The sequence below is a fragment of the Rhodococcus sp. NPDC060084 genome (assembly GCF_042730335.1).
Taxonomy (GTDB): domain Bacteria; phylum Actinomycetota; class Actinomycetes; order Mycobacteriales; family Mycobacteriaceae; genus Rhodococcus.
Genome location: NZ_JBHWWX010000007.1, coordinates 115,344 through 160,376, shown reverse-complemented (window position 1 = coordinate 160,376; position 45,033 = coordinate 115,344). Strand labels below are relative to the sequence as shown.

44 protein-coding genes and 6 tRNA genes (1 of these 50 cut by a window edge) are annotated in these 45,033 nt (G+C 67.6%); 32 read left to right on the top strand and 18 right to left on the bottom strand.

Annotated features, from left to right (window positions below):
- Nucleotides 1-35: 35 nt before the first annotated feature.
- From ACFWBU_RS06710 to ACFWBU_RS06690, 5 genes are all read right to left on the bottom strand, one after another.
- Nucleotides 36-110, bottom strand: a tRNA-Val gene (locus ACFWBU_RS06710).
- 20 nt (nt 111-130) lie between these two features.
- A tRNA-Gly gene (locus tag ACFWBU_RS06705) sits at nt 131-206 on the bottom strand.
- Between the two features lie 46 nt (nt 207-252).
- Nucleotides 253-327 (bottom strand) — tRNA-Val (locus tag ACFWBU_RS06700).
- 1 nt (nt 328) lies between these two features.
- Nucleotides 329-399, bottom strand: a tRNA-Cys gene (locus tag ACFWBU_RS06695).
- Nucleotides 400-425: 26 nt separating this feature from the next.
- Nucleotides 426-498, bottom strand: a tRNA-Gly gene (locus ACFWBU_RS06690).
- Nucleotides 499-1,075: 577 nt separating this feature from the next.
- Here ACFWBU_RS06690 and ACFWBU_RS06685 point away from each other — a divergent pair.
- Nucleotides 1,076-1,147: transfer RNA gene (locus ACFWBU_RS06685), tRNA-Val, on the top strand.
- Between the two features lie 149 nt (nt 1,148-1,296).
- On the opposite strand, the gene ACFWBU_RS06680 is transcribed toward ACFWBU_RS06685, so the two are convergent.
- Nucleotides 1,297-2,292: an NADP-dependent oxidoreductase gene (locus ACFWBU_RS06680; RefSeq protein WP_378527839.1), complete on the bottom strand. Its 996-nt coding sequence runs from the start codon at nt 2,290-2,292 to the stop codon at nt 1,297-1,299.
- Between the two features lie 618 nt (nt 2,293-2,910).
- Here ACFWBU_RS06680 and ACFWBU_RS06675 point away from each other — a divergent pair.
- The 8 genes from ACFWBU_RS06675 (at nt 2,911) to pdxS (ending at nt 11,091) form a co-directional block, all read left to right on the top strand.
- The gene (locus ACFWBU_RS06675; protein WP_240952431.1) at nt 2,911-3,309 is read left to right on the top strand and encodes a DUF742 domain-containing protein; all 399 of its coding nucleotides are present in this window, start codon (nt 2,911-2,913) and stop codon (nt 3,307-3,309) included.
- A gap of 145 nt (nt 3,310-3,454) precedes the next feature.
- The gene (gene thrS, locus ACFWBU_RS06670) at nt 3,455-5,521 is read left to right on the top strand and encodes a threonine--tRNA ligase (protein ID WP_296549507.1); all 2,067 of its coding nucleotides are present in this window, start codon (nt 3,455-3,457) and stop codon (nt 5,519-5,521) included.
- A gap of 134 nt (nt 5,522-5,655) precedes the next feature.
- A complete protein-coding gene (locus tag ACFWBU_RS06665) occupies nt 5,656-6,144 on the top strand; it encodes an HIT domain-containing protein (RefSeq protein WP_169621965.1) in 489 nt (162 codons plus the stop codon).
- Nucleotides 6,145-6,265: 121 nt separating this feature from the next.
- The gene (pgsA, locus tag ACFWBU_RS06660) at nt 6,266-6,934 is read left to right on the top strand and encodes a phosphatidylinositol phosphate synthase (RefSeq protein ID WP_378527838.1); all 669 of its coding nucleotides are present in this window, start codon (nt 6,266-6,268) and stop codon (nt 6,932-6,934) included.
- Nucleotides 6,931-7,833: a phosphatidylinositol mannoside acyltransferase gene (locus ACFWBU_RS06655; RefSeq protein WP_378527837.1), complete on the top strand. Its 903-nt coding sequence runs from the start codon at nt 6,931-6,933 to the stop codon at nt 7,831-7,833. The genes pgsA and ACFWBU_RS06655 overlap by 4 nt, the downstream gene beginning before the upstream one ends.
- Nucleotides 7,834-8,961, top strand: coding sequence for a glycosyltransferase family 4 protein (locus ACFWBU_RS06650; RefSeq protein WP_378527836.1), 1,128 nt, complete (start codon nt 7,834-7,836; stop codon nt 8,959-8,961).
- Nucleotides 8,958-10,049, top strand: coding sequence for an NUDIX domain-containing protein (locus tag ACFWBU_RS06645; protein ID WP_378527835.1), 1,092 nt, complete (start codon nt 8,958-8,960; stop codon nt 10,047-10,049). Before ACFWBU_RS06650 ends, ACFWBU_RS06645 begins: the two co-directional genes overlap by 4 nt.
- Before the next feature lie 139 nt (nt 10,050-10,188).
- Nucleotides 10,189-11,091, top strand: a complete 903-nt coding sequence (gene pdxS / locus ACFWBU_RS06640) for a pyridoxal 5'-phosphate synthase lyase subunit PdxS (RefSeq protein ID WP_296549503.1) — start codon at nt 10,189-10,191, stop codon at nt 11,089-11,091.
- Nucleotides 11,092-11,160: 69 nt separating this feature from the next.
- On the opposite strand, the gene ACFWBU_RS06635 is transcribed toward pdxS, so the two are convergent.
- The 3 genes from ACFWBU_RS06635 to ACFWBU_RS06625 form a co-directional block, all read right to left on the bottom strand.
- The gene (locus ACFWBU_RS06635; protein ID WP_296549502.1) at nt 11,161-11,361 is read right to left on the bottom strand and encodes a hypothetical protein; all 201 of its coding nucleotides are present in this window, start codon (nt 11,359-11,361) and stop codon (nt 11,161-11,163) included.
- A 72-nt stretch (nt 11,362-11,433) separates the two neighbouring features.
- Nucleotides 11,434-12,720, bottom strand: coding sequence for a SpoIIE family protein phosphatase (locus tag ACFWBU_RS06630; RefSeq protein WP_378527834.1), 1,287 nt, complete (start codon nt 12,718-12,720; stop codon nt 11,434-11,436).
- Nucleotides 12,717-13,538, bottom strand: coding sequence for an alpha/beta fold hydrolase (locus ACFWBU_RS06625; RefSeq protein WP_378527833.1), 822 nt, complete (start codon nt 13,536-13,538; stop codon nt 12,717-12,719). Before ACFWBU_RS06625 ends, ACFWBU_RS06630 begins: the two co-directional genes overlap by 4 nt.
- A 143-nt stretch (nt 13,539-13,681) precedes the next feature.
- Between ACFWBU_RS06625 and ACFWBU_RS06620 the strand changes: the two genes are divergently transcribed.
- The 12 genes from ACFWBU_RS06620 (at nt 13,682) to ACFWBU_RS06565 (ending at nt 26,674) form a co-directional block, all read left to right on the top strand.
- On the top strand, nt 13,682-14,500 hold the full coding sequence (locus tag ACFWBU_RS06620; protein ID WP_169621741.1) for an acyl-CoA thioesterase II: 819 nt from the start codon (nt 13,682-13,684) through the stop codon (nt 14,498-14,500).
- A 30-nt stretch (nt 14,501-14,530) separates the two neighbouring features.
- On the top strand, nt 14,531-15,139 hold the full coding sequence (pdxT, locus tag ACFWBU_RS06615) for a pyridoxal 5'-phosphate synthase glutaminase subunit PdxT (RefSeq protein ID WP_169621742.1): 609 nt from the start codon (nt 14,531-14,533) through the stop codon (nt 15,137-15,139).
- A gap of 74 nt (nt 15,140-15,213) precedes the next feature.
- Nucleotides 15,214-15,966 carry a YebC/PmpR family DNA-binding transcriptional regulator gene (locus tag ACFWBU_RS06610; RefSeq protein ID WP_169621743.1) on the top strand — a complete coding sequence of 251 codons (753 nt, stop codon included), beginning with the start codon at nt 15,214-15,216 and terminating at the stop codon, nt 15,964-15,966.
- A 103-nt stretch (nt 15,967-16,069) separates the two neighbouring features.
- Nucleotides 16,070-16,648, top strand: coding sequence for a crossover junction endodeoxyribonuclease RuvC (gene ruvC / locus ACFWBU_RS06605; RefSeq protein ID WP_169621744.1), 579 nt, complete (start codon nt 16,070-16,072; stop codon nt 16,646-16,648).
- Nucleotides 16,645-17,244 carry a Holliday junction branch migration protein RuvA gene (ruvA, locus tag ACFWBU_RS06600; RefSeq protein ID WP_296549499.1) on the top strand — a complete coding sequence of 200 codons (600 nt, stop codon included), beginning with the start codon at nt 16,645-16,647 and terminating at the stop codon, nt 17,242-17,244. The genes ruvC and ruvA overlap by 4 nt, the downstream gene beginning before the upstream one ends.
- A gap of 11 nt (nt 17,245-17,255) precedes the next feature.
- Entirely contained in the window at nt 17,256-18,368 is a 1,113-nt protein-coding gene (gene ruvB / locus ACFWBU_RS06595; protein WP_296549512.1) for a Holliday junction branch migration DNA helicase RuvB, read from the top strand.
- Between the two features lie 142 nt (nt 18,369-18,510).
- Complete coding sequence (yajC, locus tag ACFWBU_RS06590; RefSeq protein ID WP_169621746.1) at nt 18,511-18,843, top strand: preprotein translocase subunit YajC; 333 nt, start codon at nt 18,511-18,513, stop codon at nt 18,841-18,843.
- Nucleotides 18,844-18,976: 133 nt separating this feature from the next.
- A complete protein-coding gene (secD, locus tag ACFWBU_RS06585; RefSeq protein ID WP_169621747.1) occupies nt 18,977-20,764 on the top strand; it encodes a protein translocase subunit SecD in 1,788 nt (595 codons plus the stop codon).
- Between the two features lie 2 nt (nt 20,765-20,766).
- Complete coding sequence (gene secF / locus ACFWBU_RS06580) at nt 20,767-21,957, top strand: protein translocase subunit SecF (protein ID WP_378527832.1); 1,191 nt, start codon at nt 20,767-20,769, stop codon at nt 21,955-21,957.
- Nucleotide 21,958: 1 nt separating this feature from the next.
- On the top strand, nt 21,959-23,713 hold the full coding sequence (locus ACFWBU_RS06575; protein ID WP_296549497.1) for an ABC transporter substrate-binding protein: 1,755 nt from the start codon (nt 21,959-21,961) through the stop codon (nt 23,711-23,713).
- Nucleotides 23,714-23,739: 26 nt separating this feature from the next.
- A complete protein-coding gene (locus ACFWBU_RS06570) occupies nt 23,740-24,267 on the top strand; it encodes an adenine phosphoribosyltransferase (protein ID WP_206038678.1) in 528 nt (175 codons plus the stop codon).
- A 100-nt stretch (nt 24,268-24,367) separates the two neighbouring features.
- Complete coding sequence (locus tag ACFWBU_RS06565; protein ID WP_169621751.1) at nt 24,368-26,674, top strand: bifunctional (p)ppGpp synthetase/guanosine-3',5'-bis(diphosphate) 3'-pyrophosphohydrolase; 2,307 nt, start codon at nt 24,368-24,370, stop codon at nt 26,672-26,674.
- Nucleotides 26,675-26,683: 9 nt separating this feature from the next.
- On the opposite strand, the gene ACFWBU_RS06560 is transcribed toward ACFWBU_RS06565, so the two are convergent.
- Nucleotides 26,684-27,481, bottom strand: coding sequence for a peptidylprolyl isomerase (locus tag ACFWBU_RS06560; protein WP_296549496.1), 798 nt, complete (start codon nt 27,479-27,481; stop codon nt 26,684-26,686).
- Between the two features lie 152 nt (nt 27,482-27,633).
- Here ACFWBU_RS06560 and ACFWBU_RS06555 point away from each other — a divergent pair, with 152 nt between their 5' ends.
- The gene (locus ACFWBU_RS06555; protein ID WP_296549495.1) at nt 27,634-28,194 is read left to right on the top strand and encodes a dihydrofolate reductase family protein; all 561 of its coding nucleotides are present in this window, start codon (nt 27,634-27,636) and stop codon (nt 28,192-28,194) included.
- Between the two features lie 76 nt (nt 28,195-28,270).
- Here the strand turns inward: ACFWBU_RS06555 and ACFWBU_RS06550 are convergent, their stop codons facing one another.
- Together ACFWBU_RS06550 and ACFWBU_RS06545 are read right to left on the bottom strand one after the other, a co-directional pair.
- Nucleotides 28,271-29,056: a peptidylprolyl isomerase gene (locus ACFWBU_RS06550; protein WP_169621753.1), complete on the bottom strand. Its 786-nt coding sequence runs from the start codon at nt 29,054-29,056 to the stop codon at nt 28,271-28,273.
- Nucleotides 29,056-29,940, bottom strand: coding sequence for a peptidylprolyl isomerase (locus ACFWBU_RS06545; protein ID WP_378527831.1), 885 nt, complete (start codon nt 29,938-29,940; stop codon nt 29,056-29,058). Before ACFWBU_RS06545 ends, ACFWBU_RS06550 begins: the two co-directional genes overlap by 1 nt.
- A 149-nt stretch (nt 29,941-30,089) precedes the next feature.
- Here ACFWBU_RS06545 and ACFWBU_RS06540 point away from each other — a divergent pair, with 149 nt between their 5' ends.
- The 3 genes from ACFWBU_RS06540 to ACFWBU_RS06530 are packed head-to-tail and all read left to right on the top strand — an operon-like array spanning nt 30,090 to nt 32,761.
- A complete protein-coding gene (locus tag ACFWBU_RS06540) occupies nt 30,090-30,773 on the top strand; it encodes an MBL fold metallo-hydrolase (protein WP_346765177.1) in 684 nt (227 codons plus the stop codon).
- A 52-nt stretch (nt 30,774-30,825) separates the two neighbouring features.
- Complete coding sequence (hisS, locus tag ACFWBU_RS06535; protein ID WP_296549494.1) at nt 30,826-32,100, top strand: histidine--tRNA ligase; 1,275 nt, start codon at nt 30,826-30,828, stop codon at nt 32,098-32,100.
- Nucleotides 32,087-32,761 carry a hypothetical protein gene (locus tag ACFWBU_RS06530; RefSeq protein ID WP_378527830.1) on the top strand — a complete coding sequence of 225 codons (675 nt, stop codon included), beginning with the start codon at nt 32,087-32,089 and terminating at the stop codon, nt 32,759-32,761. Before hisS ends, ACFWBU_RS06530 begins: the two co-directional genes overlap by 14 nt.
- 48 nt (nt 32,762-32,809) lie before the next feature.
- Here ACFWBU_RS06530 and ACFWBU_RS06525 read toward each other — a convergent pair whose 3' ends face one another.
- From ACFWBU_RS06525 to ACFWBU_RS06510, 4 genes are all read right to left on the bottom strand, one after another.
- Nucleotides 32,810-35,389: a glutamate--cysteine ligase gene (locus ACFWBU_RS06525; protein WP_378527829.1), complete on the bottom strand. Its 2,580-nt coding sequence runs from the start codon at nt 35,387-35,389 to the stop codon at nt 32,810-32,812.
- A gap of 82 nt (nt 35,390-35,471) precedes the next feature.
- Entirely contained in the window at nt 35,472-36,704 is a 1,233-nt protein-coding gene (locus ACFWBU_RS06520; RefSeq protein ID WP_378527828.1) for a hypothetical protein, read from the bottom strand.
- Nucleotides 36,701-37,036: a type VII secretion target gene (locus tag ACFWBU_RS06515; protein ID WP_169621757.1), complete on the bottom strand. Its 336-nt coding sequence runs from the start codon at nt 37,034-37,036 to the stop codon at nt 36,701-36,703. The genes ACFWBU_RS06520 and ACFWBU_RS06515 overlap by 4 nt, the downstream gene beginning before the upstream one ends.
- A gap of 122 nt (nt 37,037-37,158) precedes the next feature.
- The gene (locus ACFWBU_RS06510; protein WP_378527827.1) at nt 37,159-38,469 is read right to left on the bottom strand and encodes a lactate 2-monooxygenase; all 1,311 of its coding nucleotides are present in this window, start codon (nt 38,467-38,469) and stop codon (nt 37,159-37,161) included.
- A 201-nt stretch (nt 38,470-38,670) separates the two neighbouring features.
- Between ACFWBU_RS06510 and ACFWBU_RS06505 the strand changes: the two genes are divergently transcribed.
- The 4 genes from ACFWBU_RS06505 (at nt 38,671) to ACFWBU_RS06490 (ending at nt 41,569) form a co-directional block, all read left to right on the top strand.
- Complete coding sequence (locus ACFWBU_RS06505) at nt 38,671-39,093, top strand: hypothetical protein (RefSeq protein WP_378527826.1); 423 nt, start codon at nt 38,671-38,673, stop codon at nt 39,091-39,093.
- A 70-nt stretch (nt 39,094-39,163) separates the two neighbouring features.
- Entirely contained in the window at nt 39,164-40,195 is a 1,032-nt protein-coding gene (locus ACFWBU_RS06500; RefSeq protein ID WP_169652179.1) for an Rv2578c family radical SAM protein, read from the top strand.
- Nucleotides 40,196-40,416: 221 nt separating this feature from the next.
- Entirely contained in the window at nt 40,417-40,791 is a 375-nt protein-coding gene (locus tag ACFWBU_RS06495) for a VOC family protein (protein WP_169621760.1), read from the top strand.
- Between the two features lie 49 nt (nt 40,792-40,840).
- Nucleotides 40,841-41,569, top strand: coding sequence for a GNAT family N-acetyltransferase (locus ACFWBU_RS06490; RefSeq protein WP_169652177.1), 729 nt, complete (start codon nt 40,841-40,843; stop codon nt 41,567-41,569).
- Nucleotides 41,570-41,584: 15 nt separating this feature from the next.
- Here the strand turns inward: ACFWBU_RS06490 and ACFWBU_RS06485 are convergent, their stop codons facing one another.
- Nucleotides 41,585-42,025, bottom strand: coding sequence for a thioesterase family protein (locus ACFWBU_RS06485; RefSeq protein ID WP_169621762.1), 441 nt, complete (start codon nt 42,023-42,025; stop codon nt 41,585-41,587).
- A 67-nt stretch (nt 42,026-42,092) separates the two neighbouring features.
- A complete protein-coding gene (locus ACFWBU_RS06480; RefSeq protein WP_169621763.1) occupies nt 42,093-42,560 on the bottom strand; it encodes a MarR family winged helix-turn-helix transcriptional regulator in 468 nt (155 codons plus the stop codon).
- Between the two features lie 112 nt (nt 42,561-42,672).
- Here ACFWBU_RS06480 and ACFWBU_RS06475 point away from each other — a divergent pair, with 112 nt between their 5' ends.
- The 3 genes in view from ACFWBU_RS06475 to ACFWBU_RS06465 are tightly spaced (at most 55 nt apart) and all read left to right on the top strand, a layout consistent with a single transcriptional unit that may run on beyond the window.
- The gene (locus ACFWBU_RS06475) at nt 42,673-43,179 is read left to right on the top strand and encodes a VOC family protein (RefSeq protein ID WP_169652176.1); all 507 of its coding nucleotides are present in this window, start codon (nt 42,673-42,675) and stop codon (nt 43,177-43,179) included.
- 55 nt (nt 43,180-43,234) lie between these two features.
- Nucleotides 43,235-44,263: a pirin family protein gene (locus tag ACFWBU_RS06470; protein ID WP_378527825.1), complete on the top strand. Its 1,029-nt coding sequence runs from the start codon at nt 43,235-43,237 to the stop codon at nt 44,261-44,263.
- Nucleotides 44,260-45,033, top strand: the 5' portion of a protein-coding gene (locus ACFWBU_RS06465; protein WP_169652174.1) for a pirin-like bicupin family protein. 21 nt of this gene lie beyond the right edge of the window; the window shows 774 of its 795 coding nt (coding positions 1-774); the start codon lies at nt 44,260-44,262; the stop codon falls past the right edge of the window. The genes ACFWBU_RS06470 and ACFWBU_RS06465 overlap by 4 nt, the downstream gene beginning before the upstream one ends.

Genomic DNA, 45,033 nt, shown 5'->3' with positions numbered 1-45,033 from the left:
GCCCCCTTCCTGAGGAAGGGGGCCTTCGTCGTTCCTGGTGCGCGATACTGGGATTGAACCAGTGACCTCTTCCGTGTCAGGGAAGCGCTCTCCCGCTGAGCTAATCGCGCGGGATTGTGGGGTCCAGATTTGGAGCGGATGACGGGATTCGAACCCGCGACCCTCACCTTGGCAAGGTGATGCGCTACCAGCTGCGCTACATCCGCATGCACGTTGACTCTACATCGATTCGACCCACGTGCTGGTCGAACCTGGTGCGCGATACTGGGATTGAACCAGTGACCTCTTCCGTGTCAGGGAAGCGCTCTCCCGCTGAGCTAATCGCGCGAGGTGGAGACGGGAATCGAACCCGTGTGCACGGCTTTGCAGGCCGTTGCCTCACCACTCGGCCACTCCACCATTAAAAGGTCGAGTCCAACCTCTCGAGCGGATGACGGGATTCGAACCCGCGACCCTCACCTTGGCAAGGTGATGCGCTACCAGCTGCGCTACATCCGCATTCGCACCGTTCGGCGTTTTGCTCTCCGTGGTGCGGTTCAGAACACTAGCCGACCACCGTCGAAACACACAAATCAGCAGGTCGTGGCGCGAAATGCGGTTCGAGGGGCTGCAGGGTTCCCTGTGGTGTCTGTGCCGGCATGCCGAATCGGTCGTGGTGGTCGACGACCATCGTCCGGGCCGGTTGCGTGGTGGGGTGCAGGCTCTGTGAGGAACCCGGTGGGAAACAGCCGACGGGAGGAGGGGAAGGGAGTGTGGCGGGGCCGTCGCTGCCGGGCCCGCTCCGGCCTGCCGCGATCCGACCCTTACAGGCCTTTCCCCTACACGTCCCCTGCGCGGCATCGCGCGTCCTCTACCGGCAGCGCGGTCCAGGGCCCCGCGAGCCCCTTCGCGTCCATTCACGACATCGGACGCGAAGCCCCTCTTCTTGCAGCGCGGTGTTCGGTCTTTGCAGTGCGGTGTTTGTGCGTGCGGAGTAGCGTCCCGAGTGTGGTCGAACCGCGGTGACCTGCGGATTCGTGTTCGGAGCGAGAGAGTGTTAATGTTCCTTTCCGTTCGAGCCGCAGCGATGCGGCCCGGTCCCGTGGCTCAGTGGAAGAGCGTCCCGTTCACACCGGGAAGGTCGCTGGTTCGATCCCAGCCGGGACCACCCAATGTCGCATGGGCACCCCGTGCCAGCGACGATCCTCATTACTCCTCGCCGCATCCTCATAGGCCGGTATATCCGCGTGCAGGATCTTCTGATTCCCCCTCGCCAGCCGGTGCGGACGAGTTCCTTCGCATCGTCGGCTCGCCAGGTCAGGGCACCGTGATGACCGACTTCCCTCGAATGCTGCTCTTGCCGAGAGACGCGAGGGCTTCGGGCGTCTGGTCGAACGCGAAGGTGGCGCCGACGACGGGGCGGATGGAACCGGCGTCGACGAGATCGGCAATGAGACGCAGTTGCTCCCCGGACGCGTGCATGAACAAGAACTCGTAGGTCACGCCGAGCTTCCTGGCAAGGGAGCGGGTCGTGCGGCTGCGAGCGGCGATGACCAGGCGCACGATGGGGTTCGCGCCGATCTCTTTCGCGAAGGCCGGATCGGGGACTCCGTAGATTCCCACGGCCTTCCCGCCGGGCCTGAGCACCCGGAGGGACTCGATCAGGTGTTCGCCGCCGAGGGAGTCCAGGACGAAGTCGTACCCGGAGAGCTCTTTGCCGAAGTCCTGGGTGTGGTAGTCGATGACCACGTCCGCACCGAGTTCGCGAACGAAGTCCGCATTCCGACCGGATACCGTGGTCGCCACCTGCGCCCCGAGGTGCTTGGCGAGCTGGATCGCGATACTCCCGACGCCGCCGGCACCGGCGTGGACGAGGACTTTCTGCCCGCCCGTCACTCGTCCCTTCTCCACGAGCGCTTGCCACGCCGTCAATGCCACCAAGGGCAGCGACGCCGCCTCCACGGGACCGATCGATGCGGGAGCGACGGCGAGATCAGCCTGATCGATCGCGATGCGCTCGGCGAACGTGCCGATGCGGTAGTCGCGCGGGCGTGAGTAAACCTTGTCCCCGGCTTCGAACCCCCGCACGTGTGCGCCCACGCTGACCACCGTCCCGGCCACATCGTGGCCGAGCGTGAGCGGGGGCTTGTAGTGCAGGATCGGCTTGAACTCGCCGTCGCGGATCTTGTCGTCCAGCTGGTTCACGCCCGCCGCACTCACGCTGACCAGGACGTCCCGAGTGCCCACGGCGGGTTCGGGGACGTCCGCTTCGTGGAGGGGTTGCTTGTACCTGTCGAATACGAACGCTCGCATGGTCTGTCCTCCTTGCCGGACGCTGCCGGTGTGTGAGTCGTGCAGGACGCCGCGTGCGGGGTCGGTGACGGCAGGGCGCGAACGGGCGCACGCCGGAATCGGGCCTGGCCCTCCCGACACCGTAACCAGGCGACACGGGGGGTTGATGGGTTTCCCGCAGGTCCGGGAGGACGCAGTGACGCGGCGTTGCAGACGCCGGCGCGCATGGGGATCGCCCTCAGGGCTGTCTCCCGGGAATAGTGATGAACGGCACCCACCGGAGGGTGCCAATTTTTCGGTTGTGTCATGTAACAGTTGGGCACTGTGCGACCGATGGTGCTGGAGGGTGCCCGGGTCGGCAGCGTCCCACTTTCGTGGCCATCGGTGTCCGCGCGAGCGATTGATGGCAGGATTGACCTCGTCCCAGGAGGGGGTGCGCCCTAGATGAGTGTTGCGGACAGCGAGTGGCCGGTTGTCGGGGCAACCGGCGCCAGGTTCGGTTCGGCAAGATCCCGGCAGCGCCGAAACAGCGCGGGTGCAGAGCTTGCGCAGCGCGGCCGGCCGTCGGGCGAAGTGGATCAAGGCAGTGTTTCCGGGCAAACCCGGGTGGTGGGCGGTACCCCTGAAAGGCGGGCAGCGATGTCCGGCACCGACAGGGGATCCGAGATCGATGTGGGAAACGAGGACATGGACCAGCCAGAGACGTCGTCGTTCGTGCGGCCGTTCGTGCGAATCGGGGGGCGCACCCGTGCGGAGGTAGAGCTACCGCTCGAAGCACTCGTGTCCGCGGTGCCCTCCGCGCAGGGAATCGAACGGGGATTCGCGCTCGAGGAACACCGGACCGTGCTGGCCCTGTGCGTGCAGCCACGCTCGATCATGGAGGTCGCGGCGCTGGCGGGCATTCCCTTGGGGGTCGCCCGAGTTCTGGTGGGCGATCTCGCCGCCACAGGAGAACTCACGGTGCATCGCACGGTCGATCAGGTGGGCCCGGGTGTCGATCTGCTCGAACGCGTACTCGTCGGCCTGCACGGGATCTGACGTTCGCCGCTCGGGCGTCCGCGGCCGGTGACGCCCTGTGTTCGTCGGCAGAGTGAATGTCGATAGCATGTAGGGGTTGCCATCGCGCACGTCTACGCGCAGGCGACGCCCTTTTATCAGGCATCGAGCCGAGGAGTTCACCACAGTGACCACGCCCGCATCCGCGAAATCAGCCACGCTCGTCCGGGTGCCGGCTGGAACCAGTGCGGGCGCGGCCGTACGTGAGGCGGGACTGCCGCTCAAAGGACCGGACACGATCGTCGTCGTCCGGGACGCCGACGGTGCGCTACGAGACCTCGCGTGGGTGCCGGATCAGGATGTCGAGGTCGAGGCCGTCGGTGCCGACACCGAGGACGGACGCAGCGTCATCCGGCACTCCGCAGCTCACGTGCTTGCACAGGCGGTGCAGCAGGAGTTCCCCGAGGCGAAGCTCGGCATCGGCCCGCCGATCAAGGACGGCTTCTACTACGACTTCAAGGTCGACCGGCCCTTCACGCCCGAAGATCTCGCCAAGCTCGAGAAGCGCATGAAGAAGATCGTCAAGGACGCGCAGCGCTTCTCGCGCCGGGTCGTCGCGGATATCGCCGACGCGCGTGCGGAACTCGCGGACGAGCCGTTCAAGCTCGAGCTCATCGACGACAAGTCCGGTATCGACGATCCGGAGATCATGGAGGTCGGCGGTAACGAGCTGACCATCTACGACAATCTCAACCCGCGTACCGGTGAACTCGTCTGGAAGGACCTCTGCCGCGGTCCGCACCTGCCGACCACCAAATACATTCCGGCATTCAAGCTCACGCGCAGCTCTGCCGCGTACTGGCGCGGTGACCAGGACAACGCCGATCTGCAGCGCATCTACGGCACTGCGTGGGAGTCCACGGAAGCGCTCGACCGCCACCTCGAACTGCTCGCCGAGGCCGAACGTCGCGACCACCGCAAGCTCGGCGCCGAACTCGACCTGTTCTCGTTCCCGGACGAACTCGGCTCGGGTCTGCCCGTGTTCCACCCCAAGGGCGGCATCATCCGGCAGGAGATGGAGAACTATTCCCGCGAGCGGCACGTCGCCGCCGGGTACGACTTCGTCAACACGCCGCACATCACCAAGGGCCATCTCTACGAGATCTCCGGCCACCTCGACTGGTACCGCGACGGCATGTTCCCGGCCATGCACATCGACGAGGAACTCAACGACGACGGCACGGTCCGCAAGCCCGGCCAGGACTACTACCTCAAGCCGATGAACTGCCCGATGCACGACCTGATCTTCCGTTCCCGCGGCCGGTCGTACCGTGAGCTGCCGCTGCGGATGTTCGAGTTCGGCTCCGTGTACCGGTACGAGAAGTCGGGCGTCATCCACGGCCTGACCCGCGTGCGCGGAATGACGCAGGACGACGCGCACATCTTCTGCACGCCCGAGCAGATGCGCGACGAGCTCACCTCGGTGCTGAACTTCATCCTGGAACTGCTCCGGGACTACGGACTCGACGACTACTACCTCGAGTTGTCGACCAAGAACCCGAAGAAGTTCGTCGGCAGCGACGAACTGTGGGAGACCGCCACCGATACGCTGCGCGAGGTCGCCGAGGCCTCGGGTCTGCACCTCGTCCCCGATCCCGGCGGCGCCGCGTTCTACGGCCCGAAGATCTCGGTGCAGGTCACCGATGCGCTCGGTCGCAACTGGCAGATGTCCACGATTCAGCTCGACTTCAACCTGCCGGAGCGGTTCGAGCTGGAGTACACCGGATCGGACGGCGCCAAGCACCGTCCGGTGATGATCCACCGCGCGCTGTTCGGCTCGATCGAGCGGTTCTTCGGTGTGCTCACCGAGCACTACGCGGGGGCGTTCCCGGCGTGGCTCTCCCCGGTACAGGTCGTCGGTATCCCCGTCGCCGCCGACTTCGAAGACCACCTCTTCGACGTCGTCGCCGCCCTGAAGGCCGAGGGCATCCGCGCCGAGGTCGACATCTCGGACGACCGGATGCAGAAGAAGATCCGCACCCACACCACTCAGAAGGTGCCGTTCATGCTGCTCGCCGGTGAGCGCGACGTCGCGGCCGGCGCGGTGAGCTTCCGGTTCCGTGACGGCACGCAGATCAACGGGGTGCCTGTCGACGAGGCCGTGCGGATCGTCGTCGACTGGGTGCGCCGCCGCGAGAACGCATCGCCCACCGCCGAACTGGTACAGCCGGCCGGGGCGGGCGGGCAGCCGTGACCGGCGGCCCCGTCGACGAGTCGGGTGCGTACACCGACCCTGCCGCTGCACCGGCAGGTGACCCCCGCCGAACCCCGGAACCGGCCGACACGGCCGACGGGCTCGTCGACCGGGGCGTAGGCGACCGCGACCACCTGCAGCGACTGTGGTCTCCGCACCGCATGTCGTACATCACCGAGTCGCCCGGTGCGCGCAGCGAACCGTACGAGCCGTTCACCGACATCCCCAAGATGCCGGACGAAGAGGGCCTCGTCGTCGCCCGCGGTGAATTCGTGTATGCGGTGCTCAACCTCTATCCGTACAACCCCGGCCACCTCATGGTCGTGCCGTACCGGCGGGTTGCGAATCTCGAGGACCTCACCGCCGAGGAGAGCGCCGAACTCATGGCGTTCGCCCAGCGCGCCCTCCAGGTGATCAAGAAGGTGTCGCGGCCGCACGGCTTCAACGTCGGTCTCAACCTCGGCGCGGCCGCGGGAGGCTCACTGTCCGAGCACCTGCACCTGCACGTGGTGCCCCGCTGGGGCGGAGATGCCAACTTCATCACGGTCCTCGGAGGCTCCAAGGTGATGGTGCAACTGCTGCGCGACACCCGGGCACTTCTGGCGTCGGCCTGGGACGAGTGAGAAACTCACGACAAGTGCAGGTTCCTGCACCCGTCGGCGGTAGCGTCGACCGTGCGCTTCCCGGCCGTGGCAGGATCGTGTCCCGGGCACAACGGTCGAATCGGAAAACGGGGGTCGAACAATGCTGAGCTTCTTCGGGCGCGCGTCGGTGTCGAAGGCCACCGCGCCGCTCGGCAAGGCGTTGATCCGAACCGGACTGACGCCGGACGCCGTGACCGTCATCGGCACCGTCGCGACGATCGTTGCCGCCGTGACGCTGTTCCCCATCGGCGAGTTGTTCTGGGGAGCACTGGCGATCTGGATATTCGTCATGTTCGACATGCTCGACGGGGCGATGGCGCGAGCGCGCGGCGGCGGCACCCGGTTCGGCGCGGTCCTCGACGCGACCTGTGACCGGGTTGCCGACGGTGCGATCTTCGCCGGTCTGGCGTGGTGGGCGGTGTACCACGAGGACAGTCGCCCGCTCCTCGTCGCGACCCTGATCTGCCTGGTGTGCTCGCAGGTCATCTCCTACGCCAAGGCCAGGGCCGAGGCCAGCGGGCTCTCGGCGGACGGCGGCCTGATCGAGCGTCCCGACCGCCTGGTCATCGTCCTCGTCGGCGCCGGCTTCACCGGTCTCGGTCTCGACTGGGCAATCCACATCGCCATGTGGCTGCTTGCCGCCGGTTCGGTGATCACGGTGTTCCAGCGGGTTCTCGCCGTGCGGAACTCGCCCAGCGCGCGGGAGTTGCTCCCGATCGCCACGGGTACCCCCGCGGACACGAACGACGAGAACGAGGGCGACCGGTGAGGCCCGCCGATCGCGCCGCGGACCTCGGGTACGCGGCGGGATGGCGCGTGGTGCGTGCGCTTCCCGAAGGACTCGCCCGTCGTCTGTTCGACACCGGTGCGGACTACGCCGCGCGCCGGGGCGGGGGTCCGCAGCAGTTGCGTCGCAATCTGGCCCGGGTGCTGGGCACGGCGCCGGACCAGGTTCCCGACGAACTCGTTCGGGCATCGTTGCGGTCCTATGCCCGCTACTGGCGTGAAGCGTTCCGGTTGCCGTCCATGGATCTGGACGAGACGGCGGTGTCGATCGACGACGCCATCGAAGGGCGCGAACATCTCGACGCGGCACTCGCGGCGGGACGCGGTGCGATCCTGGCTCTGCCGCACAGCGGTAACTGGGATCTCGCCGGGGTGTGGTGTGTGCGGCACACGGGAGGCTTGGCGACGGTCGCCGAGCGGTTGCGTCCGGAAGCGCTGTACAAGCGATTCGTCGAATACCGCGAAGGGCTGGGATTCGAAATCTTTCCTCTCACCGGTGGGGAGATCCCGCCGTTCGTCGAACTCGCCGAAAGGTTGCGGGAGAACAAGGTGGTCTGCCTGCTCGGCGAGCGTGACCTCGCCCGAAAGGGCGTCCCGGTCACCTTCTTCGGCGAGCCCACACGTATGCCCGCCGGACCTGCGAAGCTTGCCCTCGAGACGGGGGCGGCGCTGCTTCCGGTCCATTGCTGGTTCACCGAGGACGGGTGGGGATTTCGCGTGCATCCCGAGATCGACGTGACCGGAGGTGTCGAGACGGCGACGCAGGCTCTCGCCGACCGGTTCGCCGCCGACATCGCCGCTCACCCGGCAGACTGGCACATGCTGCAGCCGTTGTGGCTCGACGACTTGTCCGAGGCTCGCCGCGCCCGAATGGAGGCGTAAGTGAAGATCGGAATGGTCTGCCCGTATTCGTTCGACGTGCCCGGCGGAGTCCAGGCGCACGTCGCGGACCTTGCCGAGGTGCTCATCGCGCGCGGCCACGACGTGAGCGTCCTCGCGCCGGCCTCGGAGGACACCGTGCTGCCGGACTTCGTGACCTCCGCCGGCCGCGCAGTGGGAATTCCGTACAACGGGTCGGTGGCACGGCTCAGCTTCGGGCCCGTCTCCTACGCGCGGGTGCGGCGGTGGATCAACGACAACGACTTCGACGTCCTGCACATCCACGAGCCCAACGCACCGAGCCTGTCGATGCTGGCGCTCAAGATCGCGGAAGGTCCCATCGTCGCCACGTTCCACACCTCCACCACCAAGTCGCTGGTGCTGAGCACGTTCCAAGGTGTCCTGCAGCCGTACCTGGAGAAGATCACCGGCCGCATCGCCGTGTCCGAACTCGCTCGCCGGTGGCAGGTCAACTCCCTCGGTGCGGACGCGGTGGAGATTCCCAACGGCGTCGACGTCCCGTTCTTCCAGCACACCCCGCCGCTGCCGGGTTACCCCCGAGCGGGTCGCACGGTGCTGTTCCTCGGAAGGTACGACGAACCCCGCAAGGGCATGGAAGTCCTGCTCGGAGCGTTGCCCACGATCGTCGCGCGCTATCCCGACATCGAAATCCTGGTCGTCGGTCGCGGTGACGAGGACAAACTCCGCAAGGATGCGGGACCACACGCCCGCCACCTGCGACTGCTCGGGCAGGTCGACGACGATATGAAGGCCGCCGCGATGCGTGGGGCGGACGTGTACTGCGCTCCGAACCTCGGTGGTGAGAGTTTCGGCATCGTCCTCGTGGAGGCGCTCGCTGCGGGCACCGCCGTGGTGGCGTCCGAACTCGATGCGTTCCGTCGTGTTCTGCGTGACGGCCGTGCCGGTGTCCTCGTTCCCGTGGGCGACTCGCAGGCGCTCGCCCAGGGGATCCTCGACGTGCTCGACGACGACACGCGCCGTGATGCGCTCGTGGAGGCGGGCACGGAGATCGTCGGCTGCTACGACTGGCCGGTCGTCGCCGAGCAGATCCTCCGGGTGTACGAGACGGTCACCGTCGGCGCCGGGCGCGTTCGCGAGGTGCGCTCGTGACACTCAGTGCACTGACAATCCTCGTTCTCGCGCTCGTCGCGGCAGTCGTTGTGGCCGTGGGGTTCTGGGCGTACTCCGTCGCGAACCGGCTCGACCGGCTCCATGTGCGCTCGGATCTGTCGTGGCTCGCGCTCGACGCCGCACTCGCACGACGCGCCGTGGTCGCGAGAAGCATCGCGGCGTCCATCTCCGCGTCGGAGGGCCGGAGCCTGGCACATCTCGCGGACGTCGCCGAACGCGCCGACCGAGGCCACCGCGAAGCCGCGGAGAACGAGTTGTCCGCGGCACTCGCCAAGGTCGACACCGATCGGCTGCGTTCGCCGCTGGTCGCCGAACTCGCCGACGCCGAAGCGCGCGTGCTCATCGCTCGCCGTTTCCACAACGACGCGGTGCGCGACACGCTGGCGCTGCGGACCCGGCGAACCGTGCAGTGGCTGCATCTCGGCGGCACCGCCCCCCTGCCGACCTACTTCGAAATCGCCGAGCGGGCGGGGACATCCGTCCCGGTGTCCGCTCAGGCTGTGGCAGTCCGTCCGGCACCGAGCTCACCCGCTGCCAGCTCACCCGCCCCGAGTTCGCCTGCGCCTGTACCCGACCGCGCGCGCACGTCGGCGCGCGTGGTGTTGCTCGACGACGAAGGGCGGGTGCTGCTCCTGCGCGGGCACGACCCCACGACCCCCGAGGCGCATTTCTGGTTCACGGTGGGTGGCGCCGTCGAACCGGGGGAGAGCCTGCTGGATGCGGCGATCCGGGAGATCGCCGAGGAAACGGGACTCCACGTCGATCCGGATCAGGTGTTCGGGCCCATGTGGCGGCGCGTGGCGGTCTTCCCGTTCAACGGTGAGGTACTGCATTCCGAGGAACTGTTCTTCGCCGTGCAGGTACCCGCGTTCGAACCCGGAGCGGACGGATTCACCGACCTCGAACGCCGGATGAGCCTCGAGCACCGCTGGTTCGATCCGGCCGGGGTCCGGGAGCTGGTCGGGGCGGGGGAGTCCGTCTATCCGCAGGATCTGCCGCAGTTGCTCGACGAGGCACGTGCGGTCGCGGCCCGGCATCGCGAACCCGAGGTCCGCGCAATTCGCTGACGCGGCAGGCAGACACGGTAAGGCCAGCCCACCGTGACTGGCTATGGGCGGTGCCGGTGCGCGTCCATAGACTCGCCGTATCGCGCAGGCCGATCCGTGCTGCGGCGTTTCCGTGTCGACCTCTTCCAGGAGTCCTGCTGTGAGCACCCCACAATCCACGTCCGTTACCGGCACCGCTCGCGTCAAGCGCGGCATGGCCGAGATGCTCAAGGGCGGGGTGATCATGGACGTGGTCACACCCGATCAGGCCAAGATCGCCGAGGACGCGGGCGCCGTCGCGGTCATGGCTCTCGAGCGGGTGCCGGCCGACATCCGCGCGCAGGGGGGTGTCTCCCGCATGAGCGACCCGGACATGATCGACGGCATCATCGAGGCCGTCTCCATCCCGGTGATGGCGAAGGCGCGGATCGGTCATTTCGTGGAGGCGCAGATCCTGCAGTCCCTCGGCGTCGACTACATCGACGAGTCCGAGGTGCTCACCCCGGCCGACTACGAGCACCACATCGACAAGTTCGCGTTCACCGTGCCGTTCGTGTGCGGCGCCACCAACCTCGGTGAGGCGCTGCGGCGGATCAACGAGGGCGCTGCCATGATCCGGTCGAAGGGCGAGGCCGGAACCGGTGACGTGTCCAACGCGACCACCCACATGCGGCGGATCCGGCAGGACATCCGGCGACTGGGTTCGCTTCCCGAAGACGAACTCTTCGTTGCCGCAAAAGAACTTCAGGCACCCTACGACCTCGTCGTGGAGGTTGCGAAGGCCGGTAAGCTGCCGGTCACCTTGTTCACCGCCGGTGGCATCGCGACCCCCGCCGATGCGGCCATGATGATGCAACTCGGAGCCGAAGGTGTCTTCGTCGGTTCCGGCATCTTCAAGTCCGGAAATCCGGCGCAGCGTGCGGCCGCGATCGTCAAGGCCACCACTTTCCACGACGACCCCGATGTCCTGGCGAAGGTGTCCCGGGGTCTCGGTGAGGCCATGGTGGGAATCAACGTCGACGAGATCCCGGAACCTCACCGCCTGGCAGAGCGCGGCTGGTGAGCGTCGTCGATCGCTGACGACACAGAGCGGCGCACCCGGTGTTTTCCGGGTGCGCGGCGTGCGGTCGGATTATCCGGAGTAATCGCGCAGGGTGAACACGAACCCTATGGCGATGACGACGACAGCGAGAATGTAGACGACGATCCGGAGCCACACCGGCCCGTAGAAACTCACCGCGATCGCGGCCGCAAGTGCCGCGATGATCATCAGCACGCCGTAGAGCGGCGTGCGCTGAGGGTCTTCCCGGCGATGGTGCCCCGTGTCGGCCATGGGTGCATTCTGCCCGCTCGGCGAGCGTGTTGGCAGCGGAACCGGTCGAACCGGCCCACATTGTCAGCCGGTCTACGGCAGCCATCGAGGTGCGTGGATCGCCGTGACCGCGACGTCGTCCTGGACGCCGGACCCGAGAGCCCCGAGCAGTTGCCGCACCGCGGCGACGGTGTCCGTGGCGGTCGCGGGCGTCGTTGCCCTGGCGAACTCGAGCAGCGACTCCTCGCCGTACCGGTCCTGAACGGTGTCCGCGATACGCGCCTCGGTCACCCCGTCGGTGTAGAGGAGCAGCGTGTCGCCGGGATCGAGCCGGACCTGCGCGGTGACGAAACGCGGATCGGCGAGCAGTCCGACCGGGTGCCCTCCCACCATGGGCAGATAGTCGGCCGTGCCGTCCGCTCGCATCAGTACGGCCGGTGGGTGGCCGCCGGTGGCAAGGGAGATCACGAAGCTCCCCGCGCGGGTGCCGGGGGTGATGGTGCCGAACACGATCGTGCAGAACGGCGCCCGGGGCTCACCGTCGCGGGATTCACGCGCCCGTTCCTCGAGGAACGCGGTGTTGAGTACGCCGAGTACCGCGACCGGGTCGGACTCGTGCACCGCCGCGGCGCGCAGCGTGTACCGGACCATCGACGTCGCCACCGCCGCGCGGGCACCCTTACCGCACACGTCACCGAGATACAGACCCCACGAATCGGTGCCGAGCGGGAACAGATCGTAGAAATCTCCACCGACCTCGTCCGGGGACGCGATGTGATAGTGAGCGGCGACGTCGAGTCCGGGTACTTGGGGCAGGGCCGGCGGCAGGAGGGTGGTCTGCAGGACCGCGGTGATGCGCTGAAGTCGTTCGCGTTCCTTCTCGGCCTCGCGCCGCGCACGGAGCAGTTCGATCTCGTAGGCGCGTCGTTCCCTCGCGTCGAACAGCGTGGTCCGGACGAGGACGGGCCGTCCCGCTGCGTCCCTCTCGAGGTTCGAGGTCACCAGAACCGGAAGCCGCGACCCGTTCGCCGCCGTCAATTCCAATGCGATTCCGCCGATTTCGCCGTGAAGCAGGAGAAGTGGCGCGAAATGGGTCTCGTGGTAGATGCGTCCACCCACGGACAGCAGATCGGAGAAGTATCGCCGGCCCACGAGGTCCTCGCGCGGATAGCCGAGCCACGCCAGGAGCGTCGTGTTGATCTTCACGATGCGTCCGTCGGGGAGGGTCGTCATGTAGCCGCAGGGAGCATTCTCGTACAGGCTTTCCGCGCTTTCCTGGAGGCTTTGCCCGAGGGCTGCGCTCCCCGGTTCGTCGTCCGGGTGCGCGCCCGGCAGGTCGCGTCGCGCGGGCAGATCCTCGGGATGGGGCGGGGTCGTCATCCGATCCGTGACACGAACTCGGCGATGGCGGCGGCCGTCTCGTCCGGGGCACTGAGCTGTGGGCAGTGGCCTGTCGCATCCAGCGTCACGAGTTCGCTGCCGGGGATGGCCGCATGGACGAAAGCGCCCACTTCCGGCGGTGCGATGGCGTCGCGCGAGCATTGCGCGACGAGCGTGGGCACCGAAACCGCCGCAAGATCGTCGCGGTTGTCCGACAGGAAGGTCACGCGCGCGAAGACACGGGCGATGGCGGGGTCGGTGCGGCAGAACAGATCGGTCAGTTCGTCGCCGAGTACCGGACGCTCCGGGTTCCCCATGATGACCGGCGCCATCGCACCCGACCAGCCCAGATAGTTCGCTTCCAGTGCCTCGAGAAGCTCGTCGATGTCCTCGGCGCTGAACCCGCCCCGGTATCCGGTGGCCGGGTCGTCGATGAAGCACGGCGACGGCACGAGGAGAACCAGGCCGCTGAACGCGTCGGGGTCCTGTGCCGCGGCGAGAACCCCCATCATCGCGCTCACCGAATGACCCACGAAGACAACGGGTCCCAGTCCGAGATCACGGCACACCTCGAGCGCGTCCTCGGCGTAGCTGTCGAGAGTCGAGTACCGCGACGCGCTCCATGCGGACAGGTCCGAGCGGCCGGCTCCGACATGGTCGAACCGCACCACGGTGAAGTCCTGTTCCAGGGTGGGAACCACGAGACGCCACAGACTCTGATCACAGCCGAAACCGTGTGCCAGCACGATCGCCGGGGCGCCTCGGCGTCCGGTTACGGTGACGTGGTTCCTGCTCGGTGTCCGCACGTGGTTCCCCATGTCCACCCTCCCTTGCGTGAGAGAGTGCCACAAATCGGGCCCTTGCGGAGACTACGTGCTCGTCGACCTGCGGAGGAGCAACTGCGTGTCCGTTCCGGCCTGCCGCTAGCCTTCAACGGGTACGGAGCAGAGAAGGGGCCCCTATGGCGAAGATCGAAGACATCCTGGCGCTGGAACGGATCGAGAACGACATCTTCCGAGGTATCGCGACCGAGACGTTGCTGCAGCGGACATTCGGCGGTCAGGTGGCCGGGCAGTCCCTCGTGTCCGCGGTGCGCACCGTCGATCCGGACTTCGGTGTGCACTCGCTGCACGGCTACTTCCTGCGTCCGGGGAATCCGGACAAAAGCATCGTGTACCAGGTCGAACGGATGCGGGACGGACGCTCGTTCGCCACCCGGCGGGTCACGGCCGTACAGGACGGCAAGGCGATCTTCACGATGTCGGCGTCGTTCCACATCGAGGACCACGGCATCGAGCATCAGGACGTGATGCCCGCGGTGCCGATGCCTGACGAGCTGACCGACGCCATGGACTCACCCGACCCCGAATACCGGTGGGTGAACCGGGAGTGGTCGGAATGGGAGTTCCGGTTCGTACCGCAGGATCGCATCGTGCGACGCGACGGCTCGGCCTCCCAGCAGCAGTTGTGGTTCCGGTCGCGCCTGCCGCTGCCGGACGACCCGGTTCTCCACGTGTGCACGCTCGCTTATATGAGCGACATGACGCTGCTCGGTTCGTCGATGGTCATCCACCGCGACGAGGACATCCAGGGCGCCTCGCTCGACCACGCCATGTGGTTCATGCGCCCGTTCCGCGCCGACGACTGGCTGCTCTACGATCAGACCTCTCCGGCCGCGGGATTCGGGCGCGCACTGACCCAGGGCAGAATCTTCGACAGCCGTGGACAATTCGTCGCTGCCGTCGTGCAGGAGGGCCTCAGCCGCACGCCGCGGCCGTAGGTGGCTTCCCCCGGGAGAAGGTACGAATACATGACCACGACGCCGACCATCGGGGTGCTCGCACTGCAAGGCGACGTGCGGGAGCATCGCGCAGCACTCGAGGCCGCCGGTGCCCGCACGATCGCTCTTCGCCGCGCCGGTGAACTCGACGCTGTCGACGGGATAGTGATCCCGGGTGGGGAGTCCACCACGATGAGCCGGTTGCTGCGCGTGTTCGATCTGCTCGACCCGGTGCGATCCCGGCTCGGGGAGGGGATGCCCGCATACGGTTCGTGTGCCGGGATGATCCTGCTCGCCTCCGAGGTTCTCGACACGCGACCGGACGCCGAGCACCTCGACGCGCTCGACATCACCGTGCGCCGCAATGCGTTCGGTCGGCAGGTCGATTCGTTCGAGGAGGACCTCGATGTGAGGGGCGTCGAGGGTGGTCCGGTCCGGGCGGTGTTCATCCGGGCCCCGTGGGTCGAGAGGACAGGACCGGACGTCGAAGTCCTCGCCACGGTGCCCACCGGACCTGCTGCGGGCCGCGTCGTCGCGGTGAGGCAGGGCGCGGTGTTCGCGACCTCGTTCCACCCCGAGGTGGGCGGTGATCTGCGAGTGCACCGGCTCTTCGTCGATGCGGTGCGCGTACACGCGTGATCCGGCAGGTAGAATCGGCTCTCCGAACAGTCGGTAGTGATCCGACGTACCTCGCCGGAAGGGGCTCCAAGCGAATGAGCGGCCACTCCAAATGGGCCACCACCAAGCACAAGAAGGCGGTCATCGACGCCAAGCGCGGGAAGATGTTCGCGAAACTCATCAAGAACATCGAGGTGGCAGCCCGGACGGGTGGTGGTGACCCCGCCGGAAACCCGACGCTGTTCGACGCCATCCAGAAGGCGAAGAAGAGCTCGGTCCCGAACGACAACATCGAGCGGGCCCGTAAGCGCGGCGGCGGCGAAGAAGCCGGTGGCGCCGACTGGCAGACCATCATGTACGAGGGCTACGGCCCCAACGGTGTCGCGGTGCTCATCGAGTGTCTGACCGACAACCGCAACCGCGCAGCGGGCGAGGTCCGCACCGCCATGACCCGCAACGGCGGGAACATGGCCGATCCCGGTTCGGTGGCCTACCTGTTCACCCGCAAGGGCGTCGTCGTGCTCGACAAGGGCGAGCGCTCGGAGGACGAGATCCTCGAGGTCGTGCTCGAAGCAGGCGCCGAGGAGATCAACGACCTGGGTGACCAGTTCGAGGTGGTCTCCGAAGCCGGCGATCTCATCGCGGTACGCACCGCGCTGGTGGACGCGGGTATCGACTACGACTCGGCCGATCCCGATTTCCGGGCGTCCGTTGAGGTCCCCGTCGATGCGGAAGGCGCGCGCAAGGTCTTCAAGCTCGTCGACGCGCTGGAAGACTGCGACGACGTGCAGAACGTGTACACCAACGTCGATGTCTCCGACGAGGTCCTCGCCGAACTCGAAGACTGACCCCCCGGCGTCCGCCGGCCGATCGCGTGTCGGACCGGCGGGCGGCGGACCCGTTCCGATAGGCTATCGAACAATTGTTCGTAGTGCGTAAGGGGTATGACGGGTGCGTGTGATGGGTGTCGACCCGGGGCTGACGCGATGCGGCTTCGGGATCGTGGACGCCGGCCGGGGGCGGGAGGTCACCGCCGTGGCCGTCGACGTCGTCCGGACGCCCACCGATCTCGACCTTGCGACACGACTGCTGCAGATCTCCGATGCGGCAGAGACCTGGCTCGACCGGTACCGGCCCGAGGTCGTCGCGGTCGAACGAGTTTTCTCGCAGAACAACGTCCGTACCGCGATGGGAACGGCGCAGGCCGGGGGAGTGGTCGCACTGTCCGCCGCGCGACGCGGCATACCCGTCATGTTCCACACTCCCAGCCAGGTGAAGTCGGCGGTGACCGGCAACGGTGGAGCAGACAAGAAGCAGGTGACCGCGATGGTCACCCGCATCCTCGGGCTGGCGCAGGCACCGAAACCCGCCGACGCCGCGGATGCTCTCGCCCTGGCGATCTGCCATTGCTGGCGGGCGCCGATGATGGCCCGCATGGCCGCGGCGGAAGCCGCTGCGGCAGAACAGAAACGACGTTACGAGGCACGGTTGCGGGAGCAGGCCGCAGCCCGGAAGGCAGGAACACGGTGATCTCCTCCGTCCGCGGCGAGGTCCTCGAGATCGCACTCGACCACGTCGTCATCGAATCGGCGGGGCTGGGCTACCGCGTCAACGCGACCCCGGCAACCCTGGCGACCATGCGACGCGGCGAGCACGCGCGGCTCATGACGGCGATGATCGTGCGCGAGGACTCGATGACCCTGTTCGGGTTCGCCGATCCCGATGCCCGCGATCTGTTCGGGCTCCTGTTGACCGTCTCCGGCGTCGGACCCCGGCTCGCGATGGCGACGCTCGCCGTCCTCGAACCGGACGCGTTGCGGGCGGCGCTGTCGGACGGCAACACCGCCGCCCTCACCCGGGTTCCGGGAATCGGCAAGCGTGGCGCCGAACGGATGATCGTGGAACTGCGCGACAAGGTCGCCGCGTTCGGCGGCAACGGCGCGCCTCCACTGTCGGCCGTGCCCGCATCGCCGGTGCGCGAGCAGGTCGTCGAGGCGCTCGTCGGTCTCGGTTTCCCGCTCAAACAGGCGGAGCAGTCCACCGACACGGTGCTGGCCGATGCCCCGGACGCCGACACGTCCACCGCGCTGCGGGCGGCGCTGTCGTTGCTGGGTAAGTCCCGGTGACCGGCGACGACCTGCCCGACGAGGGCGGTTCGTACGACGATCCGCACGACTCTCCGGTGACGGCCGCGTTCACCGCGACCGACGGTGACATCGAAACAAGCTTGCGTCCGAAGAGTCTCGACGACTTCATCGGGCAGCCCAGAGTGCGCGAGCAACTCCAGCTGGTGTTGCGCGGCGCGACCATGCGCGGCGGCACACCCGACCACATCCTTCTCTCCGGTCCTCCCGGGCTGGGCAAGACGTCCATGGCGATGATCATCGCCGCCGAGTTGGGAGCGTCGCTGCGCCTGACGTCCGGTCCGGCGCTCGAGCGTGCGGGCGACCTCGCGGCGATGCTGTCGAACCTCGTCGAGGGCGACGTCCTGTTCATCGACGAGATCCACCGGATCGCGCGCCCGGCCGAGGAGATGCTCTACCTCGCCATGGAGGATTTCCGGGTCGACGTGGTGGTGGGGAAGGGGCCGGGAGCTACTTCCATACCCCTGGAGGTCGCGCCGTTCACGCTCGTCGGTGCCACCACCCGCTCCGGTGCTCTCACCGGTCCGTTGCGCGACCGGTTCGGGTTCACCGCCCACATGGATTTCTACGAACCCGCGGAGTTGCAGCTCATCCTGCGGCGTTCGGCGACGATTCTGGGTATCGACCTGCACGACGACGCGAGCGCCGAGATCGCCGGACGCTCGCGCGGCACACCTCGCATCGCCAACCGGTTGCTGCGCCGGGTGCGCGACTACGCCGAAGTCCGGGCAGACGGTGTCGTGACACGCGACATCGCCCGCGCGGCGCTCGAGGTGTACGACGTCGATCCGATCGGCCTCGATCGCCTCGACCGCGCGGTGCTCGGCGCTCTGGTGCGCAGCTTCGGTGGTGGGCCGGTCGGCGTGTCGACATTGGCGGTGGCGGTCGGCGAGGAGCCGGGAACCGTCGAGGAGGTCTGCGAGCCGTTCCTCGTGCGTGCCGGAATGATCGCCCGCACGCCACGTGGTCGCGTCGCGACGCAGGCGGCCTGGCTGCAGCTCGGACTGACTCCGCCCCCGGAGGCAGCCACCGGTGGCATCGAGGTGCGCGCACGGGAACCGCAGCTCGATCGAACCGGTGAGGGTCCGGGACCACCCGGGGTCTAGCACCCCGTGCGCGTGGTCGTAGGGTCTGCGGCGAGGTAATGGCACACTGGTTTATTGCATCGGTCCGTGGAGGCCGATTCCGACGTCGAGCCGGCCCTGCTGCCGCCACGACACTGGCTACAACCGAGGACTGACTTCAACGATGGAACTGCTATTCCCGCTCCTGATTCTCGCCTTGCTCGTCCCGACCTTCCTGGGCGTACGGCGTCAGAAGAAGGAAATGGCCAAGGTAGCGGAGCTGCAGGACTCGCTGCGCATCGGCGACCGCGTCATGACGACGGCAGGCCTGCACGCCACGGTGGTCTCGCTCGCGGAGGACACGGTCGAACTCGAGATCGCACCGGGCGTCGTGACCACATGGTCGCGCCTGGTCGTTCGTGAGCGCGTCGAGCCCGCGCACGACTCCGCAGACGACGGCGGCATCGTGTCGCTGGGCAAGGACGACCCGTCCGAAGGGCGTCCCACCGAGCACTGACGCCGACGCTGCGGCGCACCGAGACATTGTGTCGGCGCCGATGCGGCTGCGTGGCCGCCCCACGCGCGTAATGCGCCTCTGAGGGCTGCTCATCTCCGATTCCACTCACTCGTATCGAGGAGACACACACACCGTGGCACCTTCCAATGGATCGGTGCATCCCGCGCGTTCGCTCGCCCTGTTCGGGGTGATCCTGGTAGCGCTGTATGCATTGGTCTTCTTCACCGGGGACAAGTCGCCGGCTCCCAAGCTCGGCATCGATCTGCAGGGCGGCACCCGGGTGACGCTCACCGCGCGCACCCCGGACGGCAGCAGCCCGAGCGCCGACAGCTTGAAGCAGGCTCAGCAGATCATCGAAACCCGCGTCAACGGGCTCGGTGTATCGGGCTCGGAGGTGGTCGTCGACGGCGACAACCTGGTGATCACGGTGCCCGGCGACGACAGCTCGCAGGCGAAGACGCTCGGACAGACGGCGCGGCTCTATATCCGTCCCGTGCTCGGAGGACCGATCGCAAGCTCCAACTCGGCGGCCGAGCAGCCTGTCGAGGAGGACGGCCCCGCCGACGGCGCCCCGGCCCCGGAATCGGAGACGGACGCTCCGGCAGAAGCTCCGCCGGCCGAAGAAGAGGGTCAGGCACCCGCCACGGACGGCGCGGAGCCGCAGGGCCGTCCGTTCCCGGCACAGAACCCGACGGACGCGCCGGTCGAACCGGGCGAGCCCGCGGACACACCTGCGCCTGCGACAGACGCTCCCGCGACGGACGCTCCCGCCGAAGCCCCGGCCGCCGACGCGGTTCCCGGAAGCCCGCAGGCAGAGGCCGCCGACCAGATCGCTGCGGCCCGGGCCCTCCGTCAGAGTTCCGACCCTGCCGTTCAGCAGGAGGCGGCTCTCTCGCTCGACTGTTCGGCTGCCGACCCGCTCGCGGGCAACGACGATCCGGCACTTCCGCTCGTGGCCTGCTCGACGGACGACACCTCCGTCTACCTGCTCGGCCCGAGCATCATCGACGGACAGCAGATCGCCGACGCGTCCTCGGGATTCAACTCTCAGCAGTCCCGCTACGAGGTCAGCTTGACCTTCGACACCGAGGGCAGCAACACGTGGGCGCAGTTCACCGCCGCCAACATCGGTAAGCAGGCCGCCTTCACCCTCGACTCGCAGGTGGTCAGCGCTCCGGTCATCCAGGGTGCGACGCCCGCGGGCAGTGCCACCTCGATCACCGGCAACTTCACCAACACTCAGGCGAGCGAACTCGCGAACACGCTCAAGTACGGTTCGTTGCCACTGTCCTTCGTCGCATCGGAAGCCGAGACCGTCTCGGCCACCCTCGGATTCGCTTCTCTCGAAGCGGGTCTGATCGCGGGTGCCGTCGGACTGGTCCTGGTGTTCCTGTTCTGCCTGGTCTACTACCGGATGCTCGGTATCCTCACCGCGTTGTCCCTCATCCTGTCCGGGCTGGCGGTCTACGCGGTGATGGTGCTCCTCGGCCGGTACATCGGATTCACGCTCGACCTCGCCGGAATCGCGGGCCTGATCATCGGTATCGGCATGACCGCAGACTCGTTCGTGGTCTTCTTCGAACGCATCAAGGACGAGATCCGCGAAGGCCGGAGCTTCCGCTCCGCAGTGCCGCGAGGCTGGGCCCGTGCCCGTCGTACCATCCTGTCCGGCAATGCGGTCAGCTTCATCGCCGCAGCGGTGCTGTACGTTCTCGCGGTCGGACAGGTGCGAGGGTTCGCCTTCACCCTGGGTCTGACCACGATCCTGGACGTCGTGGTGGTCTTCCTCGTGACCTGGCCGCTCGTGCACCTGGCCTCGCGGTCGAAGTTCTGGTCCAAGCCGAGCGTGAACGGTCTGGGCGCAATTCAGCAGGTGGCGCACGAGCGCCAGCTCGCTGCGGTAGCGGCGAAGGAGGCGTGACCATGACCGACACGACAACAGCGGAACGACCCACCACGCGTCGCGGAACACTTGCCGGGCTCTACACCGGTACCGGCGCCTTCGAGATCGTCGGGCAGCGCAAACGCTGGTACATCGTGACCGCGGTGATCGTGCTGCTCGCGTTGCTGAGCATGCTCGTGCGCGGCTTCACGTGGGGCATCGACTTCGAAGGCGGCACCCGCATCCAGATGCCGGTCGTCGCCGATGTGACCACCGAGAACGTCGAGACCGTTTTCAGCGACACGCTCGGTTTCGAGCCGGAGTCGGTCCAGACGGTCGGCGCCGGTTCGGGCGCCACCATCCAGATCCGTTCGGACACTCTCGACCAAGGACAGGTCGCCGCCGTGCAGTCGGCACTGTTCGAGGAGTTCCAGCCGGCCGGCGCCGACGGGCAGCCCTCGATCAACTCGATCAGCGTCGCGGACGTGAGCGAGACGTGGGGCAGCCAGATCACCGACAAGGCACTCATCGCCTTGGTGGTGTTCCTGGTGATCGTCAGCGTGTACATCGCGATCCGGTACGAACGGGACATGGCGGTCGCGGCGATCGCCGCCCTGTTCTTCGACATGATCGTCACCGCGGGTGTGTACGCGCTCGTCGGTTTCGAGGTGACGCCCGCGACCGTCATCGGCCTGCTGACCATCCTCGGTTTCTCCCTGTACGACACGGTGGTGGTGTTCGACAAGGTGGAGGAGAACACCCGGGGCATCCTGCATCTGCATCGGCGGACCTACGCAGAGCAGGCGAACCTCGCCGTGAACCAGACCCTCATGCGGTCGATCAACACGACCGTGATTTCGGTGCTGCCCGTGATCGCGCTGATGGTCGTGGCGGTGTGGTTGCTCGGGGTCGGCACGCTCAAGGATCTGGCACTCGTCCAGCTCGTGGGCATCATCGTCGGCGCGTTCTCGTCGGTGTTCTTCGCCACCCCGCTGCTCGTTACGCTGAAGGAATGGCGCGGACCGATCGCCAAGCACACCCGCAAGGTACTGGCCAAGCGCGAGGAGGCAGCGGCACGCGCCGCAGCCGCCGGAAGCGGCGAAGTCCCCGGCACCGCAGGGACTTCGGTGGCCACGCCTGCAGGTCCTCCGGCAGCCCGCTACGCGCCCGTTCAGCGAGCCCCCAGGCCGGGAGCCCGACCGACCGGAAAGCGCGCCAAGAGAAAGTCCTGATATGCCGGTGACCGAGTGGATTCAGCGAACGCACGCCTCCCGCCGGAGGGGCCGGCCACGACGCGCGGCTCTGGGCATCGCGCTTGCGGTGGTCGCGGCGGCAACGGTCTCGTGTGCCACGGAAGAAGAACGGGTGCACTCGATCGGCTACGCCATCGACAACACGGTGACCAGCTACAACGCCAACACGGTCGACGGTGCTGCGTCGGGAGCCCGGCAGGCGTTCACGCGGGTACTGCCGGGCTTCGGGTACATCGCCCCGTCGGGCTATGCCGTCTCCGACACGGACATCGGCACCGCCACCGCGGTGCCGGGGGATCCGCTCACCGTGCAGTACCGGCTCTCGCCCGACTCGGTCTACTCGGACGGTGTGCCGATGTCGTGTGACGATCTCGTACTCACCTGGGCGGCGGCGAGCGGACGGTTCACCACGCCGGACGAATCCGGCGGGCAGGTCAACGTGTTCGACTCGTCCCGGCGCGGCGGGTACGCCGACATCGACCGCGTCGACTGCCAACCCGGATCGAAAGACGCGACCGTCGTGTTCAAGGGCGGTCGCGGCGACGCGGACTGGAACACGCTCTTCGGTGCGACCGAACTGATGCCCGCCCACATTGCCGCGCGGCAGGCGGGTGTCGCCGACCTGGTCGGGGCGATCAACGGCAACAACCTCGACGACGTCCGCCGGATCGCCGAGTTCTGGAACACCGGATGGTCGCTCACGCCGGGCGAATTCGATCCCGCGTTGTTCCCGTCCGCGGGCCCGTACCGCATCGAGTCCTACACCGTGGAGGAGGGACTCGTCCTGGTCGCCAACGAACGGTGGTGGGGTAACGCACCCGGCACCGACCGGATCGTCGTCTGGCCGAGAGGGACGGAGATGACGGCTGCGGCGGAAAGCGGACAGATCCAGGTCGTCGACGTCGGCGCCGGATCCATGAGCGAGGCGCACAGGGTGGTCGGCGCCGTCGAATCGTCCACGGTGATCTCCCGCAATCTAGAACAGATCGTGTTCGCCACTCGCGGGGTCTTCGAGAATCCCGCAGCGCGCCGGGCATTCGCGCTGTGCGTTCCCCGCACGCAGTTGTTCGACGAGCTCGGTGCCTCGGGCGCGGGCTCGGGTTTCGCGACGGGCCCGGTCTCCTCGCGTCTGCTGGCGACCGATTCGCCGTTGTACCCGCAGACGGCTGGTCCCGCCGAGCGATACCTCCAACCCGACCTCGAGGCGGCGCGCGGTGAACGCACCGCGTCCGGTCAGGAACGCATGGAGGTCCGGGTCGGTTACCTCGCGCCGGACGACAGGCGGGCCCGCACCGTCGAGCTGATCGCCGCGTCGTGCCGCGACGCGGGGATCGACGTGGTCGACGCCGGATCGGAGTCGTTCGTCCCGTCCCAGCTGGGAACGGACGTCGATGCCGTGCTCGCCGGTACCGCCGCGGCGGCAGGTTCCGGTGGCACTGCCGACATGGACATCGCGCGCGGGGCGCTGCACTCGGGTACCGGCAGCAACATCGGCGGATTCGCGAACGGGCGGGTGGACGAGATTCTCGACGGACTGCTCGTCGCGGGCGACCAGCAGGGCATCTCGGGTCTCGTCGGCGACGGAGAACGGATCCTGTGGGACGAGATGCCGACTCTGCCGCTGTTCGTGCAGCCCCGCTCGATCGGGTTTGCGTCCGGGCTGGCAGCCGGGGTTCCGAATCCCACCACCGCGGGTTCGGGCTGGAACATGGACCGGTGGATACTGACAGGATGAACGTTTCTCGGACCGATTCCTCCGATTTGATCGACCAGGCCGCCGCAGCCGTCACCGCCCACACGCGGTGGGTCGACGACTTCCCGAACCCGGGTGTCCGATTCGCCGATCTCACGCCGGTGTTCGCCGACGGTCCGGCGTTCTCCTCGATCATCACCGCTCTGTCGTCGGTCGCCCCCGGTGCAGAACTGGTCGCCGGGATCGACGCCCGCGGGTTCCTGCTGGGCGGCGGCATCGCCCGCGATCTCGGCGTCGGGGTGCTGGCCGTGCGCAAGGCCGGCAAGCTTCCCCCGCCGGTGCAGACGTGCGAGTACACCCTCGAATACGGCACTGCCGCCATCGAGATCCCGGGTGATTCCAAGATTCTGCACGGGCGGCGGGTACTGATCGTCGACGACGTGCTCGCCACCGGCGGCACTCTCGGCGCGACCGTCGAACTCCTCGAGCGCGCCGGCGCCGACATCGTCGGCGTCACCGTGGTGACGGAGATCGAGGCCCTGGGCGGGCGTGCGCGGCTCGCGGGGTACCCACTGACCTCGCTCGTCCGGATCTGAGTACTACAGTTGCGGCAGGTACCGGTGGACCGGCCGTGCCCCGTACGTCCGGACAGGATCTGTCCGGACTCCGGGCGCGCGGCCGAGATGGGAGAGTGGCATGACCCAGAATCTTGATCGGTCCCAAGGCTCCGGACCGACGCCGACCCCGGCGTCGACGTCCGCATCCCGCCGTGTGCGCGCCCGGTTGGCGCGCCGCATCACGGGCCAGCGCGGTACCACCTTGAAGCCGGTTCTCGAACCGCTCGTCACGATCCATCGCGAGTTGTATCCGAAGGCCGACCTGTCGCAGCTGCAGCACGCCTACGACGTAGCGGAAGAACGCCACGCCGATCAGAAGCGCAAGTCCGGCGACCCGTACATCACCCATCCCCTCGCGGTCTCGACGATTCTCGCCGAACTGGGCATGGACACCACCACTCTCGTGGCGGCACTGCTGCACGACACCGTGGAGGACACCGGCTACAAGCTCGAAGACCTCACCGCCGATTTCGGTGAGGAGGTCGCACACCTCGTCGACGGTGTGACCAAGCTCGACAAAGTGGTGCTCGGTAACGCCGCCGAGGGCGAGACCATCCGGAAGATGATCATCGCGATGGCCCGGGACCCCCGGGTACTCGTGATCAAGGTCGCCGACCGGTTGCACAACATGCGCACGATGCGGTTCCTGCCGCCAGAGAAGCAGGCGCGCAAGGCGCGGGAGACGCTCGAGGTCATCGCACCTCTCGCACACCGGCTCGGCATGGCGACCGTCAAGTGGGAACTCGAGGATCTGTCGTTCGCGATCCTGCACCCGAAGAAGTACGAGGAGATCGTTCGCCTCGTCGCGACGCGTGCGCCCTCTCGTGACACCTATCTGGCGAAGGTCCGGGCGGAGATCAATCAGACGCTCGCGGCATCGCGTATCGATGCGGTTGTCGAGGGACGCCCCAAGCACTACTGGTCGATCTATCAGAAGATGATCGTCAAGGGCCGCGACTTCGACGACATCCACGACCTGGTCGGTGTGCGGATCCTGTGCGACGAGATACGCGACTGCTACGCCGCGGTCGGTGTCGTGCATTCGCTGTGGCAGCCCATGGCCGGACGGTTCAAGGACTACATCGCGCAGCCGCGTTACGGGGTGTACCAATCGCTGCACACCACCGTGATCGGGCCCGAGGGCAAGCCGCTCGAGGTGCAGATCCGCACGCACGAGATGCACCGCACCGCGGAGTTCGGCATCGCCGCGCACTGGCGGTACAAGGAGACCAAGGGACGCCACTCGGGCGACGTCGGCGAACTCGACGACATGGCCTGGATGCGGCAGTTGCTCGACTGGCAGCGGGAAGCCGCGGACCCGGGCGAGTTCCTCGAGTCGTTGCGGTACGACCTGGCCGTCAAGGAAATCTTCGTCTTCACCCCGAAGGGTGATGTGATCACCCTTCCGTCCGGTTCGACGCCCGTCGACTTCGCGTATGCCGTGCATACCGAGGTGGGGCATCGCTGCATCGGGGCACGTGTCAACGGCCGTCTCGTCGCGCTGGAGCGCAAACTCGAGAACGGTGAGGTCGTCGAGGTGTTCACCTCGAAGGATCCGAACGCCGGCCCGAGCCGCGACTGGCAGTCGTTCGTGGTCTCGCCGCGTGCGAAGGCGAAGATCCGCCAGTGGTTCGCGAAGGAACGGCGCGAAGAGGCGCTCGAGTCCGGTAAGGACGCGATCGGGAAGGAAGTCCGTCGCGTCGGTCTGCCGTTGCAGCGTCTGATGAACGCCGACCTGATGCTCGGTGTCGCCCGGGAACTGAAGTACTCCGACGTCTCGGCCCTCTACACCGCGGTGGGCGAGCACCACGTCTCGGCACACCATGTCGTGCAGCGCCTCGTCGCACTGCTCGGCGGTGTCGGAGGGGTGGAGGAGGAACTGGCCGAGAGGTCGACGCCGTCCACCATCCCCACCCGGTCGCGGCAGAGCGGCGACTCGGGCGTGCTGGTGCCGGGTGCACCGGGCACCGTCTCGAAGCTCGCGAAGTGCTGTACCCCGGTGCCGGGCGACGAGATCATGGGGTTCGTGACCCGCACCGGTGCGGTGAGCGTGCATCGCACCGACTGCACCAATGCCGGTTCGCTGCGTGAGCAGTCCGAGCGGATCATCGACGTCGAATGGGCGCCCTCGCCGTCGTCGGTGTTCCTCGTGGCGATCCAGATCGAGGCACTCGACCGGCACCGGCTGTTGTCGGATGTGACGAAGGCTCTCGCCGACGAGAAGGTCAATATCCTGTCCGCCTCGGTGACCACGACCGGTGATCGAGTTGCGGTGAGCCGCTTCACGTTCGAAATGGGCGATCCCAAGCACCTCGGCCACGTGCTGAACGTGGTCCGCAACGTCGAGGGTGTGTACGACGTGTACCGGGTCACCTCTGCGTCCTGACGGGCAGGGTTATCGCACCGCCTCGATGGTCACGGGCGTGATCGGCGTGCCGCCGCCGAGTGGATTGGTGCCGTCGTTGCCGGATGCCGCAGCCGCGTCCAGCACCGGCAGCCCCGCATCGGCGACACGTCCGAACACGGGGTAGTTCGGACGCAGCAGCGAGTCGCCGAGAAGCAGGAAGAACTGGCTTCCGTTGGTGTGGGCCACGCCCGTGTTGGCCATCGCCACGGTGCCACGCGGGTACACGACGGCTGCGGGCCGGTGCGGCTGTCCGTCGTAGGCCGGCACCGGATACTCGTCTGCGAAGGTGTATCCGGGGCCGCCCGTGCCGGTCCCGGTCGGGTCACCGCATTGGTAGAGGTGACTGCCCGGATCGTTGGACAGCCGGTGGCACGACGTTCCGGTGTAGAAACCGCGCTCCGCGAGACCCACGAAATTGTTGACGGCGCACGGCGCGAGGGAGCGGTCGAGGACGAGGGGAACCGGCCCGGCCGACGTGTCCAAGGTCAGATTCACGACGCCGGAGGTGGGTGCGGTCGACGGCGGGTGGGCAACGGTGCCTTCTCCCCGGTCGACGTAGGTGCACGAGACCGTCGCCGCGGCGGGACGCGGTACAGCGGGCAGTGCGGGGTAGATGGACATGTCACGGGGTGGCGCGCCACGCGTGCTCGATTCCCCGGCGGCGAGGACCGGGGCCGTCTTGCCTTCGTCACTGCTACAACCGGTTGCGAGAACCGGTACCGCGGCGACGAATACCGCGAGAACGAGACGTACCAGGTGCGTACGCACAGAAGTGTCGAAGGTCACAATTCGGGGAGCGTAGCCTACGCGGTGACGAACGGATAGGGACCCGATGTCGTCCCACCGGATGACATGCCCTCGTACGAGCGATCCTCGATGAGTTCGTTTCCCGGCCGGGGTCGGTACGGGTACAGAACCGGACTGCCCCAGGAGGCGCGATGCGCACACTCGCGATAACCCAGAACATCACCCTCGACGGATCCATCGAGATCCTGGACGACTGGTTCTCCCCGCCCACGGAGGTCGAGGACGCCGATGAGGACCTCCTCGCGGAGACCCGTGCGCAGTCCGGGCAATCCGACACGATGCTGCTCGGCAGGCGGACGTTCGAAGACTTCCGTAGCTACTGGCCGCTGCAGCGCGACGATCCGACCGGGGTGGCCGAATACCTCGACGATGTGGACAAGTACGTGGTGTCGTCGACCCTTCGCGATCCCGGATGGCAGAACGCCACGATTCTCGGGGGAGACCCGATCGAACAGGTCCGCACACTGAAGGCCGGTCCCGGCCTGGACATCGTGACCACCGGAAGCATCACGTTGTGCCACAGCCTCATCGAGGCGGGCCTGGTCGACGAGTACCGGCTGTTCGTGTACCCCGTGGTGCAGGGCCGCGGTCGTCGGCTGTTTCCCGACGGGTACACGACGGCCGGGCTGCGTCTCCTGGATGCGCGGAGATTCCGTGGAGGAGTGGCGCTCACGCGGTACGAGGCGCCATGAGAGTGCCCAGAGACGACGCCGGCCGTCCGTCCCGGCATACGGGCGGACGACCGGCGGTCGTGAGAACGGGTGGGAATCAGCCCTCGACGGTCACCGATTCGATCTGTACCCCGCGGTTCGGCGCGCCGCCGCCGGCGGCCATCGAGCCGTCATCACCTTCGGCCGCGACTTCTTCGATCACGGCGAGTCCGGCGTCGTCCACGGTGCCGAACACGGTGTAGGACGGCGGAAGCTGCGAATCCGCGTACACGAGGAAGAACTGGCTGCCGTTGCTGCCCGGCCGTCCCGTGTTCGCCATCGCGACGGTGCCGCGCGGGTAGATCACGGGCTGCCGAAGCTGCGCGTCACCCTGCTGGTAGAGGTTCTCCGGGTACTCGGTGTCGAACCCGTATCCGGGTCCTCCGGTCCCGGTGCCGCTCGGGTCTCCGCACTGCAGGACCTGCAGACCGGGAGAGGTCACCAGCCGGTGGCACGGCGTGTCGTCGAAGTAGCCCTGCTCGGCGAGCGAGACGAAGCTGTTGACCGTGCACGGTGCTTCCGCCCGGTCGAGTTCCAGCCCGATCGGCCCCACGCTGGTGGTGAGGGACACGCCGACGGTGCCGTCGGCGGGTACGTCCGTTGCGGCCGGAGCGCTCACGTCACGAGCAGGGTCGCCGGACGGGGTGTAGGTGCACGACACCGGGTCTCCGCCCGCGGGACGCTCGGGCAGCGCGCCCGTGTACTCGGGTGACTGCGCCGCACCGTTTGCCGTCGCCGATCCGGACGGGGAGGCGGCGGTGTCGTCACCCCCGTCGTCCGAACATCCGGTGAGGATCAATGCGAGCCCAGCGCCGACGGCGAGGGTGGTACGGAATCGAATCATCAGTCCATCCTGACCGAGGTGAGTGTCGTCGCTGCCCCGGGGGCACCGTCGGCGGCCCCACCGGAGACGCCCGCCTCGGCAATTTTGTCGAGAGTGGTCAGTCCGGTCTCGTCGATCGTGCCGAACACCGTGTACAGCGGGGGCAGCAGCGAATCCCCGTACACCAGGAAGAACTGGCTGCCGTTGCTACCCGGCTGGCCCGTGTTCGCCATCGCGACCGTTCCGCGCGGGTAGACCACCGGCTCCTGCGACGCGGGGTCGTCGGCCGCGTACTGGTCGGTGGGGAATTCGTTCGCGAAGCCGTAGCCGGGTCCGCCGGTACCGGTGCCCGTCGGGTCGCCGCACTGCAGTACCCGCAGGGAAGGCGACGTGGTGAGGCGATGGCAGGTCGTGTCGTCGAAATATCCCTGGCTCGCGAGGGACAGGAAGTTGTTGACCGTGCACGGGGAGTCGCTGTTGTGCAGGATCAGCCCGATGTTGCCCTGGGTGGTCTCCACGCTCACGCTGATATCGGTGTTGTTCTCACCGGTGGTCATGATGCCTTCGGTGCGCGGCGCCTCGACCGGCTTCGCCGGTTCGCTCCCGTCGGCCGGGTACTCGCAGTTCACGGTCTCCGGCAGCGGTTCGGAGCGGCCCGCGGGCAGTGCCGGATACTCGCTGTCGGTCTCGGCCGTCGTCTCGGCCGCGGACGCATCCGTGGCCGTGTCGTCCTCACTCCCGGTGATCGACCAGAGGGCCGCGGCGGCAGCGACGACCACGACGACGCCGAGCGCCGACAGCGCGATGGTCATGCGTCGGCGCCTGCGCTCGCGTTCGGCCCTGTGCTCGAGCTGCCGTTCGAGTTTGCGTTTCGCGGCGTTGCGCCGCTGTGCGTTGCTCGGCACTGCAGTTGTCCTCCCGTGAACCGATCGATGGTGTGCCCGCGCTCTCGGGCCGAGTCGAGTTTGCCACCCCAACCTGAGAGCGAAAGGACGGGGCGCTGCGCCTACTCTGTAGGGGACCGCGAATGCCCACACTCGTAGGAGCGATGCCCGTGCTCGTGACCGGATTCCCTGCCGGGATGTTCCAGACCAACTGCTACATCCTCGCGCAGGACAACGCGAAGGAGTGCGTCGTCGTCGATCCCGGACAGGATGCCGCCGAGCCGTTGGGCGAATTCCTCATCGGCTCCGATCTCGCGCCGCGCGCCGTGTTGCTCACGCACGGCCATCTCGATCACATGTGGTCGGCTCAGGCTGTCGCGGACCGGTACGAGATCCCCGTCTACATCCATCCCGGCGACCGGATGATGCTCACCGACCCGCTGCAGGGCATGGGGTCGAGCCTCGCGCCCTTCCTCGACGGCGTCGAGTTCGCCGAGCCGCAGGAAGTGGTCGAGTTCGCCGACGGCGACGAGATCGAGCACGCAGGCATCGAGTTCGTGGTGGACCACACGCCCGGCCACACCCAGGGCTCGGTGGTGCTCCGCACCCGCACCAGCACCCCGGACGGTGCGGGCCTGCAGGTAGCCCTCACCGGCGACACCCTGTTCCAGGGCTCGATCGGCCGTACCGATCTGCCCGGTGGCAATCACGAACAGCTCCTGGACTCGATCGCGCGCAAGCTGCTCGTCCTCGACGACTCCACCGCGATCCTGCCCGGACACGGCGGGTCCAGCACTATCGGCCAGGAGCGTACGTCGAACCAGTTCCTGGTCGGGCTCCCGCAGTCCCGCTGACGGCTTCGCGCTGCCGGCACCATCGAACCGCCCACGAGAGAAAGCAGTACCAGTGAGCAAGGCCTCTACGTTCTCGGCGCCCAAGGGTGTGCCCGATTACGTTCCCTCGCAGTCCGCGGAATTCGTCGCCGTGCGCGACGGCTTGACCCGAGCTGCGCGACTCGCCGGTTACGGGCACATCGAGTTGCCGATCTTCGAGGACACCGGCCTGTTCGCGCGGGGGGTCGGTGAGTCGACCGACGTCGTCTCCAAGGAGATGTACACCTTCGCCGACCGCGGTGACCGCTCCGTTACGCTGCGTCCGGAAGGTACTGCGGGCGTGATGCGTGCGGTCATCGAGCACGGCCTCGACCGCGGGCAACTGCCCGTCAAGCTGTCGTACGCGGGTCCGTTCTTCCGGTACGAACGGCCGCAGGCAGGCCGCTACCGTCAGCTCCAGCAGGTGGGCGTCGAGGCGATCGGTGTGGACGATCCGGCGCTCGACGCCGAGGTCATCGCGATCGCCGACGCCGGATTCCGGAGCCTCGGTCTCGAGGGATTCCGGCTCGAGATCACCTCGCTCGGCGACCAGACCTGCCGTCCCCGGTACCGGGACCTGCTGCAGGAGTTCCTCCTCGGCCTTCCTCTCGACGAGGACACCCGACGGCGCGCCGAGATCAACCCGCTGCGGGTACTCGACGACAAGCGTCCCGACGTGAAAGCGATGACCGCGGACGCTCCGCTGATGCTCGATCACCTCTCCGACAGTGCGAAGGCGCATTTCGACGAGGTACTCGGTCATCTCGACGCGCTCGGCGTCCCGTACGTGGTCAACCCGCGGATGGTGCGCGGACTGGACTACTACACGAAGACGACGTTCGAATTCGTGCACGACGGCCTCGGCGCCCAGTCGGGCATCGGTGGCGGTGGACGGTACGACGGACTGATGGAACAACTCGGCGGGCAAGCGTTGTCGGGCATCGGGTTCGGGCTGGGTGTCGACCGCACGATCCTCGCCCTCGCAGCCGAGGGCAAGACGGCCGGAAACCCGGCGCGCTGCGAGGTGTACGGGGTGCCGATGGGCGATGCGGCCAAGGCTGCACTCGTCCCGGTCGCACATCGCTTGCGCGCGGCCGGGATCCGCGTCGACCTCGCGTACGGCGGACGCGGCGTCAAGGGTGCGATGAAGGCGGCGGACAAGTCCGGCGCCGTGGTCGCGCTGGTCCTCGGCGAGCGGGAACTCGAAGCGGGGGAGATCGTCGTCAAGGATCTCCGCAACGGTGAACAGCAGACCGTGCCGCTCGCCGATGTCGTCGCACGCGTGGGGCAGGTCGTTGCCGGCGGATGACGGGCGTGACGGCTCGGCCGCGAGAGGCCGGGGCGGTTCGCCCGCAGCGGTGTCTCTCGACCTGATCCCTGCCCGCTTGCTGCGGCCACGTGTTCGGAAGGTCGCGCTGGCCGCACTGGGGATCGGACTCGTCGCAGGTGTACTCGTGTACCTCATCGCCCCGTTGTGGGCCGCGATCGTGGTGGGCGTGCTGGTGGTGGCCCCGCCGACGATCGGTGCGTTCGCCGCAACCCACCGCCATCTGCGGATCGACGGGACGGTCGTCACCGTCTCGGGAGTGCTCCGTTCCCGGAGTGTGGATCTACGGCAGCTCGCGGGGGTGGAACTGCTCGTCCGGGTCGCACGCGTGTCCCAGGTGGTGCTGCGGGTCAACGACGGCAACCACGGCCTGGTGACGATTCCTCTGGCGCTCTACGCCGGCGAGGGAGCGCGCGAACTCGACGTGCTCGCGCTGCGCACCCTCGCCAATGCGCTCGCCGCGAGCGAACTCGCACCGGCAGCGGCGATCTCGTCGGTTCTGGTGGAACAGCTCCGCGCCGAGGCACGCGACGCCGGCCTCGTCGAACGGCCGCTCTACCGGGCGATCGTGCTCGCCCGGGACGCGGGGCGGGTTCCTCAGACCACCCTGACCGATCACGAAGTGGCCTCGCTCATCGAGTGAAGCAGGGCCGGGGTTGTACGTGTCGCGGGTGCGCGTCGTTGCGCGGTCTCAGGCGTCGAGAATCCAGGTGTCCTTGGTTCCACCGACCCGCGACCTGTCGACGACCGCGCTCCCGATCGGCGCGACGCGCGTGAGCAGCGCCGGTGCGACTTCGGCGGACACCGAGGACCCGGACGCGACGAGGTGCACGAACGCACGGAGATCGACCGCACGGGGATGCACCGTCTCGCCGTCGAACGTCGGATGTGTCGACGACGGCACCATTTCGTGGGCCACGAACCGTTCCGGAAACGACATCACCTCGTGGCGGCGGAGGTCGAGTTCGGCGGCACCGGCCTCCGGACCGATCATGATCTCCGCGTCGTCGCTGCTGTCGACGGGTTCGACCACCAGTTCGCCGAGGTGGGCGAGAACATGGTCGCGGTGCGCACGGTCCGCACACGCCCATGTGGACACCTGGTCGAGCAGCGGACGCTGTCCCAGGTAGTACTCGATCATCGCGGGCACGTAGCCGAAGACGGACTTGTCCTCGGCCACGCCGCTGCCGAGCGCGTTGGCCAGCGTGAGGGTCCCGCCGCGCATCGCCGCGAGCAGTCCCGGTCCCAGCGGACGCCCGTCGTAGCCGGCCGACGACAGCAACCTGTCCTCGTCGATCCGTGCGTACAGCACATCCACCCGCGTGAAGGACGGCCCGCGCTGGATGTAGGTGACGTCGTCGCGCACGACCAGTTCGTCGGTCTGGACGAGCTCGATTCCCGCGAGATCGGCGATCATCGTGTGTTCGAACCAGCTGGGGTCCTGCGCTCCCGCGCTCAGGACGGCAACGGTGACGTCGCCGCGCGCTGCCGGGGGCGCAGCGTCCCGCAGCGTTCGTGCGATCTGCGCGGGAACCGTCTCGACGTCGACGACGCCGGTCGCCGGCCACAGATCGCCCAGGAAACGCCGCGTCATCGCACGGTGTGCCAGCGCATGTCCCGTACCCGACGGACTGCGGAGGTGGTCCCCGAGCACAACGAAGCGGCCCGGTCCTGTGCAGGCGAGGTCCACGGCGGAAATGTGTGCGCGCACCGCGCGTCCCTGCGACACCTTTCCGGTACTGCGGTAACCGCGTGCGAGATCGAGAACCTCCGGTGGCAGCACGCCCGCCGCGACGATCTCCCCGCGCCCGTAGATGTCGACGAGGAAGCTGTTCAAGGCTCTCGCGCGCTGCTCGAGCGCGCGTTGAAGGTGCTGCCACACTTCGGCGGTGACGATCCGGGGCACCACGTCCATGGGGAACGGCTGGGGGCCTCCGGCACCGCGCGCACGGAAGGTGAACTTCTCCGCGCGCTGCGTATGTCCGATGTCCTCCTGCACCTTCTGCAGCGCCGCAGCGCCGAACCGCGACAAGGCCTCGACCGTGCGCAGGTAGACGGCTCGCGGCGCACCGTCGGCGTCGATCGCTTCGTCGTACGGCGTATCGCCACCGGAAGACCGGTACCCGTGGAACAAGGTGCGGGGAGGGCGCGTCGCGGCCCCGGCCGACGAGGGGCAGCCGGCGGTTTCCGCGAGCAGATGATCAATGACATCGGTCAGTTTTCCTCTGCGGCGCAACACTCTTCGCTGCCGGGCGGCCGAACTTCCGCGCGTGGCGGCGTCCGATGCGAGCTGCGACACCAGGTCCCAGTCGCCGTTCTCTTCGAGTTGCGGCCGCACTGTGTCGACGAACCGCGTGAGAATGTCGACGGCGGGGCGGGGGAGTGACACGTCGAGATCGATGAGGTCGCCCTCCATGCCGCTTCGCGCTGCTCGCCACATCGCCGCCCGTACGAGCGTCGGCGACGGGACCGGGTTCGCGTCTCCCGCTCGCACCGCCGCGACTTCCCGGTCGACGAGGGCGCGGTAGAGACCGGTGACGAGCGTGATGGTGTCCACGGACGGGCAACTGTCGCACACGCGCAGTTCGAGGGTGGGCAGATGCGAGGAGGGGCGCACATCGAAATAGACCATTCCTGGATCGGTGATGACCCCACTCGACACCAGGTCTGCGACCAGTCGGTCGTACTCGGCGGCAGACGACACCGGCGCCGCGGGCCCGGAGGTGGGCCATCGGATCCACATCAGCGGCCGGACGCTCGAGTACCCGGTGTCCGAACCGTCCGGCCAGAACGGTGAGCTCGCGCTCAGCGCGAGGAACAGCGGAAGATGAGGCGTCACCCGGTGTGCCACCCGGATCGCTTCGTCGCGGTCGAAGATCTCGACGTGAACCTGGGTTCCGCAGATCAACTGTTCATGTGCGAGCAGTTGGTAGTCCGTGAGCATGCGGCGGAACCGGGGAGTCTCGGTCACCCGGATCTCCTCCCGCACAGCCAGCGGGACCGATCCCGCTGCGACCACGCCCAGCCCCATCGTCGCCGCGGTGGAGACGAGGAACGCGCGCTTGGCCTGCAGGTCGGCTCGTAACGCGGCGAGGCGGGTATGGACGGCGCTGTTGGCTTCCACGACACACCGCTGCATCTCCGCGACGTAACTCGCGTCGGACAGACGGGCGAGCAGTGCGGGTGCGCGCGGAACGAGACGTCGCGTCCTCACGTCGATGAGCTGAAATTCCTCTTCGACGCCGATCTGCCTCGGATGCACATCGACCACTCTCACGACGGTACGCGAGAGGACCTCGGTCCCGGCCGTCCTTCGGAACCGCAGGTTCGGGCCTGATTGTGTGGGCTGCCGGCTACCAGGTGTGGTCGCCACCGATGACCGCCGGGGTTACCAGCGGCAAGTCGCCCACCACGTCGGTGCTCGTTGCGGCGGCGACGAGGAAACCGGGCGTGGTGCGGTGTTCGCCGTCGTCCTGACGCGCGCCCGCGGTCGACGGGAGGGCCCCGGCCATCGACCCACGTCCCGTCGTTCCCGCGATACCCGCCGCACCGCCTCCGCCCGCTGTGCCCGGTGCCATCGCCGCGCCCGGCACAGCCGGGGGGAGGGAGACGGGGTTCGACCCGGCGGCCCCGTAACCCGCGCCCGGCGCCGCAAAGGCGGACGACATACCTCCGCTCGCAGTGGCGCTCGGCACGGTATTCGGGAGGGTGTGCCCTGCGGGAACTGTCGGTGCGTATGCGGAGGGGGTGGTGGAGGCATCGCCACCCGGCGCTGCGGAGCCGGCGAGGGTGGAGACCGTTCCGGTGACCGTCGAGACGGTGTCGGTCGCGAGTCCGGAAAGCGCCCGCGGGTCGGTGAGCGCCGTCGCCACCGGCGCGGGCACCGGGATGGGCGTGGTCAGCGCAGTCATCGCCCCGGTGTGTACCGCGAGCTCACCTCGGGTTCGAGCGACGACGGCGAGTGCGGCGTGCAGGTGTTCGATTGCCGAGGCGATCAGTGCCGCTTGACCGGGCGGCGTGATCGCCACCGGGGCAGCCGCAACCGCGATCGACACGAAAGAGCTTGCAATACCGGTCAACTCGATGTTTCCCCGCTCGACACTTGCGGTCGCCGCGCGCGTCACGGCGCCGATCCGGTCGCCGCGGTCGGCGAGTTCGACGCTCGCCTGCCGGGCACGGAGGCTGTGATCGGCGGCAGAATCTGCGGTCGAGCCCTCCCACGATTCGGGAAGAGCGTGAAGTGCGCTGCGTCCCAGCGCCGTCGCGTTCTCGAGGAGCCGTGACCCCTGCTGCAGCACGGCCGAGGGATCGAGTGCCTCGACGACTCCGGTGCCGAAGAGCGAGCCGAGTTCGGTGAGTGGCCGCAGGAACTCGTGGAGATCGGGTAGGACCGGAACCGGAAGCGACTGCAGCAGTTCCGTGATCGCATTCGCGTCGGGCAACGGGGGAAGCTCCCCCGGCGGCGGCGGTGTGGGGCACGTGAGCGCCGGGAGCGGCGCGTCGAGCACCGGTCCGACGGGAGATGCACGGAGTGCGTCGAGAACGGTCGGCGCCGGCGGAAGAGCGGTGTGCACGGCCTGGTTCACAGTGCCCCCGTTGCCTGCGACAGTGCTGTTGCGGTGGTGACATCGGCGCTCTCGTACCCGGCTGCGGCCTCGTGCGCCGCGATCCCGCAGGAGCCGTACGCGAGAGCGAGTTGCCCGACGGCGCGGGTGTGCTCGGACTGCGCTGCGCCGAAGACGCCGAGGAACTCGGCGCCGATCAACCCCAACGCCGGGCTGAGCGACGCGATGTTCGCGTGCAGATCGATCGCCCCGGCGTGCGCGACACTCTCGGCCGCGTGCAGATTCGTGGTACCGAATGCCCTGATTCCCTCTGGCACCACCCGGATTCCGGCACCGGGAAACAAACCGCTCATCGAACCCCCCTCGAAGATCAGTGTGCCGAGCACTGTAGCTCGAGGCACCTGCGTCGGCGAGGTGACAGCCGGCGGTCGGCGGCCGTGCGCATCCCGATCGGTGTGTCCTCGGCCGCGGACCGTCAGAACGACGGATTGGGGCGAACGAACCGCTCGTCGATGTCGGGGATCGACCGGGCCCCGGCGAGCGCCATGGTGAGATCGAACTCGGCGATCACGTTGCGGATCACTTCTTCGACCCCGCGCTGTCCCGCGACGGCCAATCCGTACATGTAGGGCCGGCCGAGCAGCACGGCGTCCGCACCGAGCGCGAGCGCGACGAACACATCGGATCCGCTTCGAATACCGCTGTCGAGCAACAGAGTAGGTTCACGCCCGATCGCGGCCCGGATCTCGGGAAGCGCGTCGAGCGACGCGATGGACCCGTCGATCTGGCGCCCGCCGTGGTTCGACACCACGATCGCGTCGACACCCAGATCGACGGCGCGGCGGGCATCGTCGGGGTGCAGAATTCCTTTGAGCACGATCGGCAGGCTCGTCCGGTCGCGGAGGGTAGCGAGGTGCTCCCAGCTCGAGCCCGGATTCGAGTAGATGTCGAGGAAGGTTTCCGCGGCTGCGCGGGGCATCGGGGAGCGAAGGTTGTCGAGAAACCTGCCCGGATAGTTGCGGGTCATCGACATCAGCGTGCGGACCGCTCCCGCTGTGATGTCCGGCCGTTCCGTGACGAAGTCCCGCGCTGCGGCCACCCGCTGCCGGACGATGTCGAGGAAGCGCGGATCCGAGGTGTACTGGGCGATGCCTTCGCCCCGCGCGAACGGCAGCGAACCGAGATTCAGATCCTGGGGACGCCATCCCAGCATCGTGGTGTCCAGCGTGACGACGACGGCTTCGGCACCGCTCGCCTCCGCCCGACGGAGCAGGCTGTCGACGAGGTCCTCGTCCGAACTCCAGTAGAGCTGGAACCAGCGGGACGCCGAGCCCATCGCGGCGGCGCAGTCCTCCATCGGGTTACAGCCCTGATTGGAGAAGATGTACGGCACACCGGTCGACGCCGCTGCCCGCGCGATCGACAGGTCGCTGTCGCGGGCCATCAGCGCGCCGGCGCCCACGGGGGCAAGCAACAGCGGCGACGACAACGACGTGCCCGCCACCGTCGTACTCAGGTCACGCTCGGTGACACCGTGTGCCATCCGCGGAACGATCGCCCACCGGTCGAACGCGCGCCGGTTGTTGCGCATCGTGCGCCCCTCGCCGGCGCCGCCGGCGACATACGCCCAGGCCCGCGTCGAGCTGGCGCGCCGCGCGGCGCGTTCGAGATCGCCGAACGCGGTCGGCACTGCGGGCCGGCGCCCCAGCGCCCCGCTGCGGTAGACAACGCCTTGGCGGTCTCGGCCGGGACCGGCGGCGGTCACAGGCACGGTGGTTTCGCTCACGAGTTCCCCTTTGCTCGGGCGCACAAGTGCACCGATCCTTCCGCAGAACGGCGGAACAGGACACTACTACGCCGGGGACTTCCGGTATCGCGGTACAGGACCTGCGACGACCGCCGTCGCGGCAACGAAACCCAGCCGTTCACCGTCGTCGGCGCATATGCTTCGCAGGATCTCTCCGGACTCACCGACCCCAGGAATCCCATGAACCTCTTGCGTGCTCTCGGTGCCTGCACGATCGCACTCGGCATCTCTGCTTCCGCGACGGCGGGGATCGCCTCTGCGGCAGCGACCGTCCCGTTCCAGATCGACCCCGCATCGTTCGGAAACCCGAACGGGAGCTTCGACGTACCGCCGTCCAGGTGCGTGGCCGTGCTCGAGGATCGCCCCGGTATCGTCACCATCTCCGGCGGGAAGCAGGACGGGTGGGGCTGCATCATCGGCTCGGAGGTGACGTGGCTGAACCTGTCGACCGGCGCCTCGGGCACCGCGTGGCTGTCGGACGGGCTGAACGGGTTCCCGCCGAAAACCACTCTGAACACCGGCAGTGGGCAGGTGGTTCTCACACTCCGGTCGACAGTCGGCACGACCACGACCCCAGGTTCTGCCACCTTCTCCGTGCCGTAGGTGATCGGGCGACCCATCTCGTCGTGGATTGCTGATTGACAGGTCATCGCACACATGTTCGACTGTCTGTATGCGGTGGGCGGCTCAGACAGTGGATGCGGACGACGGAGCCCTGCCCGGACTGGATCGGGCGGGTCTCGTACGCAGCGTGCAGACCCCCGAGTTCGAAGGAATCACGTTCCACGAGGTGCTCTGCAAGAGCGCGCTCAACAAGACCCCCGAGGCATCGAAACTGCCCTTCCGGTACACGGTCAACACTTTCCGAGGGTGCAGCCATGCGTGCCGGTACTGTTTCGCCCGGCCCACGCACGAGTATCTCGATCTCGATGCCGGCCACGACTTCGACAGTCAGCTGGTCGTCAAGACCAACGTGGCCGCTGTGCTGCGACGGGAACTCGCGCGCCGGTCGTGGACCCGCGAGCACGTCGCACTCGGCACCAACACCGATCCCTATCAGCGGGCGGAGGGGCGATACCGGCTCATGCCCGGGGTCATTCGTGCCCTCGCCGAATCCGGCACACCCTTCTCGATACTCACCAAGGGCACCCTCCTGCGCCGCGACCTGCCGTTGCTGACACTCGCTGCCCGGCAGGTCGATGTCCGGCTCGCGGTGTCTCTGCCGATCGGCGACCACGACCTGCAGCAGCAGATCGAGCCGGGCACCCCGTCGCCCAGGGCGCGTCTGGACATGATTCGCGCCATCACCGACACCGGGTTGTCGTGTCACGTGATGGTTGCTCCGGTCATCCCGTTCCTCACGGATTCGAGCCGCCACCTCGACGAACTCTTCGCAGCCCTCGCCGCTGCCGGCGCGTCCTCCACGACGGTGATCCCGATGCATCTTCGCGGTGCCACCCGCGGATGGTTCCTGTCGTGGCTCGGGCAGGAACATCCTGCGCTGATGCGGCGTTATCGCGCGCTCTACGGGCGCGGTGCCTACGTGTCTCCGGAATACTCGCGCTGGCTCGACGACCGGGTTGCCCCACTGGTCGAGCGTTACGGACTCGGCGGCCGGAAACTCGAGCATCGGGAGATTCCGCCGGTGTCTTCCGAGCGGGGTAGGGAAGACGCCGGCACGGTCGTCGCGCCGACCCTGTTCTGACTTTCTCCCGGCCGGAAAGCGTTGTCCGCCGGAGCATTGCGGTGTAGCCTCGGGCCGGTGAACACCGGGCCGGCATCATGCCACACACGGATTGGTGATCCGGTGGAGTTCTGATCTCCGCACAGGCGCCGACACGGCGTCGTGACACCACAGTTCGAGGACCGCCTCGCTTTCGTGAGTACCGCAGCCACTACTCCACGAACAGAAAGCGAGGTCTCTTCATGCCGGCTACGTTCAACCACACCATCATTGCGTCGAAGGATCGGAACCGATCGGCCGACTTCTTCCGCGAACTGCTCGAACTCGGGGAAGCCCCGTCCTGGGGTGTGTTCACGAACCTCGTGCTCGACGACGGCGTTCTGCTGCAGTTCGCGGAACCGCCGGTGGACATCCAGATGCAGCACTATGCCTTTCTCGTCGACGACGACCTGTTCGACCGTGCCTACGCGCGACTGACCGCGGGCCGCATCGACCACTGGGCCGATCCGCAGATGACCCGGCCGGGTGAATGCAACTCCGGGCACGGTGGGCGAGGGGTGTATTTTTTCGACCCGTCCGGGCACGCCATCGAGCTGATAACCCGTCCGTATCTGTAACGTCAGGGGAGGATGTCGAGTCGGCGATCTGTCCGAAACGGAGAGTGTGATGACCGAAGCGAATGTGGCGGGTGGGCTCCCGATCAGGATCGTCGATATCGGGGATCTTCCGGCAGACATGCTCGACGAGTTCTACGACGATGTTCTCACGCCGTCGTTTCCGGACGAGGAATTGCTCTCACCCGATGCGCTCGCTGCCGCCCTTGCCGACCCTGCGGGGACGATGTGCGCCTCCGTAGCTGTCAGCGACGACGGATTTGTCGTGGGGGGCGCTGTCGGACAGTGGTTTCCGGAATGCAGAGTGCTCTTGACGGTGTATCTCGCAACGCACCCGGGGCGCCGCGGCGGTGGGATAGGCCGGGCGGTGCTCCGGGCCGTGAGGCAAGAGTGGCTACGGCGATACGATCCGCTGCTCATCCTCGGAGAAGCGGAAGATCCGCGCCATCACCGCGACAGAGGGTTCGGGGATCCGGGCCGGAGGCTCGCGTTCTACGTGAACGAGGGGGCACGCGTGCTCGACGTGCCCTACTTCCAGCCGCGGTTGCGGCCGGAGGACGTGCGGGTGCCGCATCTCCTGCTTTTGGCGTTCGCCATCGACGATCGGTCCCGGCGCGGCGACGGTCTCGATGCCGCGCCGGTCCGGTGCTTCCTGGAGAAGAACCTGCTGGCGAACGAGGGCACGATCGGTGACGATCCCGAGACGTCGGCGCTGAGAAACGCGGTGGAAGGTCCGGTCGTGCAGTGGGCGGACCCGCTCGCCGCACACCACGGGAGTTGAGGCTCGGCAGTCCGTTCAGGCGGGGAGGTCGAGCAGGAACTTGTCGAGGACGGCACGTGCGTCGTCGGTGATCGGGCGCGGGCCGCCACCGAGTGCGGTGCTCACATCGATCGAATCGGCCAGGGCGACGCACCGGCCCTGCTGGAACAGCGCCGAGCCCACCGTGAGCGAGGACGTGCCGACGCGCAGTATCCCTGTCGCGATGACGACCTCGTGGGGATAGAAGACCTCGGAAAGATAGTCGATCTCCACCCGCGCGAGTACTGCACGCTCGAACAGTGGGCTTCCGTGTGCCGGCGCGATCGCTTCCATGATCATGACCCGGGCTTGTTCGAAGTAGCGCGCGATCGAAATGTTGTTGATGTGCCCGAGCGCGTCGGTGTCGCTGAACAGCGTCGTGATCGTTCGCTGGATGGGATAGAGATCGAGCGAGGTGCGGCGCGGGTCGTGGCGCATCGGGGAACCGCCTTCGGGTGTCGAGTCTGTGGCGCTACACAACCTAGCGGCCCGCGGCGACGGGGTGTCAGGCGAGTCGGCGCCGTTCGGCCAGACGAGTGCGCACCTTCGCGAACGCCTCACCCATCACGGCCACCTCCTGCGGATCGAGTACGTCGAACATCGCGGCCCGCACTGTGGCGACGTGCTCCGGACTCGCGTCCGTGAGGGTCGACGAACCCTTGTCCGTCAACTCGGCCCAGGCGCCGCGTTTGTCGGACTCGCATTCCACTCGGCTGACCCACCCGGCTTTCTCCATCCGTGCGATCGCCCGCGTGATTCCGCTGCGGGTGGTCGTGCTCGCCTCCGCGAGATCGCTCATGCGCATGCGCCTGTCGGGTGCTTCGGACAGGAGCACCAGGATTTCGAAGTCGGCGGAGGAGATTCCGGCGTCGCGGAGAAGTTGCTTGTCGAGTTCTTTGAACAGCATGCGAGTGACGTCCAGGTAGGACCGCCACAATGCTTGTTCCTCGTCGTCCAGCCACGTCGTCGCCATATGTGCACTATATCCGAAGTAGTTGACTGTGCAACGAACCGTGTGCGACTCTGGTTGAGCAATCAACTACATCGGTCCGGCGTACGATCGCCGGTGGACGGAGGAGGCCGCGATGACCGACGACCGCACCGGCTCGGCCGACCGGTTCGAGCAGCAGCGCGAGCGGATCCGCGCCCGATATCTGGCGCCCCCGGCTACCCGCCCGGCGTCCTCGGCGCGGGGACTTCACCACACGGCGCTCGTGAGCAGCGATGTGGAACGCACCGTCGAGTTCTATCAGGGGTTGCTCGAGTTTCCGCTCACCGAGGTGATCGAGAACCGCGACTACGCCGGATCCTCGCATTTCTTCTTCGACATCGGAGACCGGAATCTCCTGGCGTTCTTCGACTTTCCCGGCCTCGACCTCGGGCCGTATCGCGAGGTCCTCGGGGGGCTGCACCACGTCGCGATCAGTGTGGAACCCGTGCGATGGAATCGCCTGCGAGACAAGCTGGTCGACGCGGGTGTGGACCTGCTCGAACACAACGAGGTGTCGCTCTACTTCCGGGACCCCGACGGAGCACGACTCGAACTGATCGCCGATCCACTCGGCGAGATGTACGGATCCGACGTGCTCTGACCCGATCCGCTCCCGCGATCCCTACGTCCGTCCCTCGATCGGAGGCACCGAATCCATGAGCAACACAGAGGCAGATCCCACCGAGATCCGGTGTTGCACCGAGGATCGCGCGGTCGGCGCCGCGCGGCACCCACGCGTGGAGATCATCAGCGCGCGCGACGTGCCTCTCGGTGGTCCACGAGCCATGCCCGTGCGCCGCACTCTGCCGCAGCGGCAGCGCTCACTCATCGGCGCATGGTGCTTCGTCGACCACTACGGTCCCGGCGATGTGGCCGCGACCGGCGGCATGGATGTCGCACCCCATCCGCACACCGGCTTGCAGACCGTGTCGTGGCTGTTCACCGGGGAAATAGAGCACCGTGACAGTCACGGTGTGCACGCACTCGTCCGTCCCGGGGAGGTCAATCTCATGACCGGCGGGCACGGCATCTGCCACTCGGAAGTATCGACGGCCGGCACGACCACGCTGCACGGCGTGCAACTGTGGGTGGCGCTGCCGGACGGTGCCCGGGATGCTGCCCGCGACTTCCAGCACTACGTCCCGCCGGCCATCGATCTCGGCGGCGGGAGGGCGCGGGTGTTTCTCGGGACCCTGGCCGGGTCGTCCTCGCCCGTCACCACGTTCACGCCGCTGCTCGGTGCCGAGATCGTCGTCGAACCAGGCGCGAGCGTCACGGTCGAGATCGATCCCGCGTTCGAACACGGACTGCTGGTCGACACCGGAGCTGTCGAGTTGTTCGACACGCGGTTGTCCCGCGGTGTGCTCGGCTATGTCGGAACCGGCGTGTCCTCGCTGTGGGTGGTGAACCCCGGCGACAGCCCCGCGCGCCTGGTGCTGCTGGGCGGAACCCCGTTCGGCGAAGAGATCGTGATGTGGTGGAATTTCGTCGGTCGAGACCACGACGAGATCGCCGCCTTCCGCGAAGAATGGGAACGGGAATCCGACCGCTTCGGCCGGGTGGACGGCTACGCGGGCGAGGTGGCGCGCCTGCCTGCTCCGCAGTTGCCCCACGCTCGTATCCGACCGCGTCGCAACCCGCCGACCGCAGACGCGCACTACCGACCCCGGGAAGAGAACCGATGAGTACCGCAGCCCACGACATCCGGCTCGACGTTCGGCGCGCGGACGAGCGCGACAAGACCACGATCGGGTGGCTCGATTCGCGTCATTCGTTTTCGTTCGGGCACCACTACGATCCCGCCAACACCCACCACGGGGTGCTGATGGTCAACAACGACGACATCGTCTCGGCCGGACAGGGATTCGACACGCATCCGCACCAGGACATGGAGATCGTCACCTGGGTCCTGGAAGGGTCGCTGGTCCACCAGGACTCGGCCGGGCACTCCGGTGTGCTCTACCCGGGCTTGGCTCAGCGGATGAGTGCGGGGACAGGAATCCTCCACTCCGAGAAGAACGATGCGTGGCGTTTCGACGGGGCGAGCGGCATTCACGCCGACCGGCACGACGATCCGGTGCACTTCGTCCAGATGTGGGTGCTGCCCGACGAAGCGGGCATCACTCCCGGTTACGAACAACTCGAGATCGACCACGAACTGCTGTCCGGGGGTCTCGTACCGGTGGCGTCCGGCATGACGAAGTACGCCGACCATTCCGCGATCCGCATCAAGAACAAGTACGCGGCGATGCACGTGTCCCGGGTCCGGCCCGGGCAGCCGATCGGACTGCCGGACGCACCGTACCTGCATGTCTTCGTCGCCCGCGGTGAAGCGGCGCTCGAAGGTGTCGGTCCGCTGGCAGCCGGCGACGCCGTGCGCATCAGCGGTGGGGGAGGGCAGCAGGTGACCACCCGGTCCGGTGCCGAAATCATCGTGTGGGAAATGCACGCGGCC

Excerpts from the sequence above, each read along its gene's own strand:
- ACFWBU_RS06630 (WP_378527834.1), bottom strand. The coding sequence starts at position 12,720 with ATGACGACCCCGCCCCATCCCGAGGATCTGCCCGCGCGACGCGACCTG.
- yajC (WP_169621746.1), top strand. The coding sequence starts at position 18,511 with ATGGAACTGCTATTCCCGCTCCTGATTCTCGCCTTGCTCGTCCCGACC.
- ACFWBU_RS06610 (WP_169621743.1), top strand. The coding sequence starts at position 15,214 with ATGAGCGGCCACTCCAAATGGGCCACCACCAAGCACAAGAAGGCGGTC.
- ACFWBU_RS06550 (WP_169621753.1), bottom strand. The coding sequence starts at position 29,056 with ATGATTCGATTCCGTACCACCCTCGCCGTCGGCGCTGGGCTCGCATTG.
- ACFWBU_RS06680 (WP_378527839.1), bottom strand. The coding sequence starts at position 2,292 with ATGCGAGCGTTCGTATTCGACAGGTACAAGCAACCCCTCCACGAAGCG.
- ACFWBU_RS06505 (WP_378527826.1), top strand. The coding sequence starts at position 38,671 with ATGAACCTCTTGCGTGCTCTCGGTGCCTGCACGATCGCACTCGGCATC.
- ACFWBU_RS06625 (WP_378527833.1), bottom strand. The coding sequence starts at position 13,538 with ATGGGGAACCACGTGCGGACACCGAGCAGGAACCACGTCACCGTAACC.
- pdxT (WP_169621742.1), top strand. The coding sequence starts at position 14,531 with ATGACCACGACGCCGACCATCGGGGTGCTCGCACTGCAAGGCGACGTG.
- ACFWBU_RS06575 (WP_296549497.1), top strand. The coding sequence starts at position 21,959 with ATGCCGGTGACCGAGTGGATTCAGCGAACGCACGCCTCCCGCCGGAGG.
- ACFWBU_RS06515 (WP_169621757.1), bottom strand. The coding sequence starts at position 37,036 with ATGAGCGGTTTGTTTCCCGGTGCCGGAATCCGGGTGGTGCCAGAGGGA.
- secF (WP_378527832.1), top strand. The coding sequence starts at position 20,767 with ATGACCGACACGACAACAGCGGAACGACCCACCACGCGTCGCGGAACA.
- ACFWBU_RS06485 (WP_169621762.1), bottom strand. The coding sequence starts at position 42,025 with ATGCGCCACGACCCGCGCCGCACCTCGCTCGATCTCTATCCCATCCAG.
- ACFWBU_RS06495 (WP_169621760.1), top strand. The coding sequence starts at position 40,417 with ATGCCGGCTACGTTCAACCACACCATCATTGCGTCGAAGGATCGGAAC.
- ACFWBU_RS06500 (WP_169652179.1), top strand. The coding sequence starts at position 39,164 with ATGCGGTGGGCGGCTCAGACAGTGGATGCGGACGACGGAGCCCTGCCC.
- ACFWBU_RS06620 (WP_169621741.1), top strand. The coding sequence starts at position 13,682 with ATGGCGAAGATCGAAGACATCCTGGCGCTGGAACGGATCGAGAACGAC.
- ACFWBU_RS06490 (WP_169652177.1), top strand. The coding sequence starts at position 40,841 with ATGACCGAAGCGAATGTGGCGGGTGGGCTCCCGATCAGGATCGTCGAT.
- ACFWBU_RS06480 (WP_169621763.1), bottom strand. The coding sequence starts at position 42,560 with ATGGCGACGACGTGGCTGGACGACGAGGAACAAGCATTGTGGCGGTCC.
- ACFWBU_RS06635 (WP_296549502.1), bottom strand. The coding sequence starts at position 11,361 with ATGGCCGACACGGGGCACCATCGCCGGGAAGACCCTCAGCGCACGCCG.
- ACFWBU_RS06475 (WP_169652176.1), top strand. The coding sequence starts at position 42,673 with ATGACCGACGACCGCACCGGCTCGGCCGACCGGTTCGAGCAGCAGCGC.
- ACFWBU_RS06565 (WP_169621751.1), top strand. The coding sequence starts at position 24,368 with ATGACCCAGAATCTTGATCGGTCCCAAGGCTCCGGACCGACGCCGACC.
- pgsA (WP_378527838.1), top strand. The coding sequence starts at position 6,266 with ATGCTGAGCTTCTTCGGGCGCGCGTCGGTGTCGAAGGCCACCGCGCCG.
- ACFWBU_RS06675 (WP_240952431.1), top strand. The coding sequence starts at position 2,911 with ATGTCCGGCACCGACAGGGGATCCGAGATCGATGTGGGAAACGAGGAC.
- ACFWBU_RS06555 (WP_296549495.1), top strand. The coding sequence starts at position 27,634 with ATGCGCACACTCGCGATAACCCAGAACATCACCCTCGACGGATCCATC.
- ACFWBU_RS06470 (WP_378527825.1), top strand. The coding sequence starts at position 43,235 with ATGAGCAACACAGAGGCAGATCCCACCGAGATCCGGTGTTGCACCGAG.